The sequence below is a fragment of the Gordonia sp. LMA484 genome (genome assembly GCF_058129505.1).
In genome coordinates, this window is sequence record NZ_CM176700.1 from 287,145 (window position 1) to 344,469 (window position 57,325).

A 57,325-nucleotide genomic window follows, 5' to 3' on the forward strand; every position below is an offset into this window, starting at 1 on the left:
AACCCGGGTCAGGCTTCGGGGGCCTCGGACAGCGTGATGTCCGACACCTCCGTGATCAGCGAGCTCCCGACCGAGCTCGCCCGCCCCATCAAGGTCGGATTCGCCAACTCGATGGACACGGTGTTCCTGGCGGTGTCGATCATGTCGCTGATCGCCATCCTCGGGACGGTCACCTGGAAGGAACTGCCGTTGCGGACCGGTCGTCCGATCGGCGCGGCGAAGGAAGAGGTGCCGGCCACGGCATGAGCCTGGCTGTCGGCGGGGCGACCCTGGTCGCCCCGCCTGGCGGCGGCGACAGAACCCTGGATTTCGCCGACGGAACCTTGGATTTCGCCGACGGAACCTTGGATTTCGCCGACGGAACCTTGCTTCGCGTCGAGAGAACCCAGAAAAACGCCGACAGCACCCACCATTTTGATTTCGACCCCGCCGGTGGCGAGGTCGAGGTGGGTGCTGTCGACGTTTTTCTGGGTTCTCTCGACCGCCGTCAGGCGGGTCTCGAGGTTGGCTCGCCCGCTGTTGGGCGGGTTTCGAGGTGACGTCACCAGCGTCGGGCGGGTCTCGAGGTTGGCTCGCCGGCTGTTGGGCGGGTTTCGAGGTGACGTCACCAGCGTCGGGCGGGTCTCGAGGTTGGCTCGCCGGCTGTTGGGCGGGTTTCGAGGTGACGTCACCAGCGTCGGCCGGGTTTCGAGGTGACCTCACCAGCGTCGGGCGGGTTTCGAGGTGACGTCACCAGCGTCGGCCGGGTTTCGAGGTGACCTCACCAGCGTCGGCCGGGTTTCGAGGTGACGTCACCAGCGTCGGCGGGGTTTCGAGGTGACCTCACCAGCGTCGGGCGGGTTTCGAGGTTGGGCGCGCGCCACGCCAGTCAGGTCGCGGGCAGGGCTCGGATCCGGCTGTGCGCGGGCATGGTTTCGAGGGTCAGGCCGACTGGTTCGGGGGAGAACAGGCCCGCGGACATGGTCTTCAGTTCCGGGTCGACTGGGAGCTCGAACTCGGATCGGTCGAGGATGTCGCGCTGCAGATCCACCCCGGGCGCGATCTCGATCACGGTAAGACCCTCGGCGCGCAACTCGAGGACACAGCGCTCGGTCACGTAGAGCACCTTCTGTCCGGTCTGCAGGGCCCGCTTGCCCGAGAAGGTCGGCGAATCGACGTCGGCGACCAGCTTGGTGTGCGAGCCGTCGGTACGGATCTGCAAGGCGCCGTCCTCGATCGCGATGTCACGCTTCCCTGCGGTGAACGAGCCGACGAAGACGATCGCGGGTGCTCCCGACGTGATGTCCACGAATCCGCCGAGCCCGGCGGTCACATGACGACGTTTCGGCAGGCTGTGGACGTTGACGTTCCCGTGGCGGTCGATCTCGAGGAATGACAGCAGCGAATGTCCGAACCCGCCACCCTGGAGAAGGGTGAACTGGTCGGCGCTCTGCATGATCGCGTCCGGGTTCTGCGATACGCCGAACACGAAGTCCAACAAGGGAACACCGCCGACCGCGCCCTGTTCGATCACCCAGGAGACCGCCTTGGGCAACCCTTCCTCGACCAGGACATGGGGAACCAGGGCAGAGACACCGAAGCCGATGTTGGCGATCTCGCCGGACCGTAGTTCGCTCGCGGCGCGACGGGCCATGATCTTCTCCAGGGAGAACGGCACCGGTTCGAGGGTGCTCAACGGACGGCGTAGCTCGCCGGAGATGGCGGGGTCGTATGTGGTCTGGGTGGTCTGCAGCTGATCCGGCGCGACAACGATGGCGTCGACGAGAATGCCGGGCACACGGACCGTCTGAGGACTGAGGCTGCCGCCTTCGGCCAGATACTTGACCTGCGCGATGACGATCCCGCCGTTGTTGTGGGCGGCATACGCGAGATCGAGCGCGCCCAACGGTGAGGCCTCTTCCTCGAAGGTCAGGTTCCCGAACGTGTCGGCCGTCGTCGCGCGGATGATCGCCACGTCCGGCACGACGGCGTCGTAGAACAGCCATTCCTGCCCGTCGATCTCCTGGACCCGCACATAGGCGTCGGGCGTGACGGTGTTCATCCGGCCGGCGCCGACCCTGGGGTCGACGAAGGTGTCCAGACCCACCTTGGATAGCACGCCCGGCTGTTTCGCCGCGGCGGCACGGTGCAGCTGGAACAGGATTCCGGCGGGGAGGTTATACGCCTCGAGCTCGTTGTTCTCGATCATCTGCCAGATCGCGGGGGGCTCCGCCGACGACGGGCCCGACGGATACGACCCGGCGACAACCCGCGACAGCAGACCCGGTTGGGCCAGGTGATCGATGCCCTTGATGCCCCACATGTCTCCCGACGCGATCGAATGGATGCTGGTGAGATCCTGCGGAGACCGGGTCTCGCGGAATCGTTCTCCGATCCCCTCGAGAACGGCGTCGGGGCAGCCGAGTCCGGAAGACGAACTGACCGTGATGGTGTCGCCGTCGGCGATCAGATCCGCGGCCTGACGGGCGGTGAGTATGCGAGGGATGTGCATGGTGGTGACTCCTGAAGAGCGCGTTGATGATCGAGATTGATGCGAAAGGATGACGCGGCAGACGTGTGATCACGGCCCGTCGGGCAGGAACTTCATGACGTGCGTCGCGACCATGCACGTCTCACCGCGCTGATTGGTGGCGACGATGGACGAGTACGACTTGCTCGCCGCCTCGTCGATCGTGTCGACGGTGTAGGTGATCGTCACGGTGTCACCGAGGAACACCGGCGCCACGAAGCGCACCCGGTCGTAGCCGTAGGACACGGCGCGGCGGCCCGCCCGGGCGGCGATCTCGGTCGACGCGGTCGACGACAGGCCGAGGATCAGTACGCCGTGCGCGATGCGCTCTCCGTACGAACCCGCCTCCATGTACGACCGGTCGATGTGATTGGGCGCGAAGTCGCCGGTGATGCCGGCGAAGCCATAGACGTCGTACTCGCCGACGGTCTTGGTGAAGGTGGCGGTGTCGCCCTTCTGCAGACCGTGGCCGGAGCGTGCGACCTGATGCGATTCACTCATGTCCTGTACTTCCCTTCTCGGTGGTCCGGTCGGGTCGAACCGGGGATTGATCACGAAAGCGCTTGTGCCGACGACAACTGCCCGGCGGCCTCCCGCGCCGCGATGCGGGCGAAATGCAGAGGCGCATCGATGGCCCGTTCGGCCGAGCCGGCGACCTCCGACAGCGACACCGCGAGATCCGGGGCGGGAGCCGCGACGTCGCCCGCCATCACCAGGGTGCGCACGCCGGCGGATATGCAGTGGCCGAGCACCGTCCCCACCAGCTTGCCGGTCATCGACGTGGCGTCGAATCGTCCCTCGCCGGTGATGACCAGGTCCGACGTGGGGACGGCAGCGGCCAATCCGGTCAGTTCGGTGATCCGCTCGGCGCCAGGGACCAGAGTGGCTCCCCACGCGCGCAGACCGAAACCGACTCCGCCCGCGGCGCCGGTACCCGCTTGTGACCGATCGATCTCGAACAGCGGTTCGGCCAGATCCGCGAACCGCGCGAGTGCGTCGTCAAGAGCCTGCCGGGTGGCCAGATCGGCGCCCTTCTGCGCTCCGAATACGTGTGCCGCGCCCGTCGGGCCGCACAACGGCGCGAATGTGTCGGTCATGACCTCGACGCCTCCCGGCGGTGGCGGGATCAGACCGGCCGTGTCGATATGAGCGACCCGCGCCAGGTCCAGGGTATCGGCGATGTCGAGACGGCGCCCGGCGCCATCGAACAGGCGAAGGCCGAGTTCGAGAAGCGCACCGACGCCTGCGTCGGTGGACGCAGAGCCGCCGAGACCGACGACGACACGTTCTGCGCCGTGATCGATGGCCGTCCGGATCACCTGACCCAGGCCGCGCGACGTCGCGCGGGTGGGGGCGGGCGCAGACATCAGCGGCAGCCCACTGGACTCGGCGAGCTCGACGACGCCCACCGACCCGGGGAGTTCAAGCCATCGCGCCGCGACCGGTTGTCGGTCAGGCCCGCACACGGGCCGGCCGACGACGTGGCGGCGGGCCCGGGGCTCGGAGGTGGCGATCGCGTCCAGCGTGCCCTCGCCGCCGTCGGCTTGGGGCAGGACGGTGAGGCGATCCGCCGGCCGGGCCTCGTGCCACCCGAACGCGATCGCATGGGCGATCTGATCGGCGGGAGCGCTCCCCTTGAACGAGTCCGGTGCGATCACGACGCTCAGAACCCGGTCGTCGGGAACGGTCGGCCCTGCGATGCGATGGGTGGTCATGTGATCGAGTAGCCGCCGTCGACCGGGAGCACGACGCCGGTGACGTATCGGGCAGCGTCGGAGACCAGGAAGGTCACCACGTCGGCCACATCGTCGCCATCGGCGAAGCGCTGCAACGGGATTCGGGCCAACTTCTGCGCGCGGAACTCGGCCTCGCCGAGCACGTCCGCGGTCATCGGCGTCTCGATGTATCCGGGTGCGACGGCGTTGACCCGAATGCCGTACTGCCCCAGTTCGACCGCGAGACCCTTGCTCAGCTGGGTCAGGGCGGATTTGGTCGCGCCGTAGGGCACGATGCCGGGAACCGCACGATCGGCGGACAGTGACGCGATGTTCACCACACTGCCCTTCGACTCGATGAGGGCTTTCGTCGCCTGTCGGATCAGGCGGAAGGCGGCGGACACGTTCACCTCCCACAGTCGCTCGAAATCCTCGTCGGAGATGTCGATCGCGTCGGTGCGTTTCTGGATGCCGGCGGAATTGACGAGCACGTCGAGTCGCCCGGTGCGCGATATCGCCTCGTCGATCGCCGACTGGCTGACGGCCGCGTCGGTCAGGTCGCCGCACACTCCGAGGCCGGCCATGGTCTCCATGACGGACACGACCCTCGGGTCCGCGTCCAGTCCGATGACGAACATCCCTTCTCGCGCCAGGCCGCCGGCGATCGCCGACCCGATGCCACCGGCGGCGCCCGTGACGATTGCTGTTCTGCCCGTCAGTCCGTTGTTCGACTCGACCATCGGGTCCTCTTTCCGGATCGGACGGCGTGCCCGAAGGCAGCCGTCAAGAAACTGTTTTCACAATTCGAGTGCTCAACTGTGGAGCCTTTACCTCGGTGTTCTGAGGGTATAGGCTCTCCACCACAATCCGCAAGAAAGCGATTTCAGGAGTTTCATGATCACCATCGACCTCCCGGTGGCCGGCGGCGGCACCGCTGCCCACAGCTTCGGTGACCCCGCTGCCCTGACCACCGCGGCAACACCTCCGACGTCACGTGAGGTGTTCGCGGCCGCCCACGTGGTCGCGAACCCGTATCGGGCCTCCGCCGAGGGCGGCGCCGATCAGATCGACTGGGAGGCCACGCTCGGACTGCGCCACGACCTGTGGTCGCTGGGTCTGGGTGTCGCCGAGGCCATGGACACCTCCCAGCGGGGCATGGGGCTCGACTGGGCCGGTGCGCGTGAACTCGCCACCCGGACCCTGCGTGCGGCGCACGAGGTGGGCGGCCGGGTCGTGGTGGGCATCGGTACCGATCACCTCAAGACCGATGACCCGACGCTGCGCGACATCATCGGCGCGTATCTCGAGCAGGTCGCCGCCATCGAGTCTCTCGGCGGGTCGTGCGTGATGATGGCCAGCCGCCATCTGGCCGCGGTCGCGACCACTCCCGACGACTACGTCACGGTGTATGACGCGGTTCTGTCGCAGGCCTCCAACCCGGTCGTACTGCATTGGCTCGGAGAGGTTTTCGACCCTGCGCTCGCCGGCTACTGGGGGCACCGCGATCCGTCGACGGCGATGGACACCGTGGTCTCGATCATCGCCGACCATGCCGAACGAGTCCGCGGCATCAAGGTCTCGCTCCTCGATCCGGTGCAGGAGATCCGCCTCCGTAACCGGATCCCCGACGGGGTCCGGGTCTTCACCGGTGACGACTACAACTATGTGGACATGATCGCCGGCGACGGCGACGGGCACAGCGACGCACTGCTGGGGGCGTTCGCCGCCGTCGGCCCGTACGCGTCGTCGGCGTTCGCACAACTCGATCGAGGCGATGTGGCCGGCTTCCGTGACATCCTCGGTCCGACAGAACCCTTGTCACGCTTGATCTTCACCTCACCGACCCAGTACTACAAGGTGGGCGTGGCCTGGCTGGCATACCTCAACGGTCAGCAAGATCATTTCCGGATGATCGGCGGCTTCGAGACCGGGCGCACCCTGGTGCATCTCGCCGAACTGATCCGGGAGGCCGACGGGATCGGGTTGTTCACCGACCCGGATCGCACAGCGCAGCGCGCACGTGCGTACTTCGCGGTTCACGGGATCGGGTGAGGGATGCGCCTGTTCGATTGCAGCCTGAACTCCGCCACGATCCGCGGGGCCTCCCTCGACTCCGTCATCGGCCTCGCGGTCGAGCACGGATTCGGTGGTGTGGGCCTGTGGCGTGACCTGCTCGACGACGCCGACATGACCGATGTCGCGAGGCGAGTCGCGACGTCCGGGCTGCGCGTCAGCAGCGTGTGCCGTGGTGGCATGTTCCCCCAGCCCACGGCCGAACTTCGGCGGGACCGTCTCGAGGACAACCTCCGTGCCATCGACCAAGCGCACGCGTTGCGGGCGGACTGCTTGGTGTTGGTGTGCGGACCCGCGCTGCACGGCGATCCGGCCGGGGCGCGCGAGCAGATCCGTGACGGGATCGAGGCTCTCGTGCCTCATGCCGCGGCCGCCGGAGTCGAGTTGGCGGTGGAGCCGTTTCATCCGATGATGGCCGCCAGTCGCTCTGCGATCACGTCGTTGCGTGAGGCGATCGCGCTGGTCCAGACGATCGGAAGTCCGCATCTCGGACTCGCCGTCGATTCCTATCACCTCTGGTGGGAGGACGAGCTGCACGAGCGCATCGGCGCGTCGGGAGACCTGATCCGGTCGGTCCAGCTCGCCGACTGGATGACGCCGATCCACGACGAGCTCGCCAGCCGGGGCATGCCGGGGGAGGGGGTCATCGACATGGCCGGATTCCTCTCGGACTGTCGGGAGGCCGGATACCGAGGTCTCGTCGAGGTGGAGGTACTGAGCAGCCGATGGTGGGCGTGCTCCCCGGCCGAGGTCGTGGCGACCGCCGCTCGGGCGCTCGCCGGCCTGTCCGATACCGTCGACGGACACGGAGTCCAGGAATCGCTTTCTGCAGATCGCCCAGAATGTGACACCCGGGCAGTATCGTCCATGACCAGGCACGATGGATAAGGTCTGCCAGTGTGCGTGACCGGCCCGGCTGCCGGTGCCGAAAATTTTCTCAGCCCACCAGCGAGGACGAGGTTCATGTCGACACAACGCCCCACCGCTCCGCGATCACGACCGACCATCGCGACGGTCGCCGAGGCCGCCGGTGTCTCGATTGCCACCGTGTCCCGGGTCATGAGTGGTTCGTCCAAGGTCAAGCAGGAGCTCGCCGACCGGGTTCACGAGGCCGCCGACCAGCTTTCGTACCGGCCGAGCCGAGCAGCTCGTGGACTGGCGCTCGGCAGCCTGCGCAACATCGGGGTCATCCTGCCCGATCTGACCAACGCGTACTTTTTCGATGTCGTGAACGAGATGCATCGGGGCGCCGCGGAGCACGGCTACCGCATGCTCGTGGCGGACTCGAACGGTGACCCCGACGAAGAACTCAACACCGCGCTCGACCTGCTGGGCCAGGTCGACGGTCTGGTGCTGCTGTCGAGTCGGATACCGACGTCGGGCCTCAAGCAACTCGCGCGCGGGCAGGCGCCCACCGTGCTCATCAACCGGATCGAGCTCGGGGTGGATCTGCCCATGGTCGCTGCCGACAACTTCACGCCCACCATGCAACTCTGCAGTCATCTGGCCCGACTCGGGCACACCCGGGCGGTGTACATCGGTGGATCGGAACTGGCGTGGCAGAACCGCGAGCGCTGGCGTGCGGTGCAGAGTTCGTCGGCCTTCGGTCTGGAGACGACGAGCGTTGCGGCCGACGGCACCGTCGAGGGCGCATACGCGGCCGTCGGAGAAGCATTGCGTCACGAACCGACCGCATTGATCTGCTTCAACGACCTGAGCGCGATCGGGGCCATCTCGGCGCTGCGCGACGCGGGCCTGCGCGTACCCGAGGACATCTCGGTGACCGGATTCGACGACATCGTTCTGGCGCGCCACATCGCCCCCCGGCTGACGACGGTGAAGAGTCCGAAGATCGAACTCGGGCGACGCGGCTGGGACCTGATGCGGGCGATGCTCGACACCGAGGAGCGGCCGGAGTCGCCCGACCCGTTGCCGGCGGAGATGGTCATCAGGGAGTCGACCGGCCCCGCGCCGGTCCGGGACTGAGCGCGCGGCGCGGAACAGCCGTGCAGTCGTAGGTGACGGAATTTCCTCCAGAGCCACGCAAGGTATTGAGAAAGCGCTTTCTCTGCGATACAGTTCACACATCAGCACAGCATGTATCTGCTGACACAGGAGAGAAAGCGTTTATCTCATGACCGTCGTTCGATCACTTCGCCCGATGCGGATGACCGCGGCCGAGGCCATCGATCTCATCCCCGCCGGTGCCACGGTGGCGCTGACCGGAGCGGGCGGTGGGGTCCTGGAACCCGAGGCATTGCTCACCGCACTCGAGGCGCGCTTCCTCGAGTCCGCACAGCCGCGGGACCTGACGGTCATGTACGCCCTCGGGATGGGGGATCGTCGGGGTGGCGGCACCGGTCGACTCGCACATCGCGGACTCGTGCGTCGGGTGATCGGTGGTCTGTGGACGTGGTCGCCCGAACTGCGCCGGATGGCCCAGGACGAGGAGATCGAGGCGTACTCGCTTCCCGGTGGTGTGATCAGCCAGCTCTTCCGTGAGATCGGCGCGCGCCGGCCCGGTCTGGTCACCACGGTCGGTCTCGGCACATTCGCCGATCCGCGACATGGCGGCGGCAAGTTCAATGATGCCGCAGTCGACGACATCGTCGAACTGGTCGAGTTCGATGGTCGGGACTATCTCCGCTACAAGCCGTTGCGCATCGACGTTGCACTGGTTCGTGGCGACACCATGGACCGCAACGGCAACATCGGCTGGGCCGGGGAAGCCGCCCAGCTCGACGCGCTGTCGGTTGCCCAGGCGGCGCGCGCATCCGGAGGAATCGTGATCGCCCAGGTCAAGACCATCACCGACGACATCCTCGACCCCCACGTCGTGCACCTGCCGGCGCTTCTCGTCGACGCTGTCGTGTCCGTGCCGACCCAATGGCAGACGCACGGTGCTGAATTCGATGAAAGACTCTGCCGCCCTGGAGATCTCGATCAAGACGCGGAGATGCCGACCTCACGTGCACGCGAGATCATCGCGCGGCGGGCGGCGTCACACATCGGCCGCGGCTCGATCATCAACGTGGGCTTCGGAATCCCCACCCACGTCGTCGACGTGCTGGCGGCCGAGCAACGCCTGCAGGAGAACACGATCGTGATCGAACAGGGCATCTTCGGCGGACGCCCGCTGACCGGCGATCTGTTCGGCGCGGCACTGCATCCGGAGGTCGTCCACTCCTCGACCACCCAGTTCGATCTGATCAACGGCGGCCTCATCGACATCACCTGCCTGGGCATGGCCCAGGTGGACGCGAGCGGATCGGTCAACGTCAGCCACATCGCGGGTGCCATCAACGGGCCCGGAGGCTTCGTGGAGATCTCGGAGAGCGCCGACACCGTGGTGTTCTGCGGCACTTTCACCGCGGGGGGCCTCGACGTCGACATCGTGGACGGACGACTGGCGATCTACCGTGAGGGACGCGTCCCGAAGTTCGTCCCGTCGGTCGAGCAGGTGACCTTCTCCGGGGCCCGTGCACTGCGGGACGGCCAACGCGTCGTCTACGTCACCGAACGCGCCGTGTTCGTGCTCGGTGAGTCGGGTCTGGAACTGACCGAGGTCGCACCGGGAGTCGACATCGAACGAGACATCCTCGCGCACATGGGCTTCACGCCGATCATCGACGCGCCCAGACAGATGGACCCGACATTGTTCGGAATCTCTGCAGCGCTTTCTTCGCACTGAACAACCGACAATCACCGAGGAGTGATCAATGTCCTTTGCACCCGGCACCCGCCACAGCCGAATCCCCACCACGCTGTTCGGATCCGACGAACGCGCACTGGTGGCGGACTTCGTCGACGAGCGCATCCGGCCGATCGCGGCCGAACTCGACGAGACCGAACGGTTCCCGGAGGAGCTCTACAACGAGATGGGAAAGATCGGGCTCTTCGGGATCACCGTTCCCGACGAGTTCGGCGGTGTCGGCGGCACCGCACTCGACTATCTGTTCGTGATGGAGTCGCTGTCCTACGGATACGCCTCCATCGCCGACCAATGCGGTCTGGTCGAGATCCTCGGCACGCTGCTGAGCAGCTATGGCAGCGACGAGCAGAAGCGGCGCTACCTGCGTCCCATGCTGACCGCCGAGAAACGGTGCGCCTATGCGCTGACCGAGCCGGGGTCCGGATCGGACCTGGGCTCGATCACGACCCGAGCGGAACGGACCACGTCCGGCTGGCGGCTTCGTGGAGAGAAAATCTACATCCACAACGCGCCCGTCGCCGACTTCGCCGTGGTGCTGGCCGTCACCGACCCCGAACGCGGTAAACGAGGCGGCATCTCGGTGTTCGTCGTGGACATCGACACGCCTGGCGTGAGTCGCGCTTATCACGAGCACAAGATGGGTCAGCGTGCCTCGCAGGTGGGCGGACTCGTCTTCGATGATGTCGAGCTCGACGAATCGGCACTCCTGGGCGAGGAGGGGCAGGCGTTCGGTTACATGATGAAGGTCCTCGCCAAGGGCAGGCTCGGCATCTCCGGACTGGCCCTGGGCATCAGTCGTGCGGCTCTCGACGCCGCAGTGCGTCAGTCGCTGGATCGTCACCAGTTCGGACGGGCCATCGCGGAGAACCAGGCGATCTCGTTCTCGCTGGCGTCGGTGGCCACCGAACTGCAGGCGGCGACATCGCTGTCGGTGACAGCGGCCCGGGCGCTGGACGCAGGCGACGGTGACGCCGAGGTCCTGTGTTCGATGGCGAAGCTCAACGCGTCGGAGGCGTCCGTCCGCCACACGGATGCAGCCCTGCAGGTGTTCGGTGGGAACGGGTTCATCCGCGGCTATGAGGTCGAGCGTCTCTATCGGGACGCCCGGATCACCAAGATCTACGAGGGCACCAGTGAGATGCAGCGCCTGATCATCAGCCGGTCGTTGTTGCGATCCGCCGGCTGACGGTTCGAGCGGGCTCGTTCACGCAGTGCGAGAAAGCGCTATCAGGACGGCGCGGATGCTGGGGTCTGACCAGATGGTCCGCGGCGGACTCCCGCGCACCGACTGCGCTCTCGACTACTCCGTCTGATCTGCATCGATGTCGCCAACTCGGCGATCCCTTCCCCGCCTACGCAAGACTCTTGACATGTGGTCCCGATCACTGTAGAAAACGCTTACAGGAGGTTTCAGTTTTCATGAGACACACAATTCCCCGGGTGCGAAGGCTCGCGACTGCGGCTCTCGCCGCCGTCCTGGGCTCCGCCGCCCTCGCCGGATGCGGAACCGGTTCATCGTCATCGGACGCGAGCGACCTGCTGATGGTCTCCGAGGTCCGCTCGCTCACCAATCCCTACGAGGCGGCCTGGGTGGAGGGCAGTCAGGCCTACGCACGCTCGGTCGGCGCCGACCTCAAGGTCATCGTCTACGGCGGCGACTCGCAGAACGCGCTCTCACAGCTGCAGTCCGTCCTGGCGACCGGCAAGAAGGTCCTGCTCAACATCAACCCCAACACCAGTGCCGACACCCCGGCCATCGTGCGGGCCGTGCAGAACAGCGGCGGCTGCGCGGTCACCCAGTGGAGCAAGCCGGCCGACCTGCACCCGTGGGACGTCGGCGACGGCTGGGCCTCCTACGTCAGCTACGACGGCGTCAAGGAAGGCGCCGACACCGGTGACGTGTTGGGCCAGAGCATCGGTGGCAAGGGTGGCGTCATCGCGATCCAGGGTCTGCTCGCCAACGAGGTGAGCAAGACCCGGTACCAGGGCTTCACCGAGGGCATCGCCAAGCATCCGGGTGTGAAGGTTCTGGACAGCCAGCCCGCCGACTTCGACCGCAACAAGGCGTATGCGACGACACAGACATTGCTGAACAAGTACGGCGACAAGGTCAACGGCATCTGGGCGGCCACCGACTCCATGGCTCTCGGCGCACTGCAGGCGGTGCGTGAGAAGGGCAAGGTCGGGCAAATCAAGGTCGCCAGCGCCGCCGACGCGACCCCCGAAGGTCTCGAGGCCATCGAGAACGGACAGATGGTCTCCACCTACACCACCGACCCCTACTTCAACGGCGCCATGGGCCTGGCCATCTGCCATCAGGCGGTGACCGGTCAGCTCGATGTCTCGCAGCTGCCCCGGCTCAAGCGCGAGTTCTATGTCGATCAGACGCTGATCACCAAAGACAACGCAGCACAGTACGCCCAGCGTCCGACGGACCAGCAGATCGTGGACTCGGTCCGAGATCCGTTCTCGCGCATCGTCGGCCCCATCGATCAGTGAGGAACATCCGACCATGACCACATCAGCACCGGCGCAGCCGGACGAGATCGCGCCGACAACCGGTGACGGCACCACCGCCGGACACCGGGGCGGCTCGGTTCTGTTGTCCCGCTGGGGGCGTTCGCTCGGACCACTCGTCGCGCTCGTCGCCCTCTGCGTGATCTTCTCGTTCACCGCCGACTCGTTCTTCACGATCGGCAACTTCAACGCGATCGTCCAACAAGCGGCGATCCCACTGATCCTCGCGATGGGGGCCACGCTCGTCGTCCTGATCGGCAGCGTCGATCTCTCCATCGAAGGGGTCATGGCCGCGAGCGGCCTGACGTTCGTCCTGATGGCGGCCAACAGCGTCAACGGCAACAACCTCGGACTGTGGGCGGTCTTCATCGCGGTCGGCGTGGGCGCACTGTTCGGCCTGGCCAACGGTGTGCTCCACGCGGTCGCGCGGGTCCCGTCCTTCCTCGTCACACTCGGCACCTGGTTCATCGGACTGGGTGTGGCCACCGTCTTGTTCGGCACCACCACACCGCAACTCGCCGATGCGGGGCTCGGCCACTGGGCCCAGGGCGCGTGGCTCGGCATCCCGATCATCGTCGTGTTCGCCATCGTCGCCGTCGTGGTCACCTTGTTCATCTGCAAGTTCACCCCGCTCGGCACGCACACCTACGCGATCGGCGGCGATGAGGCGATCAGCAAGGTCACCGGCATCAACGTCACCCGCACGAAGGTCATCCTGTTCACCATCGCGGGCATCATGTCCGGGATCGGCGGTGTCCTCGCGACCATCCGACTGGGTGTCGGTGACGTCGGGGTCGGCTCGGGCAACCTCTTCCTCACCCTGTCGGCGGTGGTGGTCGGCGGAACCCTTCTGTCCGGCGGCCGCGGCGGACCCCTGCACTCGCTCGTCGGCATCCTCCTGCTCGTCGTCCTCGGCAACGGTCTGTTGCTCTCCGGCGCGAGTCCCTATGTCCAGCAAGGCGCACAGGGCGTGATCATCGTCGCCGCGGTGATCGCGACCGGATGGCCTGCCCGCAACCGATTGAGGGTCGTGAAATGACACCACTACTCGAACTCGACGGCATCACCAAGCGCTACGGCCCCAATGTGGTCCTCGACGATGTCTCCATCACCGTCAACAAGAACGAAGTGATCGGACTGATCGGCGAGAACGGGGCGGGCAAGTCGACGCTGCTGAAGATCTTGGCCGGCGTGCACAAGCCCGACGGTGGCGTGATGCGGATCGCCGGCATCGACACCGTGTTCGCCGACCCGGCCGACGCCACCCGTCACGGTGTCGGTGTCGTCCACCAGGAACAGTCGCTGCTGCCGAATCTGAGTGTGGCCGAGAACCTCACCTTGGGTTCGGAGTCGGACTACGTCCGCCTCGGCGTCACTCGACGAGGTGCCCGCCGACGCGCCGCCCAGGCGATGCTCGACCGCGTCGATTCCGCCGTCGACCCCGACGCGCCGACCGAGGACCTCGGGTTCGCCGAACGGCAGATGGTGGAGGTCGCCCGTGCCATCAGCGACCGCCAGTCCGACCACGCACCGCTCCTGGTCCTCGACGAGCCGACTTCGGTGTTACAGCCCGCCGACATCGAGATCCTGCACGAGCGGGTGAAGGCCCTTCGCGAGATCGGATCGGTCATCTTCGTGTCCCACCGGCTCGACGAGGTCCTGCGGTTCTCCGACCGCGTCTACGTGCTTCGGGACGGCCGCCTCGTCGGGGAACGCACGACCGCCGATGTCGACGAACGCGAGCTCTATTCGATGATGATCGGCAAGGAGGCCGCCGACGAGATCTACTGCACCGACCGACGGGTACCCGTCGACACGGCGCAACCGGTTCTCGAGGTCCGCGAAGCATCGGTCGGCCGCAGCGTCGACGGGGTGTCGCTCTCAGTCGCCCCCGGTGAGGTCGTCTGCATGGTCGGCGTCGCCGCGTCCGGCCGAGAAGAGTTCGCGCGAGCCGTCTTCGGAGCCGAGCCCCTGCGCGGCGGGAACGTGTCGGTCGCCGGTTCACGACTCTCGCCACGCTCACCCAAGCAGGCCGTCGGCGCGGGAGTGGCCTACCTACCCGCCGAACGCCGTTCGGAGGGGATGGTCGCCGGTGCCACGGTCGCCGACAACATCTGCCTGTCGCATCCGGTGAGCGGACGCCGGGGCCGGGCGGCCGCCGCACGACAGGTGGCCGAGACGTGGATCCGGGAACTGCACATCCGACCCGACGATCCCGACGCCGACATCGCCCGGCTGTCGGGTGGCAACCAGCAGAAGGCCGTGCTCGCCAAATGGCTGTGCGACGACAGCCTTTCGGTGCTCATCCTCGACCACCCGACGCGCGGTCTGGACATCGGTGCCAAGGAAGACGTCTACCGACTCATCCGCGACCTCTCCGACCGCGGTGTCGGCGTGCTCGTCCTCGCCGACACACTCGATGAGGCGATCGGTCTCGGGCATCGCATCGTGGTGCTCCGCGACGGCCGCCTGACCGCCGAATATGACTCTGTCGCAACACAACCCCCCACAAAGCTCGAGCTACTCGAAAAGATGATGTGACCATGGCTGACACCGCAATCACCTCGACACTGCGCCACAGCGCCGCTGCGCCGACGCGATCGCTGCCCACTGCGGCGATGCTGCGGACCGCGGGACCGCCGGCCCTGCTGATCGTGCTCCTCGCGCTGGTCACGATCGCCGAGCCCAACTTCTTCTCGACGACCGCGCTGTCGGTGGTCACCGCCCAGGCGCTGCCGATCCTGCTGCTCGGGCTCGGACAGATGTTCGTGATCCTGACCGGCGGCATCGACCTGTCGGTCGCGGCCGTGTGTTCGCTGGGAACCGTGATCCTCGCTCAGACCATCGGCGCCACCGGGCCATTAGCCATCCTGATCACCGTGGCGGCCACCGCCGCCATCGGCGCGCTCACCGGTTTCCTGATCACTCTCGGACAGGTTCCCTCGTTCGTGGTGTCCCTGGGCGCGCTGGGATTCTGGGGAGCCATCGCGCTCGCATTGTCCGGGTCGACGACCATCTACATCGATCAGCACTACAGCGCGATCTTCTGGCTCAGCTCGCAGACCTTCCTGAGCATGCCGCTGGCCGTGTGGATCGGACTGCTGATCGCCGCGGGCATCTGGGCCTTCATGCATTACCACCCACGTGGCAACATCTTCCACCTCGTCGGACTCGGCGAGAGGTCGGCGCTGATGGCCGGCATCCGGACAAAGGCGGTACGCATCACCGCGTTCGCGCTCTCCGGACTCTTCGCCGGCCTGGCCGCGGTGGTGCTGTCCTCCCAACAGCAGAGTGCGGCACCGCAACTGGCCGACGCGCTGCTGCTGCCCGCCATCGCCGCCGTCCTCGTCGGCGGATGCGCGATCACCGGAGGAATCGGCAGTGCCTGGAAGGTCATCGTCGGCGCCCTCATCGTCACGGTGTTGCGCGTCGGCGGCTCGGTCGCCGGTGTCGATCCCAACTATCAGCAGATCGTGTACGGCGGGGTGGTCATCGCCATCGTCGTTCTCACCCTCGATCGCAGCAAACTCGCGATCATCAAATAGACCATCACAGGAGGAAAACAAATCATGTCTCGAACAGTGCGCGGAGCAGTCATCGACGCGATCGGCGGAAAGTGGGAGGTCGAAACCCTCGAACTCGCCGAACCCGGGCCCGGTGAGGTTCGCATCAAGGTCATGGCATCAGGACTCTGCCACTCCGACGATCACCTCGTCACCGGTGACATCCCCAACGCGCTGCCCATGGTCGGCGGTCACGAGGGTGCGGGCATCATCGACGCCGTCGGGCCCGGCGTCCGCCGTCTTGCCGTGGGTGACCATGTCGCCACCGCCTACCTGCCCGCTTGCGGCCGGTGCCGGTGGTGCTCGCAGGGCATGCAGTACATCTGTGACTCGGGCGCGGGGATGGAGAACGGATTCGGTATCGACGGCAATCCGCGTTTCACGCGCTCGTCGGGGCAGCCGATCGGGGCGATGCAGCGGCTGGGCACCTTCGCCAATTACCTGGTGACGGACGAAACCCAAGCTGTCAAGATCGACGACGACCTCCCGTTCGACGTCGCCTGCCTGGTGTCGTGTGGTGTGGCGACGGGGTGGGGAGCCGCGGTCAACGCAGCCCATGTACGTCCGCGAGAGACCGCCATGATCGTCGGAGTCGGCGGCGTCGGCATCAACGCCGTCCAGGGTGCCCGCAACGCCGGCGCGGCACATGTGGTCGCGGTCGACCCGGTGCCGTTCAAGCGAGAGCAGGCGCTGACTCTCGGGGCCACGCACGCGTTCGCGTCCATCGCCGAGGCCATGCCGTTCGTGCACTCGGTCACCAACGGTCAGGGTGCAGACTCCGCCGTCGTCACCGTCGGCGTTGTCGACGGGGCATTGATCGCCGAGGCGTTCTCCGCGGTTCGCAAGGAGGGACGGGTGGCGGTGGTCTCGATCGGTCAGAACGAACCGGGCATCCCGATCAGCCCGCTGGAACTCGTGGTCTATGCGAAGACGTTGCGCGGTGTGCTGTTCGGCAACTGCAACCCGACCTACGACATCCCCGCCCTGCTGGACTATTACAAGGCGGGCAGCCTCAAGCTCGACGAACTCATCACCACCCGCTACACGATCGACCAGATCAACGACGCCTACGTCGACATGCACGCCGGCAAGAACCTGCGTGGCGTGCTGATCCACGAGCACTGAACCGACCACTCACCAGGAGTCACACATGTCTTCTCCCAGCGTCATCGAACCGACGACCTCGGTCCGCCGCTACGGGATGTTCATCGACGGTAATTTCGAGTCCGGCGCCGACCGATCCACGGTGATCCGGCACAGTCCGGTCGACGGCCGGGAACTCGCCGAATACGTCGCCGGCGACCGCACCGACACTCTGCATGCCATCGCCGCGGCACGGCGGGCGTTCGACGATGGACCGTGGCCGACCACCCCATCGATGGAACGCGCCCGCGCATTGCTGCGGGTGGCCGAACTGATGCGCGCCGACGCCCCGCGACTGGCCCGCATCGAGGCCGAGGAGACCGGAAAACCGCTGCGGTACGCGCGCAGTGACGTCGACGGAAGTGCCGAGCTCTTCGAATATGCTGCGGGGCTTGCCATGTCGGCGCACGGGGAGGCGCACACCGGAATCGCCTCGGACTGTACGGCCCTGGTGGTCCGCGAACCCGCCGGTGTGGCGGCGATGATCCTGCCGTGGAACTTCCCGCTGCTGCTCCTCGCACAGAAGCTGCCGTTCGCACTCGCGGCGGGTTGCACGGCGGTGATCAAGCCGTCGGAGTTCACCTCCGGCACCACGCTTGAACTGGCCGGCATCCTGTCCGCCGCCGGTCTGCCGGCCGGCGTGGTGAACGTGGTCACCGGCTACGGCGCCGATGTGGGATCGGTACTCGCCGAGAGCCCCGACGTGGACATCCTCTCGTTCACCGGCTCCACCGCAACCGGTCATGCGATCACCGCGACGTCGGCGGGCACGGCCAAGCGACTGTCGATGGAACTCGGTGGCAAGGCCGCCAACATCGTCTTCGACGACGCCGACCTCGACGACGCTCTCGACGGCGTCCTGTTCGGTGCGTTCTTCAACAACGGTGAATGCTGTGTCGCCGGGTCGCGCCTGCTCGTGCAGGAGTCCATCGCCGACGAGTTCGTCGAACGATTGGTCGGCGCGGCCGAACAGCTGCGGATGGGTGATCCGCTGGACGAGTCGGTCGATGTGGGACCGATGATCCACGCCGGCCACGTGAACAAGGTCCGCGGCCACATCGCATCGGCGCAGACCAACGGAGGTCGCGTCGCGGTCGGCGGACCGGCCGTCACTGACACGGAGGACTCTGCGGGACATTTCGTGGCGCCGACGATCATCCTCGACGTCACCGAGCAGTCTCCGGAGTTCCACGAGGAGATCTTCGGGCCGGTGCTGACCGTGACGCGATTCGACGACACCGACGAGGCCGTGCGGCTCGCCAACGCCACCGAGTACGGGTTGTCGGGGTCGCTGTGGACCAAGAACATCGATCGCGCGCTGTCGGTGGCCAAGAAGCTTCGCAGCGGACGGGTGTGGGTGAACACCGCCATCGACGGTGCCCCGCAGCTCCCCGCCGGCGGGATGAAACAGTCCGGCTACGGCCGTGAGATGGGCATCGTCGGCTTCGAGGAGTTCACCGAGATCAAGACGATCCAGATCCGGGAGGGGAAGCGGACGCGGGCGTTCCCGCACATCGGGTAGGCGGACTCGTCGAGAGGACCCTGGATTTCGTCGACGGAACCCAGGATTGCGTCGACGGAACCCTGTTTCGCGTCGAGAGAAACCTGGTTCGCCGACAGCACCTTGCTTCGCGTCGAGAGAACCCAGAAAAACGCCGACAGCACCCACCTTTTTGATTTCGCCCGCCGGTGGCGAGGTCGGGTGGGTGCTGTCGACGTTTTTCTGGGTTCTCTCGACCGCCGTCAGGCGGGTTTCGAGGTTGGCTCACCAGCTGTCAGGCGGGTCTCGAGGTGACCTCGCCAGCGTCGGCCGGGTTTCGAGGTGACCTCGCCAGCGTCAGGCGGGTCTTGAGTGACCTCGGCCGCCGTCGGGCACGTCTCGGGGTGAGGCGGGTCAGCCGCGGGACGGCTCGTTGGCCTCGTGGGGGTGCGCGGCGAGACGCTCGATGGCCTCCTGCGCGACCTTCTCGGCCTCGGCCTTGCCGACCCAGCCGCCGGGCTGGACTTCCTTACCCGGCTCGAGGTCCTTGTAGTGCTCGAAGAAGTGGGAGATCGGGCCGAGCTCGTATTCGCTGACGTCCTTGATGTCCTGGATGTGATCCCAGCGGACATCGCCGGCGGGCACACACAGCAGCTTGTCGTCGCCGCCGGCCTCGTCGGTCATGGTGTACATGCCGACCACTCGGGCCTTCACGATCACGCCCGGGTACACCGACTCCGGGAGCAGCACCAGCGCATCCAGGGGATCGCCGTCCTCGCCGAGGGTGCCGTCGATGTAGCCGTAGTCGGCCGGGTAGCCGAACGATGTGTACAGGTAGCGGTCGAGGTAGATCTTGCCGGTCTCGTGGTCGACCTCGTACTTGTTGCGGCTACCCTTCGGGATCTCGATGGTCACATCGAATTCCACAGTTCCTCCTGGCACGTCTTCGTGAGTTCGCTGGTCGGTGACGGCGGACGGCCCATCCACATCGTGGGTCGCCTGCGCAGATCGCCTCAACGATACTGTGGGAACCGGAACGCGGGGGCCACGACCCCGAACAGGACACACTCGGAGGTTCAGTGGGCGCACGGCGCAGATCGACTCGCCGCATGGTGCTGTGGACGATCATCTCGGTGGTCATTCTGGCCATCGTCGCCGTCGGGTCCGTCGCCGTCGCACTCCAGCTCGACAAACAAGACGAACTTCCGCCCGGCATCCCGCCGCAGCCGGCAGCCATCACGGTGAATCCGCAGATCAAGCCGGTTTCCGCAAACGCACCCGAACCCACCGCGGCGGGTGTGCGACGACAGATCGCCGCTGCTGTCCGAGACCCCGCGCTGGGCGAGTTCTCCGGGGAGATCAGTGACGCCCTGACCGGGCAGACGCTGTGGTCGGATTCGCCGACGCAGCCGCGCATCCCGGCGTCGAACACGAAGATCCTCACCGCCGCCGCAGCATTGTTGTCCTTGCCACACAACCAACGCCTCACGACGACGGTCGTACTGGGCACCGACGGTCAGCTCATCCTGAAGGGCGCCGGCGACCCGACACTGTCGGCTCAGCCGAACGGTGCCGCCACCTTCTACACGCGTCCGGGACGGATCTCCGATCTCGCCGCACAGATCCGGAAGGCCGGGATCAACGTCACCTCGGTCGCCGTCGACACCAGCGCATTCACCGGGCCGACGATGGAGCAGACCTGGGACGAACAGGACATCGCCGGCGGCGATATCGCACCGATCGAATCGTTGATGACCGACGGCGCACGCATCGAACCGCTCGACGAGTTCTCGCCGCGCGTACCCGACCCGGCAATCACCGCGGGCACACAGCTCGCCGACGCGCTCGGCGTCGACTCCGACGTCACCGACGTGACCGCCCCGACCGGGGCGCAGGTCGTCGCACAGGTGACCTCGGCGCCGTTGGTCACCCGGGTCAACGACATGATGCGCTACAGCGACAATGTGCTCGCCGAGACGTTGTCGATCGAACTCTCCATCGCCCAGGGCGGACCACCCACCATCGCCGGTGGGGTGACCGCGGTGCGCAACGCCCTGTCGCAACACGGTTTCGACATGTCCGACGTCACGCTGCGCGACGCCTCGGGCCTCTCCTACGCCAACCAGGTGCCCGCCGCCGTGCTCGACAACCTGATGGGTGCGGCGGCAGGTCCGTCGCAGCCGCTGATGCGGTCGCTGCTCGACGGGTTGCCCGTCGCCGGTGGCACCGGCACGTTGGCCGACCGGTTCAACCCGGACACGAATCCCGGTGCGGGCTGGGTGCGTGCGAAGACGGGAACCCTCACCGGGGTGAGTTCGTTGACCGGGATAGTCCAGACGATCGACGGTCGGGTCTTGGCGTTCGCACTGATGTCCGGGGGCACGTCACCGGCCGACGCACGGCCCGCGCTCGACGACGTGGCCGGTGAGCTGAGGGAATGCGGATGCCGATGACGAACACCGAGCCGAATATCAACGACCTGAACAACAGCGTGTCCGAGAGTGAGTCGATCGGCGCACGCATCGACTGGGGTCTCGCCGCGGCAACCGGCAAGCGGCTGTCCCGTCCGGGCCCGAAAACCACCGCCTACACCCTCGACGCCGCGTACGCCGAACTCGCCGACGCCGCCACCCGCGCCGAGGCGCCGGTCCGTGAGGTCACCCGACTCGCCGACGGGCTCCGGGTACCCGCCACCCGTGTCCTCGATCGCCGCGAGTGGGTCGAGGCGGCGGCGCAGTCGATGCAGTCGATGCTCGGCGTCGACGGGGCGACCGGCTCGTCCGGCGGACTCGCCGCACTGTCCTCGAAGGCCGGCGGCGTGCAGGCCGGTGGCCTGCTGGCGTTCCTGTCCGGCGCCATCCTCGGCCAGTACGATCCGTTCACCCCCGACCCCGACACCGGCGAACCGGGTGTGCTGATGGTGGTGGCGCCGAACATCATCTCGGTGGAACGCTCATTGCGCGTGGTACCCAGCGACTTCCGGCTGTGGGTCTGTCTGCACGAGGTCACCCACCGGGTGCAGTTCTCGGCCAATCCGTGGTTACGCCAGTACATGGTCGACAACCTGGAGATCCTGACCTCGGAGACCGATGAGTCGGCCGGCGAGATCGTCGCGCGGATCAGCTCGATGGTGCGCGGCGACAAGCCCCGGGAGAAGGGCGTGCTCGGCGCGATGCAACTGCTGCAGACACCCGAACAGTACGAGGCGTTCGGCCGCATGATGATGCTCGGCACGCTCCTCGAGGGGCACGCCGATCACGTGATGGATGCGGTCGGACCTGCACACGTGCCCACGGTCGCGTCGATCCGGCAGGCCTTCGACAAACGACGGACCGGTCCGCGCAACCCGATCCAACGGATCATCCGCGCCCTGATCGGTATGGACGCCAAACTGGCGCAATACATCCGGGGGAAGGCCTTCGTCGACGAAGTGGTCGACGCCGTCGGGATGGACTCGTTCAACACCATCTGGACGTCCCCGGAGACCATGCCGCGACCGAACGAGATCGACGAGCCGCGCGCGTGGATGCAACGGGTGCTGTAACCCGCGCGGTCGCCGGGTTCGCCGCCGCTCATCCGGCTCTCGGTACAGACATGTGCGTAGGGCTGTCCGGTGGGCCGGATTCCCTGGCACTCGTCGCCGGTGCGGTGCGCGCCGGGATGTCGGTGCAGGCGCTGGTCGTCGATCACCGGCTCCAGGTGGGGTCGGACAGCGTCGCGGAAACAGCTGCGGCCGCAGCGCGCGCACTGGGTGCCGAAGCCCGCGTGCTCGCCGTCGACGTCGGCACTGTCGGCGGCCTGGAGGCCGCAGCCCGTCAGGCCCGCTACGCCGCCCTCGACGAGGCCCGCGACGGTCGCCCGGTCCTGCTCGCCCACACCGCCGACGATCAGGCGGAGACAGTCCTGCTCGGATTGGCCCGCGGCTCCGGCGCCCGGTCCATCGCGGGCATGCGAGCGTGGAATCAGCCGTGGGGCCGGCCACTGTTGGCGATCCGCCGATCACAGACACTCGCCGCCTGCGTCGAACTCGGCCTGCATCCTCATCACGATCCGCACAACCGCGATCCCCGCTTCACCCGCGTCCGGCTACGGGCGGAGGTGCTGCCGCTGCTCGACGACGTGCTGCACGGCGGGGTCACCGAGGCGCTGGGCCGGACGGCGTCGTCGTTGCAGGCCGACAACGATGCCCTCGACGATCTCGCCGACCGGCTGTGGCGGCGCGCGAAGATCGGCGACGACCTCGACACCATCCCGCTCCTGGAGACCCCTCTGGCCCTGCGGACCCGGGTGGTGCGGCGCTGGCTGCTCGACGTCGGCGCCACCGAACCGACGCATCGCGTGATCTCCGCGGTCGACGCCGTCGTCACCGACATGCGGTCGACGGCAACCGTCGCGGTCGGGGGCGACCCGACGGCACGCCTGGTCGTCGTCCGTGCCGGAGACAGACTGACGGTCCGCCTCGTCGAACGCTGAGGCGGACCGTCAGGGGATGGATCTAGCGCTTCGGCGGGACGAAGGGGGAGTTGATGGTGTTGAAGTACTGGATGGCTGAGTAGATCAAAGAGCCACCGCCGCCGAGCGAAAGGCCGACGATCGAGCCGATGCTGGCGCCCAACGGGATGGCCGGAAGACATCCGACGATGGCGGCGATCAAACCGGTGAAGCAGCCGATGACTCCGCCGACGACCGCTCCGAGCACGACGCCCACCAGGGACGAGATCGACAGTCCCGCACTCAACTCCTGATTGAAGCGCGCCAGCGCCGCGTCATCACGCTCCTGCTTCGTTCGGGGCGCATCGGCTTTATTGGCGGCCGCGAGTCGGAGGGGCTCCACCTCCACCGGACTAACCGCCGTCGACCGCGCAAGATTACGGGAAGGTATCAGTGTCGCCTTATTGCCGACCGTGTGTGCATCGATCGGGAACTGGCGATATTCCTTTCGATATGCCAACGGCATCCGGAATTGCTCGGCGCCGGCGAGATTTCGAATTACGAGTGTGCCGTTATTCGTGCTGATCGAACCGTTGTGGACCGTCAGGCTGAATGACGACCCTGTCATCGACACGTCGTAGGTCATCGGGCCGCCCGGCCTCGGCGCGGCTTGCGCCGTCCCGGCGAAGGCCGTGATTGCCACGGTGGCAAGGGAAATGATGGTCAGAAGGCGAAGGTGGGTGCGGATGCGGAAATGGGATGCCCTGGGGAGTGCTGCAAAATGCATAGGGGTCGTCTCTCGAGGTTCTGGGCTGCATCGGCAAGCCGAGGTGGGTGGCGGTGTGGCAGAAAACTTGTTCGCAGAACAAAAGATCAGGCCCCCGGAATCTATTTGTCTGCGGACAGATTAACTGTCACAAATTCATGTTCTCTGTTGTCGGGAAATGTGTCGCGTGTGAATAGATGGTGCCATTCGTGATCCGAGTGTGATGCGCGACACACCGTTCCCGCGAGGAATGTCGTACGAATGACCTACATCGTTACGGGCACTCGTCGAGGGGGAGGCCCGACGGCTTCGGCGGCGGTCGGCACGGCGCAATCGCGGTGGTAGCGGACGCCGAGGGTCGTCGGCATGACAAGCTAGGGGCGTGCAGTCCGCAGATCCAGCCGGCGCAGACCCGACCGGTGCAGACCCATACGGCGACGACATCGAGGCGATCCTGATCTCGGAGGACCAGATCAGGACGCGCACCATCGAACTGGCCGAGTCGGTGGCCGCGCGCTACTCCGACATCGACCAGGATCTGGTGCTGATCGGTGTCCTCAAGGGTGCGGTCATGTTCATGACCGACTTCGCGCGTGCCCTGCGTATCCCGTCACAGATGGAGTTCATGGCGGTGTCGAGCTACGGCTCGTCGACGTCATCGTCGGGTGTGGTCCGCATCCTCAAGGACCTGGACCGCGACATCACCGGCCGGGACGTGCTGATCGTCGAGGACATCATCGACTCCGGGCTCACACTGTCGTGGTTGATGAAGAACCTCGCCACCCGGTCACCCCGGTCCCTGCAGGTCTGCACCCTGCTGCGCAAGCCGGAGGCCGTGCGCTCCCCGGTCGACGTCGCCGACGTGGGCTTCGACATCCCGAACGAGTTCGTCGTCGGTTACGGCCTCGACTACGCCGAGCGCTACCGGGATCTGCCCTTCATCGGGCGACTGCGTCCATCGGTCTACCAGAACTGACGTCCTACCAGCGTCGAGGCGCCCCCGCACGGGGGACGGAACGGTTTTCCCTGGATGTTCGTTGACCGGTAGCCTCTAGAAATACGGACAGCCGCGCAGCGCGACGCGCGGCCGGCCACGACGTCGACTGGGAAGGACAGTGGAACGGCGCGGGCGCGGTCTTCGGACCGCCTCAGACCACCACCAACAGGCATGAACCGTAAGTCAGTCTTCCGCAATCTCGCCATTGTGGCGCTCATCGTGCTCGCCCTGTGGGGCTGGAGCGTGATGCGCGACTCGGGTCGCGAGTACAAGTCTGTGGACACCTCGGTCGCGTTGACCCAGCTCAACGTCAAGAACACCGACCGGATCGACATCGACGACCGTGAGCAGCAGCTCCGCATCGAACTCAAGAACCCGATCAGTGTCGACGGCGCCGACACCACCAAGATCAGTGCGAAGTATCCCGCCTCGGCCGGCGAGCAGGTCTTCGACTCGGTCACCAAGACGGGCGCCCCGTATCAGACCAACGTCAGCGAGCAGTCCGCCCTCTGGCAGATCCTCATCTTCATCCTGCCGATGCTGCTGCTGTTCGGCCTGTTCTTCTTCGTGATGAACCGGATGCAGGGCGGTGGACGCGGCGGTGTCATGGGCTTCGGCAAGTCGAAGGCCAAGCAGCTCACCAAGGACATGCCCAAGACCACCTTCGCCGACGTCGCCGGCGCCGACGAAGCGGTCGAGGAGCTCTACGAGATCAAGGACTTCCTGCAGAACCCGGCGCGCTATCAGGCGCTGGGCGCCAAGATCCCCAAGGGTGTCCTGCTCTTCGGCCCGCCCGGCACCGGTAAGACGCTGCTGGCCCGGGCCGTCGCCGGTGAGGCGGGCGTGCCGTTCTTCACCATCTCCGGTTCGGACTTCGTCGAGATGTTCGTCGGTGTCGGCGCCTCACGTGTGCGCGACCTCTTCGAGCAGGCCAAGAACAACAGCCCGTGCATCATCTTCGTCGACGAGATCGATGCCGTCGGACGTCAGCGCGGCGCCGGTCTCGGCGGCGGCCATGATGAGCGGGAACAAACCCTCAACCAGCTGCTGGTCGAGATGGACGGCTTCGGTGATCGTTCCGGCGTCATCCTGATCGCCGCGACGAACCGTCCCGACATCCTCGATCCCGCCCTGCTGCGCCCGGGCCGCTTCGATCGGCAGATCCCGGTGGGTAACCCGGACATCGCCGGCCGTCGCGCGATCCTGCGGGTGCACGCCAACGGCAAGCCGATCGACGACGACGCCGACCTCGACGGCCTGGCCAAGCGCACCCCGGGAATGTCGGGCGCCGACCTGGCCAACGTGGTCAACGAGGCCGCACTGCTGGCCGCTCGCGAGAACAAGAACACCATCACCGCGGAGATGCTCGAAGAAGCGGTCGACCGTGTCATCGGCGGTCCGCGCCGCAAGAGCCGCATCATCAGCGAGCACGAGAAGAAGGTCGTCGCCTACCACGAGGGCGGTCACACGCTCGCCGCGTGGGCCATGCCCGATCTCGACCCCATCTACAAGGTCACCATCCTGGCCCGAGGCCGTACCGGCGGTCATGCGCTGGCCGTGCCCGAGCAGGACAAGGACCTGATGACGCGGTCGGAGATGATCGCTCGTCTGGTGATGGCGATGGGTGGTCGTGCCGCGGAGGAGCTGGTCTTCCACGAGCCGACCACCGGTGCGTCGTCGGACATCGATCAGGCCACCAAGATCGCCCGCGCGATGGTCACCGAATACGGCATGAGCGCCAAGCTCGGTGCCGTGCGGTACGGGCAGGACCAGGGCGACCCGTTCCTGGGCCGATCGATGGGCAGCCACACCGACTACTCCGCCGAGATCGCCAGCGAGATCGACGACGAGGTGCGGCGACTGATCGAGGCCGCCCACACCGAGGCGTGGGCGATCCTGTCCGAGTACCGCGACACCCTCGACGTCCTCGCGACGGAGCTCCTGGAGAAGGAGACGCTGACCCGCAAGGACCTCGAACTGATCTTCTCCGAGGTGCACAAGCGTCCGCGGATCACCGCGTTCAACGAGTTCGGTGACCGCACACCGAGCGACAAGCCGCCGGTGAAGACGCCGGGCGAGCTCGCGATGGAACGGGGCGAGCCGTGGCCGCCGGAGCCGGTCACCCCCGACCCGGTACCGGAACCCGTCGGTGCCGGCAGTCCGGCAGGCGGACCGCAGCAGCCTGGCGGCTACCCGAACCCCGCTCCGGGACAGGCCTATCCGCCCGCCTACCCGCCGCAGTCGGCGCCCGGCTACCCGCCCCACGGCGGTCACCAGGGCCCGCAGGGCGGCTACCCGGGCCAGCCCACCCACGGCACCCGGCCGGACTACGGTGCTCCCCGCGACTGGTCGGCGCCCGGCTGGCCGCCGCAGGACGCGCCGCCGTCGAACGGTCCCAACGGTTCGGGCGGCCACGGGGCCGGCCAGAACGGCGCCGGCAACCATGGCGGCCAAAACCACGGCAGCGGCAATTACGGCGGCAACTACGGGACCGGCAACAACGGTTATGGCACCGGCCGCCACGGCGGGGGACCGGCCGACAACGGTCCGGGCGGCGACCCGAACTCCGGAAACCGCTAGCCCCGACGTCCGCGGACAGACGGTCGTAGAACGGATCAGAGGCAACGATGACGATCAGTGAACAGCACGACACGGACCTCGAGGCGAGCGGTCCGAACGGTCACGACGCTGTGCCGACGACGCCCAAGGGTCGGCATTTCGACCAGGCGCGTGCCGAGGCCGCGGTCCGTGAACTGCTGATAGCCGTGGGCGAGGATCCCGAGCGTGAGGGCCTCAAACGCACACCGACCCGCGTGGCCAACGCGTATCGGGAGATGTTCGCCGGGCTCTACACCGATCCGAGTGAGGTGCTGGCCACCACCTTCGACGAAGACCACGACGAACTGGTCCTGGTCAAGGACATCCCGCTGTACTCGACGTGCGAGCACCACCTGGTGTCGTTCCACGGTGTCGCGCACGTCGGGTACATCCCGGGGGTCAGCGGTCAGGTCACCGGACTCTCGAAGCTCGCTCGTCTGGTCGATCTCTACGCGAAGCGCCCGCAGGTGCAGGAACGGCTCACGAGTCAGATCGCGGATGCGATGGTGAAACGTCTGGATCCGCGCGGGGTCATCGTGATCATCGAGGCCGAGCACCTGTGCATGGCCATGCGCGGTATCCGCAAGCCCGGAGCCTCCACCACGACGTCGGCGGTGCGCGGCCTGTTCAAGACCAGTGCGGTCTCTCGCGGTGAGGCCCTCGACCTCATCTCGCGGACCTGAGCGGCCGCCATCACCCGATGCAGCCAGCCACTTCACCCGGCCCGCTCGCACCCATCCCGGCGCAGGGCGGACGGACGCTCGTCATGGGCGTCATCAACGTCACCGCGGACTCCTTCTCCGACGGTGGCCGCTACCTCGACCACGATGCGGCGATCGCGCACGGGCACGAACTGATCGCGCAGGGCGCCGACCTGATCGACATCGGCGGCGAGTCCACGCGGCCGGGCGCCACCCGCGTCGACCCCGAGGTCGAGGCGAAGCGGGTGGCACCGGTCATCGCGGGCCTCGCCGGTAGCGGCGTACCGCTGTCGGTGGACACGATGCGTGCTCAGGTCGCCGAGGCGGCGATCGACGCGGGCGCCACGGTGATCAACGACGTCTCGGGTGGCCGTGCCGACGCCGACATGGCGCGGGTGGTCGCCGAGTCGGGACTGCCCTGGATTCTCATGCACTGGCGTCCGGTCGATCGGTCCGACCGCGCGGCCGGGGGAGCTTTCGACCACGGCGTCGACGACGCCGGCGGCTACCGTGACGTGGTGGCGGAGGTGAGTGGCGAGTTGCTCGCCCAGGTCGATGCCGCGGTCACCGCGGGAGTCGACCCCGACCGGATCATCCTCGACCCCGGTCTGGGTTTCGCGAAGACCGCCGACCACAACTGGGCGCTGCTCCATTCGCTGCCGACCCTGGTGGGACTGGGTTTCCCCGTGCTCGTCGGGGCCTCCCGCAAACGGTTCCTCGGCACCCTGCTCGCCCGCGATGGCGAGCCGCGCCCACCTGCCGGACGGGAGGTCGCGACCGCGGCCCTGTCCGCGCTGGCCGCACTCGAGGGGGCGTGGGCGGTCCGGGTGCACGATGTGCAGATGAGCCGGGACGCGATCGCGGTGGCGACCGCGTGGCACAGTGGTGGTCGCCGCGGGACCGCGAACCCGGGAGTCACCACCGACAGACACCAGGCGCGACGGGGGAACGACTGATGGCCGACCGGATCGAACTGCGCGGTCTCGTCGTGCGCGGCCATCACGGCGTCTTCGAGCACGAACGGCGCGACGGGCAGGACTTCATCCTCGACATCACGTTGTGGCTCGACCTCGCCGAGGCGGCGGCCTCCGACGACCTCGCCGACACTGTCGACTACGGGGCGCTCGCCCAGCGGGCCCACGACATCGTCGCAGGTGAACCCCACAATCTCATCGAGACCGTCGGGGCCGAGGTGGCCGAGGCGATCATGGACGACGAGCGGCTCGCCGCGTGCGAGGTGACCGTGCACAAGCCGTCGGCGCCGATCCCGCTGCAGTTCGCCGACGTTGCCGTGGTGACCCGGCGATCGCGGAAGTCGATGGGACGATGAGCAGCGGGTCGGGGCCGCAGCGAGCGGGCACGCAGACGACCGCGGTGTTGTCCGCCGGGTCCAACATCGGTGATCGCCTGGCGCATCTGCAGACCGTCGTCGACCGATTCGCCGACGAGCTGGTCGCCGTCTCCCCGGTCTATGCGACGCCGCCATGGGGCGGAGTGGAGCAGGACGACTTCTACAACATCACTCTCATCGTCGAAGGCGAGCGTGATCCGTACGAGTGGCTCGCCATCGGTGCCGAGCTCGAGCAAGCCGCCCAGCGGACGCGTGAGATCCATTGGGGGCCGAGAACTCTTGATGTCGACGTGATCACCGTCAGCCGTGACGGCGAGGTGATCCGCAGCGCGGACCCGACCTTGCTGCTGCCACATCCGCGCGCCGCCGAGCGCGCTTTCGTGCTGGTGCCGTGGCTGGCCATCGACCCCGACGCCACACTGTGGACACCGGACGGGACCCGCGCGGTGGCCGAGCTGGTCGAGCACACCGACGCCGACGATCGCGCCGGCGTGGTCGCTGTCGCCGAGCTGCCCGCGGTGAGGACCCGATGACCGCACCGAAACGGCCGTCGGACCCGAACAAGGAGGAAGAACCCGGGCTCGGTCCGACGCGCTTGCGTGACCTGATCATCATCGCCGCGATCGTCGCGGTGGTCGCCTGGATTCTCGTCCGATACAACTACGGCAGCCTGCCGCCGATGCCGTTGCTCGCAGGGATCGTCCTCTACGTCCTGGCCGCGCTCGAGGTGCTGATCGCCTTCATCGTCCGGGCCCGGGTCGCCGCGCGACATGTCGGCCAGGCCCGCGGACAGTTGCACCCGTTGACCGCGGCGCGCGTGCTGGCCCTGGCGAAGGCGTCGGCCATCCTGGGGGCGATCGCGGTGGGTGTGTGGGCCGGGCTTCTGGTCTTCCTGTGGAGTCGGCACGATCTCGCCGCGGCCGAGCACGACCGCCCGGGCGCCATCATCGGGCTCATCGGTGGAGTGGTTCTCGTCGCAGCCGCGCTGTGGCTCGAATACTGTTGTCGCGCACCCGACGACCCCACCGATGAGGCTGTCGGAGGCCATCCCGGCCCTGCCTGACCCCGGTGGTCACTTCCGGGTGAATCGTGACTCTCCGCAGTAGATGGCCGATATCGGCGCACTCAGACGGTAAGTTCACGGACATGACGACCTCGAACGGCCGTTCCACGGAGTCACGGCGCTCCGGGAGATCGGCGGGACAGTGGTTGCTCGGTCTGCTCATCGTGCTCGCCATCGTTGCGAGCATCCTCATGGTGTTCACCGATCAGCTGTCGATCAGCGGATCGCTGGCGGTGATCGCTGCGCTGTGGGCGGCGGTGATCGGCGCCATCCTCGTCACGAAGTTCCGTCGCCAGGCCGAGAGCGCCGAGGCCAAGAGTCGCGACCTTCGACTCGTCTACGAACTGCAGCTCGAGCGGGAGATCGCGGCCCGTCGCCAATACGAACTCGACGTCGAGACCACCATCCGCAAAGAGGTGAGCGCGGAGTCGAACGAGGAGCTCGCCGAGCTCAAGGCGCAGGTGCTGGCACTGCGATCCAGCCTGGAGATGCTGCTCGGCGAGTCGCTGCCCGATCCGCGCGCCGCCCTGCCGAACGAGAAACTCCGTGAACTCGCATCCGGGATCGGTCAGCCCGGCCCCGGGCGCGAGGACTACGGGCACGCGTTCACACAGGGCTTCCGTGCCGACGACAGCGTGCGCGCCGCGCAGGACTTCGCCGCGACCGCGCCGAGTGCCGACAGCGGCCGGTACATCCCCGCCGACGTCGATCCGAACGAGATGACCGAGGTCATCCCGATCATCTCCGACGAGGCGCCGATCTCGGGACGGATCGCCACCGAGGTGCCCGACGAAGCCCCGGTCGAGCAGGTCGAGGACGCGGTCCTCGCCGAGACCGAGGAGAGCGCCGACGAGGTCACCGAGGCCCCCGGTGCCTACGTGGACGAGTCCCCGACCGACGAATGGCCGCCGGCGTCCGAACCCGAGTCCGCAGAGTCGGAGGCCGCAGGGTCCGAAGCCGCAGGGTCGGAGGCCGCAGGGTCGGAGTCTGCAGAGTCTCCCGAGATGGAACAGCCCGAGCGAGAACCAGAGCCGGAGCAGGCACCCGAGGCGGCCGAGCCCGAACCGGAGACCGTCCCGGAACCGACCCCCGCCGACGTGGCGTCGTTCGAAGGTGCCGGTCGCCACGAGACGAGCGGGGACGAGGTGAGTCCGGCGCTGCAGGGCCGTCGTCGCCGTCGCGCCGATGACGGCGAGAGCGCCCACTCGGCCGGCCTGCCCGTCTCCGAGCTGCTCAGCCAGCTACGACAGTCCGGCGCACCCGGCGGGCGTCGGCGACGCGAGGACTGACGCGGGCCGCTTCTTCCGCGGCGTGAACCCTGTCACAGGCGTTGGCCTTGGGGCGTCCGGAGGGCCTACCCTTGCTCTGCAACGTCTGGTACCCGAGCTCAGCCGGGACTGGAACTTTCTCAGCGGAGGACAGCGGTGACCTCACCGAGCGATGATCTCGGCCCGATGCAGGGGCAATCTGGTGATGCTCCCTACCTGTCCGGCGTCTCCAACCTCCCCACCCCGGCCCGGCTGACCGTCGGAATCATCTCCGCCGGGCGAGTCGGCACGGCGCTCGGTGCCGCGCTCGAACAAGCCGGTCACGTTGTCGGGGCCGTCGTCGCACGGTCGGACATATCCCGCCGACGCGCCGCCGAGCGCCTGCCCGAATCACAGATCCTGGCGATCGAGGCCGTGGTCGCCCGGTCCGAACTGCTCATCATCGCCGTGCCCGATGCCGAACTCGCCGCGGTGGTGACCGACATCGTTCGAACGGGAACACTGCGGCCGAACACCCTCGTCGCGCACACCGCCGGCGCCCAGGGGGTGCAGGTGCTGGCCCCCCTCGCCGACCTCGGGGCGCTGCCGCTCGCGATCCATCCGGCGATGACCTTTGTGGGCACCGTCGAGGACACCACCCGTCTGCGCCAGGCATGCTTCGGGGTCACCGCGGCCGACGAGGTCGGCTTCGCCATCGCCCAGGCGTTGGTGCTGGAGATGGGCGGCGAACCCGTCCGGATCGCCGAGTCCGACCGCGTGCTCTATCACGCCGCCCTCGCGCACGGCGCCAATCACCTCATCACCCTGATCTCCGATGCGGTCGCCGCATTGAACGCGGCGATCGACGGCCCCGGCGGCCGCGGCGGACGGGACGCCGCCACCGTCGACGGCAGCGGGACGATGCTCGCCGAACGGATCCTCGGCCCGCTCGTGTCGGCGTCGCTGCAGAATGTCCTCGAACTCGGTCCGCGCGCCCTGACCGGCCCGGTCGCCCGCGGTGACGCTGCTGCCGTTGCCGGCCATCTCGCCGCGCTGCGACGGCTGCCTGCCGATCGCGCGGGCGCCGTCGACATCGCCGAGGCCTACCGGGTGCTGGCCCGCCGGACCGCCGGCTACACCGACGCACCGCAGGATCTACTCGACGTGTTGGAGGTGTCATGACCGGCGATCTGAGCGAGAAGGCCTACACGGCAGGCGAACTCACCGTCCACCGCGACCCCGCGACATTGCACCGGGTCAGTCAGGCGCTGCGTCGCGCCGGCAAGCGCGTCGTGTTGGTCCCGACGATGGGCGCGCTGCACGCGGGTCACCTCGAGCTCGTCCGGACCGCGAAGTCCGCGGGCAACACCGTGGTCATCGTCTCGATCTTCGTCAACCCGTTGCAGTTCGGCGTCAACGAGGACCTCGACGCCTACCCGCGCACCTTCGACGCCGACTGCGACCTGCTCCGCCCCCTCGGCGTGGAACTCGTGTTCGCGCCCACCGTCGCGCACATGTATCCGAACGGCCAACGCACCCTGGTGCAACCCGGTCCGGCCGGAGCGGTGCTCGACGGTATCTCCCGGCCGACACATTTCGCCGGCATGCTCACCGTCGTCGCGAAACTGCTCAACATCGCCGCGCCGCACGCAGCGTTCTTCGGTGAAAAGGACTACCAGCAACTCGTCCTGATCAAGCAGATGGTCGACGACCTCAACCTCGGCGTCGAGATCGTCGGCGTGCCCACCGTCCGCGAGTCCGACGGCCTGGCGATGTCGTCGCGCAACCGCTACCTCGACGCCGACCAGCGCGAACTGGCCACCACACTGTCGGCGGCCCTGGTGGCCGGTGCGCACGCCGCCGGCGACGGCCGCGACGCGATTCTCGCTGCGGCGCAGTCGGTTCTCGAGACCAACCCCGAGATCCAGGTCGACTACCTCGCGCTGACCGGCCGCCAACTCGAGGACCCCCCGGAGCAGGGCGACGGCCGCCTGCTCGTCGCCGCCCGGATCGGCGCGGCCCGACTGATCGACAACGTCGGCGTGGCCATCGGTAGCGGATTCGCCGGCCGCGACCCCCAACAGACCACCCACTGACCTCCCCGGAGAAAGCGAGCACCACATGTTCCGCACCATGATGAAATCGAAGATCCATCGGGCCCGCGTGACCCAGGCCGATCTGCACTATGTGGGGTCGGTGACGATCGACCAGGATCTGCTCGACGCCGCCGACCTACTCGAGGGTGAGCAGGTGACCATTGTCGACATCGACAACGGTGCGCGCCTGGAAACCTACGTCATCGCCGGCGAGCGGGGCTCGGGTGTTATCGGGATCAATGGTGCCGCAGCGCATCTCGTTCATCCCGACGATCTGGTGATCATCATCGCCTACGGCATCCTCGACGAGCAGGAACTGCGCGAGTACTCGCCGTCGGTAGTGTTCGTGGACGATCACAACCGCGTGCTGGTCGAAGGCACCGATCCCGCGCACGCGCCCGAGGGATCCGGTTTGCGCGATCCGCGGGAACTCGTCGACGTCTCGGCATAGCGGGACGTCGCGCGACATGCTGCTGACCGTCGACGTCGGCAACACCAACATCCATCTCGGGGTGTTCGCCGGTTCCGGTGACCACGCGACGATGGTGCAGGACTGGCGAATCCACACCGATCCGAACCTGACGTCGGACGAACTCGCGCTGCTCATCCGCGGCCTGCTGGGTACCGACGTCGAGCAGGTGACCGGTGTCGCGGCGCTGTCCACCGTGCCCTCACTGCTGCGTGAACTGCGGGTGATGGTGCCGCGTTATTTCGGTGAGGGACACCACCACATCCTGCTAGAACCCGGTGTGCGGACCGGGGTTCCGCTCCTGGTCGACAACCCGAAGGAAGTCGGCACCGACCGGGTCGCGAACTGCGTGGGGGCGCATCACAACTACCCCAAGGGGCCATGCATCACCGTCGCGTTCGGCACGGCGACAGTGGTCGATGCCGTCTCGGCCAAGGGTGAATTCCTCGGCGGCGCGATCGCACCGGGCGTCAACCTGGCGGTGGAGGCGCTGTCCGAGCACACCGTCACGGTTCGCAAGGTCGAGCTGATGCCGCCGCGCAGCGTGCTGGGCAAGAACACCGTCGAGGCACTCCAGGCCGGCATCCTCTACGGCTTCGCCGGGCAGGTCGACGGCCTCGTCGATCGGGTGCGCGACACCGTCGAAGGATTCGACTCCGACGACGTCACCGTCGTCGCCACCGGCTTCCTCGCGCCCCTGATGTTCGATGAGTGCGAAACCCTCACGGTGCATCACCCCTACCTGACCCTCGACGGCCTCCGCCTCGTCTACGAGCGCTCCAAGCAGCAACGCCGTCGCTGAGGCGGATCTCGATACGCTCCTCACTTCGTTCGTCGCTACTCGATCGACGGGAGGATGTGATCTTTCCCCTCGCTGGTCGTATCGCGACTGGATCTTTTCCTCTCGCTGGTCGAGTAGTCCGAGGCGCTAGCCGAGGGCGTATCGAGACCGGGTGGGTGTGATCTCGATACGCTTCTCACTTCGTTCGTCGCTACTCGATCCGCGGGGGGATGCGGTCTTTCCTCGCTGGTCGTATCGCGACTGGGTGGGTGTGATCTCGATACGCTTCTCACTTCGTTCGTCGCTTACTCGATCAGCGGAGGGGATGCGGGCTTTCCCCTCGCTGGTCGTATCGCGACTGGATCTTTCCCTTTCGCTGGTCGAGTAGTCCGAGGCGCTAGCCGAGGGCGTATCGAGACCGGGTGGGTGTGATCTCGATACGCTTCTCACTTCGCTCGTCGCTACTCGATCCGCGGGTCGCGTACAGCGCATCAGGGCTAGTGCAGACCGCCGATCTATGGCACACTGTCTGCCGTGATCAAGAGCTGTCTGGAGTGTTGTCAGGGCTGAGTTCCGCATCTGCGGCCGCCCTTCTTCGACGACCCCCGCTCAATTCGATCACCCTCAGGACTTCTCATGACCGCCGTCCTCGGCACATCTGCTGTCACCACAGAACCCATCGTCGCGCCGTCCAGTGATGCACCCCTCTCGGCTCAGGCGACCGACTACGCAAGGTTGATCGCCGATGGCGTGATCGCCGTCGACGTACGCAGCCAGCGCAAACGCCAGCTCGACGGTGTGCTGTCCGGCGCGCTGGCCATCGACGCCACCGATGTCCTGCCGCGCCTCACACCTGGCCACCCGGATTCGCTGCGCGCCGCCGCACCCGATGCCCGGTGGCTGCTGATCAGCGACGACGGCCACGAGGCGGAATGGCTCGCCTGGCATCTGCAGGCCCGCGGTGTCTCCGGCGCGGTCTTCGTCGTCGGCGGCTTCCGCGCGTTGCGCCGTTCGCGCATCGCCGGCCGGATCAGTGATCAGGAACTGGCTGCCATCTCGGCGCACTGACCAGGCTGCGCCGTCGCTGCGACCACGAATCGGTTCGTCGGCACGATTCCGATAGGGTTTCGGGGGTGAGTAACACCCCGACCACCCAGAATGCCCCCAGCGGCGGACCGACCGCGGCCGCCGTCGACGCCACCGACGACCACACCCCGGAACAGATCCGGATTCGTCGGGACAAGCGCGAGGCCATCCTGGGTGACGGACGCGAGGCCTATCCGGTGTCCATCGCGCGGACACACAGCCTGTCCGAGATCCGCACCACCTTTCCAGACCTCGAGGCCGGCACCGAGACCGGTGAGATCGTCGGCGTCGCGGGGCGGGTCATCTTCCTCCGCAACAAGGGCAAGCTGTGCTTCGCCACACTCCAGGAGGGTGACGGTACCCAACTGCAGGCCATGATCAGCTTCAACGGCGTCGGCGAGGATGCTCTCGCGCGCTGGAAGGTCGAGGTGGACCTCGGTGACATCGTTTTCGTGCACGGACAGGTGATCAGCTCTCGAACCGGTGAGCTGTCGGTGATGGCCGACGGCTGGGAGATGGCGTCAAAGGCGCTGCGTCCCTTGCCTGTCGCGCACAAGGAGATGAATGAGGAGTCCCGGGTGCGGCAGCGCTACGTGGACCTCATCGTCCGTCCGGAGGCGCGCGAGACCGCGCGGACCCGCGTCGCTGTCATGTCGGAACTGCGTGCGGCACTGGCGAAGCGGGACTTCCTCGAGGTCGAGACGCCGATGCTGCAAACCTTGCACGGCGGTGCCGCGGCACGACCGTTCGTGACCCATTCCAATGCCTTCGACATCGATCTGTATCTGCGCATCGCGCCGGAGCTGTTCCTCAAGCGCTGCGTCGTGGGTGGCATCGAGCGGGTCTTCGAGATCAACCGCAACTTCCGCAACGAGGGCGCCGACTCCACGCACTCACCCGAGTTCGCGATGCTCGAGACCTATCAGGCGTACGGCACCTACGACGATGCCGCGGTGATGACGCGTGAACTCGTGCAAGAGGTCTCGATGGGTGCGCTCGGCACACTGACCCCCGTGATGCCCGACGGCACCGAATACGACCTGTCCGGTGAGTGGACATCGTTGGAGATGTATCCGTCGCTCTCGCAGGCACTGGGCCAGGAGATCGTCCCGGCCCAGACGTCGGTGGACGAACTGCTCGCGATCGCCGCTCGCGTCGGCCTGGAGATCCCCAAGGACAAGGGCTACGGACACGGCAAGATCGTCGAAGAGCTCTGGGAGCACATGGTGGGGCAGCATCTGAGCCAGCCGGTGTTCGTGCGCGACTTCCCGGTCGAGACGTCGCCGCTGGTGCGTGCGCATCGATCGGTGCCCGGTGTGGTGGAGAAGTGGGACCTGTACGTGCGCGGCTTCGAATTGGCCACCGGCTACTCCGAACTCGTCGACCCGGTGATCCAGCGGGAACGCTTCGTCGACCAGGCGCGCCTGGCCGCCGCCGGCGACGACGAGGCGATGAAGCTCGACGAGGAATTCCTGACCGCCATGGAATACGGCATGCCGCCCACCGCAGGTACCGGTATGGGCATCGACCGTCTGCTGATGGCGCTGACCGGCCTCGGCATCCGCGAAACGATTCTGTTCCCGCTGGTCAAGCCGCGCGCCTGAGCGCGGCCCGATGGGTCAGGCGAGATTGCGTTTGAGGATCTTGCCGGCCGCGTTGCGGGGGAACGCATCGAGGACCACCACCGACCGCGGCACCTTGAAGTTCGCCAGGTGCTCCTTGCAGTAGGCGATCACCCTGGCCTCGTCGAGCGGCACCCCGTCGCGCACCGTGAGATAGGCCCGTCCCACCTCGCCGAGACGCTCGTCGGGTACCCCGATCACGGCCGACTCGATGACGCCGTCGAGGCGCGCGAGGGTCTGCTCGATCTCCGCCGGATAGACGTTGAACCCGCCGCAGATGTACATGTCTTTGAGTCGGTCGGTGATCTTCAGGTTGCCGCGCTCATCGATGGTGCCGATGTCGCCGGTGTGCAGCCATCCGTCGGCGTCGATGGTCTCCTTGGTCGCGGTCTCGTCGTCGAGGTAGCCGCGCATCACCATCTTGCCGCGCGCCAACACCTCGCCTTGCTCCGACAGCGTGATCTCCATGCCCTCGAACGCACGACCGCAGGTGTTCGCGACGGTCTCGTCATCGTCGTCAGGAGTGCAGGTCGAGACGAATCCGCTGGCCTCGGTGAGCCCGTACGCGGTGACCACGGTCTCGACGCCGAGGTCGCTCTGCAGTCGTTCGATGAGCACCACCGGAACGATGGCCGCGCCGGTGACCACCAGCCGCAGCGACGACAGATCGTGATCAGCGCGGGCGGGGTCGTCGAGGATGGTCTGGAAGATCGTCGGCGCGCCCGGGAAGACCGTCGCACGCTGCGCTTCGGCGAGCTTCATCGCCTCAGCCGGGGAATAGACGGCCAACGGCAGCATGGTCACCCCGAACAGCGTGCAGGGCAGGATGCCGGCCTTGTAGCCGAAGGTGTGGAAGTACGGGTTGACCATCAGGTAGCGGTCGTCGGGGGACAGGCGACCGTTCGAACCCCACGCGTAGGAACCGGCCATCGTCTGCTGGTGTTCGGCCAGCACACCTTTCGACTTCCCGGTGGTTCCCGACGTGAACAGGATATCCGAGATGTCCTCGGGGGATACCGCATCCGCACGACACTCGGACTCGTCACGGGTGGCGTCGGTGGCGCGGTCGAGGAAGACCGACCATTCGTCGGCGCCCTCCGGAACCGCGGCCGAGCCGTTCAACGTCACGCCGACCACGACGTCGGGCATCGCGTCGGCGTGATCGCGCATGAGGTCCGCCAGGTGGTCGACGCCGAGGAACTCGCCGGACGCCACCACCGCGCGCGCATCCGACCGCGTGATGATCTCGACGGCTTCGCCTGCGGTGTAGCGACTGTTCAACGGCACCACGGCGGCGCCCGCATACTGGGCGCCCAGTGCGGCGATCGGCCAGTGGTAGCTGTTGGGTGACCAGATCGCGACCCGGTCGCCGGCGTTGATCCCGGACGCGATCAGGGCAGCCGCGAAGGTGCGCACCGCATCGGCGAACTCCGACCAGGTGAGAGTGACCTGCGGGTGTGACGACGATGTCCATTGCTCGTCGACGATGGCAGTTCGGTCGGGCCAGGTCTGTGCGGCCCGGCGCAGGGCAGCCGGGGTCGTCAGGATCGCCTCCATGCCCCCAACCTAGCACTTGCTTGGTGCGCTAAGCTAGCGACCATGACCTCGATCAACCTGGCCGATCGGTCTGTCGACCTCGGCGAATGGGCGAAGACGGTGCCCGATGCCGCCGAACAGTTCGCCATAGCTGTCCGGGCGTGGCTCGACGAGAACCTCGCCGGCGAGTTCGCGCACCTGAAGGGCCGTGGCGGTCCCGGCAGCGAGCACGAGTTCTTCGACGACCGACTCGCCTGGGATCGACACCTGGCGAATGCGGGCTGGACCTGCCTCGGCTGGCCGACCCGCTACGGCGGACGCGGCGCCACCCTGGAACAGCGGATCATCTTCCACCAGGAGTACGCCCGGGCGAACGCACCTGCCCGTGTGAACCATCTGGGCGAAGAACTGCTCGGGCCGACGCTCATCGAGTACGGCACCGAGGAGCAGAAGCAGAGGTTCCTGCCCGGCATCGTCGACGTCACCGAACTCTGGGCTCAGGGCTATTCGGAGCCCGGCGCCGGGTCGGACCTCGCCGGGGTCTCCACTGCCGCCCGGCTCGACGGTGACAAGTGGATCATCAACGGGCAGAAGGTGTGGACCTCCCTGGCGCATGTCGCGCAATGGTGCTTCGTGATCGCCCGAACCGAAAAGGGCTCCACGCGGCACAAGGGCCTCAGCTTCCTGCTCGTCCCGATCGACCAACCCGGTGTCACCGTCCGGCCCATCCAACAGCTCACCGGCACATCGGAATTCAACGAGGTCTTCTTCGACGATGCCGTGACCGACGCCGACCTCATCGTCGGCGAACCGGGGGAGGGCTGGGCGGTCGCGATGGGCCTGCTGCAGTTCGAGCGCGGGGTCTCCACACTCGGTCAGCAGGTGGGCTTCGAACGCGAGCTCGACAATCTCATCGAGATCGCGAAAGCCAATGGTGCGGGGCGTAACCCGGAGATCGCGTCGCGGATCACCCGCGCATGGGTCGGGCTCAAGGTGATGCGGGCGAACGCGCAGCGCACACTTGCCGGCGACATCGTGTCTGCCGGGAACGGAGCGAGTGGGCCCTTCGACGCCGCGGCCGGTGCGGCGTCGGTGTCGAAGCTGTTGTGGGCCAATTGGCATCGCGACCTCGGTGAGCTTGCGATGGCCGTGGTAGGCGCCGTCTCGCTGTACGGGCCGACCCACACCGCAGAAGGTGCCGAGAACGACATCACCGATCCGGACCACGTCGAGCTCGACGAATGGCAGCGACTCTTCCTGTTCACCCGCGCGGACACCATCTATGGCGGCTCGAACGAGGTGCAACGCAACATCATCGCCGAGCGGGTGCTCGGCCTACCGCGAGAGGCCCGACAGTGACGGATGCGACGATGACGGATGCGACGATGACGGGGACGACGGTGGACCAGAAGCGCTCGCCACTGGCCACCCCACCGCAGGAGACTCCCGGCCACGGGCTTCTCCTCGGCCGCAAGGTGGTGGTGACCGCCGCCGCGGGCACCGGCATCGGCTTCGCGACGGCCCGCCGTGCCCTCATGGAGGGCGCGGACGTGGTGATCAGCGACTGGCATGAGCGTCGGCTCGGCGAGGCGCAGGAGAGACTCGCGTCGGAGTTTGCCGACCAGACCGTCGGTCAGATCGTCTGCAACGTGCAGGAGTCCGAACAGGTCGACGCCCTGATTGCCGCTGCAGCAGGCGAACTCGGCCGCATCGACGTATTGGTCAACAACGCCGGCCTCGGTGGCGAGACTCCCGTGGCCGACATGACCGACGAAGAATGGGACCGGGTGCTCGACATCACCCTCAACGGGACCTTCCGTGCCACCCGCGCTGCGCTGCGTTACTTCCGCGCCGTCGAACACGGCGGCGTCATCGTGAACAACGCCTCCGTACTCGGCTGGCGGGCGCAGCGCGGCCAGGCCCATTACGCGGCCGCGAAAGCGGGTGTGATGGCCCTGACCCGGTGCTCCGCCGTGGAGGCCGCCGAGTTCGGCGTACGGATCAACGCGATCGCACCGTCGATCGCCAAGCATCCGTTCCTCGCCAAGGTCACCAGCGATGAACTCCTCGACGAACTCGCCTCGCGCGAGGCCTACGGCCGGGCGGCCGAGGTCTGGGAGGTCGCCGCCACCATCGCAATGCTGGCCAGCGACTACACCACCTATCTCACCGGCGAGGTCGTCTCGATCTCCAGCCAGCGTGCCTGACAACAGAATCGGAGAATTGACCATGACCACACCGCAGGCTTACATCGTCGACGCCATCCGCACCCCGGTCGGCAAACGCAACGGATCGTTGGCGAAGACGCACCCCGCCGACCTCGGTGCCCACGTCCTCTCGGCGCTCGTCGAACGCACCGGCATCGATCCCAACGTCGTCGACGACGTGGTGTTCGGGTGTGTCGACGCGATCGGCCCGCAGGCCGGCAACATCGCCCGCACCGCGTGGCTGGCCGCCGGACTCCCACTCGACATCCCCGGCACCACCGTGGACCGCCAGTGCGGATCGTCGCAGCAGGCCATCCACTTCGCCGCGCAGGGCGTGATGAGCGGAACCCAGGACGTCGTGGTCGCCGGCGGCGTGCAGAACATGAGCGCGATCCCGATCTCCCAGGCGATGATCGCCGGGCAGGAACTCGGATTCACCACGCCCACAGCAGAATCCGCAGGCTGGCGCGAGCGCTTCGGCGATGCACCGATCTCCCAGTTCAATGGTGCCGACATGATGGCGCAGCGGTGGGACATCAGCCGCGAGGACATGGAGCGCTGGGCATTGCAGTCGCACGAGCGCGCCCGCGCCGCGATCGCCGAAGGACGGTTCGAGAAGGAGAACGTGCCGCTCGGCGACTGTGTCGTCGACGAGTGCCCACGCGAGACGTCGATGGAGAAGATGGCCGGCCTCGCGCCACTGGCCGAGGGTTCGCGCCTGACGGCGGCCGTGTCATCGCAGATCTCCGACGGTGCCTCGGCCACCCTCGTCGTCTCCGAGAGCGCGCTCAAGGAGTACGGCCTGACCCCACGAGCCCGCATCCATCACATGTCGGTCCGCGGCGATGATCCGGTGATGATGCTGTCGGCGCCGATCCCGGCGACGAAGTACGCGCTCGGCAAGGCCGGCCTGTCGATCGATGACATCGACGTCGTCGAGATCAACGAAGCATTCGCCTCGGTGGTGCTCGCGTGGCTGAAGGAGACCGGCGCCGACCCGGCAAAGGTCAACCGCAACGGCGGCGCCATCGCGCTCGGCCACCCGCTCGGCGCCACCGGTGCGAAACTGTTCGCGACCCTGCTCAACGAGCTCGAACGCACCGGCGGCCGCTACGGCCTGCAGACCATGTGCGAAGGCGGCGGTACCGCGAACGTCACCATCATCGAACGGATCTAGACCTAACGCGCGAACGCTCCGCACGGAGCGAAAGGCCCGGTCGCGAAACGCCGAGTCGCGAAACGCCGGGTCGCGAAGGTCGCCGAAAGGTCCGGTCGCGAAACGCCGCGGAGGCGAAACTAGCGAAGGCACGAAAGGTCCCGAGCGGCGCGAAGCACTCGAACCACCATCTGAAAACCCATGTAGCCAGAACGGTGTGATCTGACGCATACTATGGTGGAACAAACGTGGGTGTTCGTCTCATGGGCGACCACGTGACCACAGGTACGAGTCGGAGGATCTCACATGACCAAACCAGCAGAGGTGACGAAGGCGACGGCCGAACGGGTGTCGTCGGAAGCCCACACGATGACCGAGCTGCTGGAGATCCAGCGCGCCGCGTTCCTGCGTGACGGCATCCCCGATGCCAAAACGCGGATCGATCGGATCACCCGACTGTCGTCGTTGCTCCTCGACAATGCCGACGAGATCGCCGAGGCGCTCGAAGCCGATTTCGGCAGCCGCCCGCGTGAGCTGTCCGTCGCCGCCGACGTCGTCGGATGCATGATCGACCTCACCCACCAGCGGCGTCATGCCGAGAAGTGGATGAAGGAGGTCAACGTCGCCAAGGGGCAGGGCCTGGCCGGATTCAAGCAGCGCCTGCGCCACGACCCGCTCGGAGTCGTCGGCATCATGGGTCCCTGGAACTTTCCGCTGCAGCTGACCTTCGTTCCGGCCGGCTCGGCTTTCGCCGCCGGCAACCGGGTGCTGATGCGCCCGTCGTCGATCACCGCGCGCACCACCGACGTGATCGCCAAGCACGCGCCGGACTACTTCTCCGTCGAGGAACTCGCCGTCATCACCAGCAAACACGGCTCGGGTTCGGACTTCGCCAAGCTCAAGGTCGACCACATGTTCTTCACCGGATCGCCGGAGGTCGGCGCATCGGTGGCGGTCGAGGCCGCCAAGAACCTGGTGCCCGTCACCCTCGAACTCGGGGGCAAGAACCCGGCCGTGGTCGACATCGACGCCGACATCGACAAGGCCGCGAAGTTCCTCGCCGACGCCCGGATGGTCAACGGCGGTCAGGTCTGCCTGTGCCCGGACTATGTCTTCGTGCCGGAGGCCAAGGTGGGCGAGTTCACCGACAAGGTCATCGCGCGCTGGAAGGACAAGTTCCCCACCATCCGCTCCAACACCGAGTACACGGCGACGATCAACGAGAAGAACTACAACCGCATCGTCGGGCTCATCGAGGACGCCGAACAGCTCGGTGCCACCAAGCATCAGGTCGTCCCGGCGGGCGAGTCGCTGCCCGACGCCGACGCCCGCAAGATCGCGCCGACGCTGCTGACCGGGGTCAAGGCCGGCATGAAGATCGAGGAGGACGAGGTCTTCGGACCGGTGCTGACGGTCTACCCGTACCGAGAGCTGTCGGAGGCGATCAGCCACATCAGCAGTCACCCGCATCCGCTGACGATGTACTGGTCCGGCGACGACAACGAGAACTTCGCGACGCTGATCGACAGCACCCGCAGCGGGTCGGTGAACGCCAACGACTTCGCCACCCACCTGTTCAGTGGTGGTCTGCCGTTCGGTGGTGTCGGCAAGAGCGGCATGGGCAACTATCACGGCCGCTTCGGCTTCGAGACCTTCAGTCACGCCCGCGCGGTCACCGTGTCGACGCTGCCGATGTCGATCGCAGAGATGATGTCGCCGCCGTTCACCGCCCGCGACAAGAAGATGACCGACGGTCAGCTCAAGCTGTGGACGCGGCTGAACAAGCGCGCGATCAAGAAGCTCAAGAAGAGCTGACGCAGGTTCTCCTCGATTCTCTCACTGGGTTCGCCCAGCTTGGCCGGGTTCGCACGCCGCGGACCCGGCCAAGCGCTTGCTAGGGTGGACCAATGGCTCCCCGCGGCACCGTCTCCAGCTCCACCAGGCGCGATGAACTGCTGACCACGGCCGGCAAGATGTTCGCCGAGCAGGGCTTGCGGTCGACCACAGTACGCGACATCGCCGACGCCGCCGGTATCTTGTCCGGCAGTCTCTATCACCATTTCGACTCCAAAGAATCGATGGTCGACGAGATCCTGCGCGGCTTTCTCGACGACCTGTTCGCCCGCTACCGGGACATCGCCGCGGCCGGTCTGAGCGCCGCGGAAACCCTTCGTGGACTGGTCGTGGCGTCGTTCGAATCGATCGACGCGCAGCGCAACGCCGTCGCGATCTACCAGGACGAAGCCAAGCGGCTGGCCACGCAGGATCGCTTCGCCTACATCGGTGAACTCAACACCGAGTTCCGACAGCTCTGGCACGCGGTGCTGCGGCGCGGGGTCGACGACGGCGAGTTCCGCGCCGATCTCGACGTCGAGCTGGCCTACCGGTTCCTGCGTGACACCGTGTGGGTGGCGGTTCGGTGGTACCGGCCCGGTGGCGCCTTGTCTGCCGACGACATCGCGGCCCAATATCTGTCGATCGTGCTCGACGGCATCCTGCCGCGCTGACCCATCTCCCTCGCCTGGTTGTGTCATAGGCCACAGGCGGCCCCCGGGATTTGTCACTCTACCCTCCCGTAAGGGTAGAGTTCAGGGCTGCGCCCGACCGTTCGCATCGATGCTCCGCGCCATCCTGGAGACGATGTGAAATCGGCTTCGAGGCAATGTCTTTCGCGCTCGACGCAACGAAGCGTCGGCGCCCCGATGTCTTTGTCGGCGACGTCGCCGACTGATTCCGCGCGGACGTGCGGTGTCCGAAGGAGCTTGATGACCACGACTGCCGTATCCCCGCAGCAGGAGCAGTCAGTACTCGCGGCGTTCCGATCGCCCCGCAGGCTGCGCACCGAAGTGCTCGCCGGTCTCGTGGTCGCACTCGCGTTGATCCCGGAGGCGATCTCGTTCTCGATCATCGCCGGCGTGGACCCGCGGGTCGGGCTGTTCGCGTCGTTCACGATGGCCGTCACGATCGCGATCGTCGGTGGTCGGCCGGCGATGATCTCGGCGGCGACCGGCGCGGTGGCGCTGGTGGTGGCGCCGCTGGTGAAAAGCCATGGCCTGGACTATCTGATCGCCGCTGTCATCCTCGCCGGTGTCATCCAGATGATTCTCGGCGGTATCGGGGTGGCGAAGCTGATGCGCTTCGTGCCGCGCAGCGTGATGGTCGGCTTCGTCAACGCCCTGGCGATCTTGATCTTCTCCGCTCAGCTTCCGCACCTGATCGGGGTGCCGTGGCTGGTGTACCCGATGGTCGCGGTGGGCCTCGCGATCATCGTCGCGCTGCCCAAGATCACCACCGTCATCCCGGCACCGCTGGTGGCGATCGTGCTGCTGACGGCGGTCACGGTGGCGTGTGGGTTCTCGCTGCCGAATGTCGGCGACGAGGGCAAACTGCCCGACAGCCTGCCGTCGCTGCTGATCCCCGACGTCCCGTTCACCTGGCACACCTTCACGATCATCGCGCCGTATGCCTTCACGATGGCGCTCGTCGGCCTGCTCGAATCGCTAATGACCGCCAAGTTCGTCGACGACATCACCGACACCCACTCGAACAAGTCCCGCGAGGCCGTCGGCCAGGGCGTCGCCAACATCGTGACCGGCTTCTTCGGCGGCATGGGCGGCTGCGCGATGATCGGGCAGACGATGATCAACGTGAAGGTCTCCGGCGCGCGGACCCGCATCTCCACGTTCCTGGCCGGTGTCTTCCTGCTGATCCTGGTGGTGGGGTTGGGCGACATCGTCGCGCTGATCCCCATGGCGGCACTGGTGGCGGTGATGATCATGGTCTCCGTCGGCACCATGGACTGGCATAGCATCAACCCGAAAACGTTGCGGCGCATGCCCAAGAGCGAGACCACCGTCATGCTCGCGACCGTCGTCGTCACCGTCGCCACCAACAACCTCGCCTACGGTGTCATCGTCGGCGTGATCACCGCGATGGTGCTCTTCGCGCGCCGTGTCGCGCACATGACCGAGGTCGTGCAGATCGCTCATCCCGATGAGGACACCACCGTTTACGCGGTTCGTGGCGAGCTCTTCTTCGCGTCCAGCAACGACCTGATCTACCAGTTCGACTATGTCGGCGACCCGGTCAACGTCATCATCGACATGAGCGAGTCCCACGTGTGGGACGCCTCCAGCGTGGCCACCTTGGACGCCATCACCACGAAATACGAGGCCAAGGGCAAGAACGTCACCATCACCGGACTCAACGACAACAGTGCCGAACGTCATGAGCGGCTCAGCGGGCATCTGGCCGGGCACTGAGGGGCGATTGTGACCCAGCTTCGGTCCCTGAGGAGCCTCCGAGCGTGCCGCCCTCGGTCCCTGAGGAGCCTCCGAGCGTGCCGCCCTCGGTCCCTGAGGAGCCTCCGAGCGTGCCGCCCTCGGTCCCTGAGGAGCCTCCGAGCGTGCCGCCCTCGGTCCCTGAGGAGCCTCCGAGCGTGCCGCCCTCGGTCCCTGAGGAGCCTCCGAGCGTGCCGCCCTCGGTCCCTGAGGAGCCTCCGAGCTTGCGAGGATGCGTCACGAAGGGCCCTTCGTGACGCTCGCAAGCTCGCTCCTCAGGGATCGATGGGGAGCGCTCGCAAGCTCGCTCCTCAGGGATCGGGTGGTGACGCTCGCAAGCTCGCTCCTCAGGGATCGGTGCCGTTGTGCCCCAACAACACCCGACAACGACAAAGAAGCAACTCGTGACGACCGACAACAACGCTGACGCCGAACACCTCCAGATCGGCGAGGTCGCCGCCGAAACCGAGCTGTCGATCAAGACGATCCGCCACTACGACGAAGTCGGCCTCGTCGTGCCGTCGGCGCGATCCGCCGGCGGATTCCGGCTCTACACCCGCAGCGACATCGACCGCCTGCTGACCATCCGCCGGATGAAGCCGCTCGGCTTCACCCTCGACGACATGCGCCAACTCCTCGCCGCGCAGGACATCCTCGCCGATCAGGAAAGCACTGCGGACGAGGTGCAGGCCGCGCGCGCGACGTTGGGGGAGTTCCACACGCGCGCCGAGCAGGCCTGCGTCAAACTGGCCCGCCAACTCGATTACGCCCGCGAGCTCACCGGCCAACTCGCCGAGCATGCGGAGGCCGGCCACCTGGGCTGACCCGAGTCCGCCGGGTTCCGTCGTTCGCTGTGAGGTGGAACACGTATCGTTCATCGGTACATACCGGACGGTGTACGTGGCGAAGGGCAGGACATGGCAGGGCAGTTCTCGGATCACACGACTGCGGCGATCGACACCGCACGGCAGCACACCCTGGGTGACCTGCTGCGACGAACCGCGCTGCGGGTGCCGAACAAGGTGGCGATCATCAACGGCGATCGGACACTGACTTTCGCCGAGTTCGACGATGCGGTGAACCGCTGTGCCAATGCGCTGACGGACCGTGGCCTGGTGAAGGGGGACCGGCTGGCGCTGGTGAGCCACAACAGCTGGCAGTTCGCGGTCCTGCACTATGCGACCGCCCGGCTCGGTGTGGTCCTCGTGCCGGTGAACTTCGGCTTGGGGTCCGAGGAGATCGCGTTCATCCTCGAGCATTCGGGTGCCGGTGCGGTGGTGGCCGAGGATGCGCTGGTGCCGACGGTCGCCAAGGCGATGGAGCTGTCGGGCCTCACCGACGTCGCCCGTGGGTTCATCGCGATGGGTGGGTCAGCCGTCGAAAGTGGCTGGGAGACCGTCGACGACTGGATGCTCACCGGAGACGTCACGTCGCCGAATGCGATCGTCGCCGACGACGACCCGCTGCGCCTGATGTACACCTCGGGCACCGAATCTCGTCCGAAGGGTGTGCTGCTGTCGTCGAAATCGCTGATCACCCAGTATGTCTCGTGCATCATCGACGGTGGGATGAGCGGCGACGACGTGGAGGTCCACTCGCTGCCGCTGTTCCACTGCGCGCAACTGGACTGCTTTCTGTCGGTCGACGTCTATCTCGGTGCGACCAGCATCATCCTGCCCGGCCCCGACCCGGCGGCGATCCTCGCGACCATTGAATCGCAGCGGGTGACCAAGCTGTTCTGCCCACCGACGGTGTGGATCTCCTTGCTGCGGCACCCGGATTTCGACCGCCGCGATCTGTCGTCGTTGCGCAAGGGCTACTACGGCGCCTCACCGATGCCGGTCGAGGTGCTGCGGGAGATGTCGCGGCGTCTGCCCGACGTCTCGTTGTGGAACTTCTACGGGCAGACCGAGATGTCGCCGCTCGCAACGATCCTGCTGCCCCACGAACAGATCGAGCGTGCGGGGTCGGCCGGCCGGGCCGCACTCAACGTCGAGACGCGAGTCGTCGACGACGAGGACAACCCGGTCCCGACCGGCGAGGTGGGCGAGATCGTGCACCGCAGCCCACACAGTTGTCTCGGCTACTACAACGACGAGGACAAGACCGCGGCCGCATTCCGCAACGGCTGGTTCCACTCCGGCGACCTCGGCATCATCGACGCCGACGGCTACCTGTCGGTGGTCGACCGCAAGAAGGACATGATCAAGACCGGCGGGGAGAACGTCGCCTCACGCGAGGTCGAGGAGGCCATCTACCTGCTCGACGGTGTCGCCGAGGTCGCGGTGTTCGGTGTGCCGCACCCGAAGTGGATCGAAGCGGTGACCGCCGTCGTGGTACCGAAGCCTGATACGGCGCTCACCGAGGAACAGGTCTCCGAGCATGTTGCCGGGGTGCTGGCCGCCTACAAGCGCCCGAAGTATGTCGTCATCGCCGATGCGCTGCCGAAGAACCCGAGCGGCAAGATCCTGAAGAAGGATCTGCGGGTCCGGCACGCGGAGATCGCTCAAGCCTGAGGGACCTGACAGGCGGTCGGCGCTTGGTCGTCAGCGCTCAGTCGTCGGCGGCATCCGTGATCTGCAGTGCGAGGTAGCAGTCCACGCGATCGGGAAGCGCGGCGAGATTTCGGCCGAGCAGCGATTCGATTCTGCCGATTCGGTAATGCAGTGTGCTGACGTGGATGTGCAACTCGTCGGCGGCCCGCTGCCAGGAGCCGTTGTGTCGGAGAAAGGCCTCGAGCGTGCGGAGATGTTCGGCGCTCGACGGGTCGTCGAGTACCCCGCCGAGCACTCGAGTACGGAACGCGGCCCTGCGCTGTGCCGGCACTTGCGCCAACAGCCCTGCGTAGGTGTCGATGTCGCGAGCGGTGGCGACCGCGAAGTCGCCGCCCTGGGCGGCGGCGAGGCGTCGCGCCTCCCGCGTTGCCTCCAGGGCAGACCGTACGGAGCCTTCGATCGCGGCGACACCCGCTCTGATGGTCGACCCCGCCAGCGCCGCAGTGAGTCTGCGGGCACGATCCTCCAGTTTCTCGGCGAATTGGACGACCTCGCCCTCCCAGGGGAGGAACACCGTCATCGACCGTTCCGGTTCCTGTTGGCTCAGTACCAGCGCGGCTTCGGGGGTGCCGATCGTGGTGACGACGAGATCGGCTGCGATGGTCCCGTCCCGATGTGCGTCGGCGGCCGTCAGCGAGACCACCACCGTTGGTTGTCGGACATCGATTCCCGCCTGCCGCAGACGCTCCCGGACCCGACCGTCCGATGTCGAGTCGTCGGCGAGCATCCGCGCCCACACCTGCTGGGCGGCCTGGCCCTGCCAGAACCGTTCGGCGTCGGCGAGCATGGACAGCGACAGCAGTTCGGTTGTCTCGTCGATGATGCGCCGCTGGCGCGCCTTCCAGTCGTCGATGTCACCGTCCACCACGAGATAACCGGCGCGCGCGGTTCGGCGACCCACCGCGGAGATCGTGGCGGTACGGTCCGTCAACGTGACGACCAGCGGAAGGCGAACGGCGGCAAGGGTCTTTCGAATGATCGTATCCCGGTCACCGGGCGACAGTGGGCGATGGTCGGAAGAGCTGGCGATGACACGGCCCACCGCACTCATGGCGCAGGCCTGGAGCCCGCTCTGTCGAGCCGTCACGGTCAACAGTTCCGCAGAACTGTGGCCGGTCACGAGGGCCGTGATCAGCTGTCGGTATTCACCGGCCGTCGCGGTGGCCTCGTTGTGTCGATCGGCGGAGATTCGTTGGGTCACCTCTTGCGACAGTGCGTTGTACGAGACCTCGGCGGGTGCGAACAGTAGTGGGAGGCCCCCGCTTCGCGCGATCTCGATGATCGGCTCGGGCACCTTCCCGTGCAGGATGTCGCCGACGACGAGTGCCGCTGCGGCACGATCGACGAGGGCCCCGACGAACCGTCGGCAGCTGTCGACGGTCCCGTCGTACCAGCCCTCAGAGGTCAACACGAGCTCGCCGCCGTAGATGAACGGGCGTGGATCCGGGAGATCCGTCGTGTACACCCAACGCAGAACGCGATCGAACCCCGGGTCGTCCACTGCGAGGGGACGGAGCCCGAGGTCGATCAGGTCCGCTACGCGCATGCTGCGCGGAAGGGGGTCATCGAATCACGTCCTTCGGTCACCGCCAGAACCCGATGTGTGCCTCGGCGGCCTCGTCCTCCAATATCGGACCACACACCTCGATCTGTCGCTGCCCCCGGGCGAACACCTCACGGCACGGCAGCGCGAATGTCGGGTTCTCGGGGTTGTCCCCGGTGAGCTCGAGCAGACGGGTCTCGCTGAGCGCGTACACGACTCGCCCGACCCCGGTCCAGTACACCGCGCCGGCGCACATCGCACACGGCTCGGCGCTGGTGTAAAGGGTTGCGGCGGCGAGCTGCTCGGGCGCGATCTTGCGGGCCGCCTCGGCGACGGCGCACAGTTCCGCATGCTGGGTCGGGTCGCCGGTCGGCGGCCGGGAGTTGTTCATCGCCGTCGCGATGCGCTGCCCCGTGCCGTCGACGACCAGTGCGGCAAACGGGTGGCGGCCGTCGGCGCGCGCCTCGGCTGCCAGGGCGATGGCCGCGCGCAGGTGATCGAGGTCGGCAGGGGTCATGATCGTAGTTTCTGCGACAGGTGCGGACATGGTGTCTCCTCGAGAGTTGATGGTGATGGGGGAGTGGCCGCTCAGCGGGCCACTTCGAGATCGTCGGTTGCGTTGTGCGGTGTCGTGTTCGGCGTGCCGCTGACGGGGTGCGACGGTGCGTCCCCGCGCAGGTTGCAGACGAGGTTCAGCACGACCGCGGCCGCTGTGCCCAATAGGATTCCCGACGACAGGATCATGCCGAGCGGACCGTCGAAGCGCTCGAACAGCGTGGGCGCCGCCATCGGCAGCACACCGACACTGATCGCCACCGCGACGACGAGAGCGTTGTTGGTTCCCTCGAAGCGCACTCGGGCGAGCTCCTGGACACCGGCGGCCGTGGTCATGCCGAACATGACGATCGCGGCGCCGCCGAGAACCGATGGCGGGATGGCGGCCACGATCGCACCGAGCTTCGGCAGGAGACCCATGAGCACCATCAGGATGCCGCCGGTTGCGACGACGAACCGGCTGCGGACCCCGGTCATCGCGATCAGACCCGAGTTCTGGCTGAACGCGTTGAGTGGGAAACCGTGGAAGATGCCGCCGATCGCGGTCGAGAGTCCGTCGCCGCGGAATGCGCCGGCGAGTCGGGGTGGGGTCACCTCGGTCTCGGCCATCCGGCCGATCGCCAGCATGTTGCCGGTGGTTTCCGCAACGATGACCAACATCGAGAGCGTCATCACCAGGACGGGGACCACAGCGAACTTCGGTGCGCCGAGTTCGAAGGGGTTCGACAGACCCACCCACGACGCGGAACCGACCTCACCGAAGTCGGTCATGCCGAAGGCGAGCGCGACGACCGTGCCCACCAACAGGGTGACCAGGATCGACAGGTTTCGCCAGACACCCCGGGTGAGGGCGTAGAGACCGACAATCAGTACGACGGTCGCAGCGCCGAGGGCCAGGTTGGCGGCCGAACCGAAGTCGGGACTGTCCTGACCTCCACCGAACCAGCCGGCTGCGGCGGGCATGAGTGAGATGCCGACGATGGTGATCACACTGCCGATGACCACCGGTGGGAACAGCCGGAGCACCTGCCCGAGGAGCGGTGCCGCCACGAGGGTGATCAGACCCGCGGCGATAACCGAGCCGAACACATACTGCAGGCCGTAGTCCTGCCCGATCAGCAGCGACGGAGCCAATCCGATGAAGGACGCGCCCTGTACGAGCGGGAAGCGGGCCCCGAATCGCCAGATGCCGAGGGTCTGGATGAGAGTGCCGACGCCGCCGATGATCAGGTTGATGTTCAGCAGGGTGATCGTCTGCGATGCGGACAAGCCCATGGTTTGGGCGAAGATGAGTGGCACCGCGACCACACCGGCGTACATCACCAGGACGTGTTGGAAGCCGAGCGAGACCGACCGGCCGAAGCCGACCCGCTCGTCGACGGGGGCGGGCATATGAGGCGCGACTTCGGCGTCCCCGGCTGGGGAGCGTTTGTCGCGCGTGAGGCCAATGGACATCGGCGAGACCTTCCTGGAGCGATGAGTCGGGGCACGCGGTGTGCCGTGATCTCGACGCTATTGCTATGAACCAGCAAAGGTCATCGCAGTAATTGGTGATACTCCGGCATGTTCTTCCTATGATCATAGGAGTCATTCATCTGGCCGACGTTGACGGCGTCCGATTCGGGGCTTTTGCTAGGTTGGATTCGCACACAGTGCTGCACATCGGGGGGTGACATGGCAGCAGAGGTGACGCCGGACGACCTTCGTAGCGCGTCGGGATCGCTGTACGGGCTTTCGCGGGCAGTGACCGAAGCGCAAGCCACGCCATCTCCGGACGGCGCAGCTGAGGCGATGCCCGGCTCGCCGGTCGCAAGCGCAGCGTCAGGGCTGGGACTGTGTATCGAGAAAGCCGTCATGACCGTGTCTGGTCACATACAACAGACCGGCAACTTACTCGGTGACGCAGCGAACACCTACACGGGCACGGACGAGGCGGCGGCGCGATCCATCGCGAACTCCGGAGCGCTGAACCAGCCACCGTCAGAGGCGAAATAGTGGCCGACACACCAACTCGTGGGTTGGTCGCGAGCTGGCATCCTGAGCGATTGGCGGGAATCGGCGCCGGCCTCCAGGCGCCCGCCGACGCCATCTCGAATAGCGGGCGCTCGATGGCGAACACGATCCGGGATCTCGATTGGTCGGGTGATGGAAGCCGAGGCGCGATGGCACATGCGGACTCCGAGACGGCCGCATTCGGTCGATTGTCCACAGCGATCGGGAAACTGCGGACCGCGCTCACCACTGGCGCCGCCGCGATGGCGCCGAACCGCGACAATCTGGTTCAGGGAGCACAAGCGCTCGAAGGTGACAGCTATGTCGTCGCCGACGACTGGAAGGTCACCGACGACGTCAACTATGGTTTTGCCCGACTGCTCGCCGGGGAGGACCCAGAGGCCCTTGCCGAGATCGAGGCGATACGACGGCAACGTGAGCAGCATGCCATCAACGAAACGATCAGATTGACCGACCTGGCGCGGCAACTCGGTGTCGACGCGGAGAACTGTGCCAACACCATTCGCGAGGCCAAGGGTGACATCGATGCCTTCGCCCCGATGACCGCGGGTTTGACCACTCAGAACGGCCAGGCTGACGCGGAAGCCCTGAGGCACGGTAAGCCCACCCCGGCTCAGCTGGCCCGGATCGCGGCTGCCAGTAACCTTACGCCCGAGCAACTTTCGGCGATGAAGGCGGGGCTCCCAGCGTCGATACCCGACGGAGAATTCGACTACCTCAAGTCGCTGATGCAAGGACTCGACGGCTACCCCGCTGAAGACCTGGACCAGATCGGTGACAACCTCTCTCCGCAGCAGCAGGACTTGCTCCGGGGGTCGTTGGCCGATTCAGTGCGCCTCATGGGTTCACCCAACTACATGCGGGCCGAAGGCGGACAGCACGGTGGAATCGAGATGCTCCCGACCGACGTTCGGAGTCTGTTGACGTCGAATCCGATCAGTCAGGTCGCGGGTTCTCGCAACGCAATTCCGCGAGCAGCAGACCTCGAGGACTTCGCCGGATTCATGAGCCACGGTGAGCCCGGAGCCAAAGACGTGGGCAGCGACGTCAACCGAGACTTCATTCGTCTGGCCGCCGAGATTGCTCAGCACGACAACGCTGACGGCGCCGACTGGGCGGCCGGGCAAGAACCGGATCGGGTTGCGTCGGCGTTGCTCGGCGCCGCCGCCCAGGATCATCCGGCGGTGGCGGATGCGTTGGGGGACGGCAGGTATGCGCAAGCTGCGATGAACAATGCGGACGGTCTTGGTGGCGCGAATTGGAAGCGCGACGAGATGGTTGCCGCCCTGATGGGAAATGACTGGGGAGGGCACGATGATGGCATGAAGGCGGTGATCGACGGAATCAATGACAACGCTGTGGCACCTGACGAGCACATGGCGACGATGTCCGGCGAGTCAGCCGAAGGGATCGCGAAGTACCTTGGCGCGCAACCTTTCGGGCTGAACGAGAATCTAACCCAGTCAACAGCAGCGGTCCTTGGCAACTACGTACCCCACATGGGTGGCGTCGACTATAGCCACCTCGATACGCGAGGATTCAACTCGCTGAGCGTCGAGGAGTTTCGCAATGTTTTCGCCGCGATGGACCAGTACGAGAGTTCTGCAGTCCCGTTCAACGAAGCCGCCTATGCGTCGGTCTCGCAGCTCTACGGGATGGCTGCGACACACCCGGACGACATATTCGCCTACGCATCCGCGGCGGGCCGCATCGACGCCGCTGCGCAAAACGGCATGAATCACTACCTGGAGTACGGCATGGGCGATGAGGCGCAACGCGCGGCGCAGAGGACTGCTGTGTTCACCTCGGTCAGCGAGGGCGCGGGTTTCGCAGTGAAACAGATCCCTGTGGTCGGAGATTTCGCCGGGCTGGCAATGGATTCCAGTATGCCTCTACTGGCCCGCGAGCTGTTCGGGAGCGTGCCGGAGCTAGGCGATCCCACTGCACCGATTCGGGACAAGGGTGGTTTCGCCTGGCAGTACTACCAGCTGCTTCAGGGGTCCGACACTACTCCAGGGTTCGACTCGACCGATCCGCATCTGCAGACCTACATCACAACGGAACCGCTCGATGGGCACGAACTTGGTCCGCGCCTGATGACGTATGACGAGATCGGCAGAGTGAAGTCGGATCCGGTAACCGCGTACGACCAGTTCGGGCAGGCAATGGAGCACTACTTCGAGAAGAAGGGTTACGACCTCGGAGAACTCAATCGAGGCTGGCAAGCTGGGCGGGATGGCAGATGACGAACGTAGCGACGGCTTGGGTTCTGGCATGCGCGGCGGTCATGATGTGTTGCTCGTGTGGATCCGAGCCGGATGAACCGGCGTCCTCTTCCACAGCATGGGCTGACGAATCGTTGCCGCCCATGGTCTCACCGAATGCGATGTGTGACATTTTGGATGCAGACGATGTGAGTTCGGTGCTTGGCAACCGGACCCCGTTTGAAGCGCGCCCTCGCCAATGGCGCGATCTACCAGCATGTCATTGGTCTGCGGGCGGAAGCATTGAGATGCGGCCGCTGCATGATTCGCCGCCGGATGAAGCAAAATCGGTGCTCCGAACATACACAATACCTAGTGGCGGGGGCTGGGTGTACGCGCTGACCGATGGCGGGGACGTCGACCTGGACTGCTCTGCGATCGTGACGTCCTCTTACTTGCCGGACGGCTACGAGCTCCAGCTTGTTGTCGAGGGCGGCGCGAAACCCAGCCTATGCGAATCTGCAACACCCTTGGTGGAGAAGGTCTTACAAAACATCATGTTGAAGTGAAAATTCGGTGAACCTGGAGGATCTGCCGTCACCTGTCGGGGGCATAACCCCCGATCAAGCGCGGCCGCAGCAGTGGGGCAATCTTCCCGGTTCATGCCAGTCATGGCCAGGAGATGCAGCGTCGTTCGGTTGTGACTCCGCAGCTCCTCCCGCCGGTAAATCAGATTGAGGTCAAGGTACGGTCGCGGCGGACGTCGGAAATGTGCGAAGCCGCTACCCCCGTCGAAAAGGCCCTGCAGAACATCGTGTTGAAATGAGTTGTCGATGAGGATTGACGATCTGCCTGCTGAACTCCGAACTGTCCTGCAGGCAAGGGTTCCAGCCGCGCTGCTGGAGAAACGAGCTGCGGCCTACAACGCACGGCAGACAGCTGTCAACGACCCTCCCGGCGCCCCGAAGTCGGTACCTGGTGGCGACGGCTACACCTGGGAAGAGGCACGACGACTACTCGACGACGACGAGGATCGCCAACGCGAGTTTCGCCGCCGCCTTGATCACGCGGTGAGCATGTGGCTCGACGATCACCCGGGTGTCTTGATGTCGGCCGCGGTGTATACCTCGCTGATCGAGAACACCCGGTATTGGATGAAGCTCCAATTGGACTCCTGGAGCACGGCACTGGATCGTCCGGAAGCGTGACAGGCAACCTTCAGCCGAGCGACCTCAATGCCTTCAACCGGCTATGAGCCTGGGTCATGATCGACTGGATCAGTTCGTCGCAGCTGGGCAGATCGTCGATCATGCCGACGACCTGACCGGACGCGAGCACACCTGCGCGGGTGTCGCC

The 57,325-nt window shown here is 66.6% G+C and carries 52 protein-coding genes (2 of these 52 only partly in view); 41 read left to right on the forward strand and 11 right to left on the reverse strand.

The annotated features are described in order from the left end of the window. A protein-coding gene (locus AC4AMJ_RS01270; protein WP_489916784.1) for an MDR family MFS transporter crosses the window boundary here: on the forward strand, window positions 1–246 show its end. The gene continues 1,467 nt to the left of window position 1, outside the view; only the last 246 of its 1,713 coding nucleotides appear in the window; the start codon falls outside the window, past its left edge; the stop codon is at window positions 244–246. Further along, a complete protein-coding gene (locus tag AC4AMJ_RS01275; RefSeq protein WP_489916786.1) occupies window positions 243–539 on the forward strand; it encodes a hypothetical protein in 297 nt (98 codons plus the stop codon). The genes AC4AMJ_RS01270 and AC4AMJ_RS01275 overlap by 4 nt, the downstream gene beginning before the upstream one ends. Before the next feature lie 329 nt (window positions 540–868). Here the strand turns inward: AC4AMJ_RS01275 and AC4AMJ_RS01280 are convergent, their stop codons facing one another. The 4 genes from AC4AMJ_RS01280 to AC4AMJ_RS01295 form a co-directional block, all read right to left on the reverse strand. Continuing rightward, window positions 869–2,491, reverse strand: a complete 1,623-nt coding sequence (locus tag AC4AMJ_RS01280; RefSeq protein ID WP_489916787.1) for an acyl CoA:acetate/3-ketoacid CoA transferase — start codon at window positions 2,489–2,491, stop codon at window positions 869–871. A gap of 69 nt (window positions 2,492–2,560) precedes the next feature. Beyond that, on the reverse strand, window positions 2,561–3,010 hold the full coding sequence (locus tag AC4AMJ_RS01285) for a MaoC family dehydratase (protein WP_489897388.1): 450 nt from the start codon (window positions 3,008–3,010) through the stop codon (window positions 2,561–2,563). A 50-nt stretch (window positions 3,011–3,060) separates the two neighbouring features. Continuing rightward, the gene (locus tag AC4AMJ_RS01290; protein ID WP_489916789.1) at window positions 3,061–4,224 is read right to left on the reverse strand and encodes a glycerate kinase family protein; all 1,164 of its coding nucleotides are present in this window, start codon (window positions 4,222–4,224) and stop codon (window positions 3,061–3,063) included. Beyond that, entirely contained in the window at window positions 4,221–4,964 is a 744-nt protein-coding gene (locus AC4AMJ_RS01295; protein ID WP_489897386.1) for an SDR family NAD(P)-dependent oxidoreductase, read from the reverse strand. Before AC4AMJ_RS01295 ends, AC4AMJ_RS01290 begins: the two co-directional genes overlap by 4 nt. Window positions 4,965–5,118: 154 nt before the next feature. Between AC4AMJ_RS01295 and AC4AMJ_RS01300 the strand changes: the two genes are divergently transcribed. From AC4AMJ_RS01300 to AC4AMJ_RS01350, 11 genes are all read left to right on the forward strand, one after another. Beyond that, window positions 5,119–6,276 (forward strand): dihydrodipicolinate synthase family protein, encoded by a 1,158-nt coding sequence (locus tag AC4AMJ_RS01300; protein WP_489897385.1) that lies wholly within the window; start codon window positions 5,119–5,121, stop codon window positions 6,274–6,276. Between the two features lie 3 nt (window positions 6,277–6,279). After that, a complete protein-coding gene (locus tag AC4AMJ_RS01305) occupies window positions 6,280–7,185 on the forward strand; it encodes a sugar phosphate isomerase/epimerase family protein (RefSeq protein WP_489897384.1) in 906 nt (301 codons plus the stop codon). Between the two features lie 75 nt (window positions 7,186–7,260). Beyond that, window positions 7,261–8,283 carry a LacI family DNA-binding transcriptional regulator gene (locus AC4AMJ_RS01310; RefSeq protein ID WP_489897383.1) on the forward strand — a complete coding sequence of 341 codons (1,023 nt, stop codon included), beginning with the start codon at window positions 7,261–7,263 and terminating at the stop codon, window positions 8,281–8,283. A gap of 148 nt (window positions 8,284–8,431) precedes the next feature. Further along, window positions 8,432–9,988, forward strand: coding sequence for a malonate decarboxylase subunit alpha (locus AC4AMJ_RS01315; RefSeq protein WP_489916792.1), 1,557 nt, complete (start codon window positions 8,432–8,434; stop codon window positions 9,986–9,988). Between the two features lie 28 nt (window positions 9,989–10,016). After that, complete coding sequence (locus tag AC4AMJ_RS01320) at window positions 10,017–11,195, forward strand: acyl-CoA dehydrogenase family protein (protein WP_489916794.1); 1,179 nt, start codon at window positions 10,017–10,019, stop codon at window positions 11,193–11,195. 254 nt (window positions 11,196–11,449) lie between these two features. Next, a complete protein-coding gene (locus AC4AMJ_RS01325) occupies window positions 11,450–12,508 on the forward strand; it encodes a sugar ABC transporter substrate-binding protein (RefSeq protein ID WP_489897380.1) in 1,059 nt (352 codons plus the stop codon). Window positions 12,509–12,521: 13 nt separating this feature from the next. Next, complete coding sequence (locus tag AC4AMJ_RS01330) at window positions 12,522–13,565, forward strand: ABC transporter permease (protein WP_489916796.1); 1,044 nt, start codon at window positions 12,522–12,524, stop codon at window positions 13,563–13,565. Then, window positions 13,562–15,067 carry a sugar ABC transporter ATP-binding protein gene (locus AC4AMJ_RS01335; RefSeq protein ID WP_489916798.1) on the forward strand — a complete coding sequence of 502 codons (1,506 nt, stop codon included), beginning with the start codon at window positions 13,562–13,564 and terminating at the stop codon, window positions 15,065–15,067. The genes AC4AMJ_RS01330 and AC4AMJ_RS01335 overlap by 4 nt, the downstream gene beginning before the upstream one ends. 2 nt (window positions 15,068–15,069) lie before the next feature. Beyond that, the gene (locus AC4AMJ_RS01340) at window positions 15,070–16,071 is read left to right on the forward strand and encodes an ABC transporter permease (protein ID WP_489916800.1); all 1,002 of its coding nucleotides are present in this window, start codon (window positions 15,070–15,072) and stop codon (window positions 16,069–16,071) included. 24 nt (window positions 16,072–16,095) lie between these two features. Then, window positions 16,096–17,214 carry an NDMA-dependent alcohol dehydrogenase gene (locus tag AC4AMJ_RS01345; RefSeq protein WP_489916802.1) on the forward strand — a complete coding sequence of 373 codons (1,119 nt, stop codon included), beginning with the start codon at window positions 16,096–16,098 and terminating at the stop codon, window positions 17,212–17,214. Between the two features lie 25 nt (window positions 17,215–17,239). Then, the gene (locus AC4AMJ_RS01350) at window positions 17,240–18,754 is read left to right on the forward strand and encodes an aldehyde dehydrogenase family protein (RefSeq protein ID WP_489916804.1); all 1,515 of its coding nucleotides are present in this window, start codon (window positions 17,240–17,242) and stop codon (window positions 18,752–18,754) included. 372 nt (window positions 18,755–19,126) lie between these two features. Here the strand turns inward: AC4AMJ_RS01350 and AC4AMJ_RS01355 are convergent, their stop codons facing one another. Beyond that, window positions 19,127–19,639, reverse strand: coding sequence for an inorganic diphosphatase (locus AC4AMJ_RS01355; RefSeq protein WP_489897374.1), 513 nt, complete (start codon window positions 19,637–19,639; stop codon window positions 19,127–19,129). A gap of 182 nt (window positions 19,640–19,821) precedes the next feature. Between AC4AMJ_RS01355 and dacB the strand changes: the two genes are divergently transcribed. From dacB to tilS, 3 genes are read left to right on the forward strand one after another with little or no spacing between them, the layout of a single operon-like run. Further along, entirely contained in the window at window positions 19,822–21,165 is a 1,344-nt protein-coding gene (dacB, locus tag AC4AMJ_RS01360) for a D-alanyl-D-alanine carboxypeptidase/D-alanyl-D-alanine endopeptidase (RefSeq protein ID WP_489897373.1), read from the forward strand. Beyond that, window positions 21,162–22,256: a zinc-dependent metalloprotease gene (locus AC4AMJ_RS01365; RefSeq protein ID WP_489916806.1), complete on the forward strand. Its 1,095-nt coding sequence runs from the start codon at window positions 21,162–21,164 to the stop codon at window positions 22,254–22,256. The genes dacB and AC4AMJ_RS01365 overlap by 4 nt, the downstream gene beginning before the upstream one ends. After that, complete coding sequence (gene tilS, locus AC4AMJ_RS01370) at window positions 22,235–23,185, forward strand: tRNA lysidine(34) synthetase TilS (protein WP_489916808.1); 951 nt, start codon at window positions 22,235–22,237, stop codon at window positions 23,183–23,185. The genes AC4AMJ_RS01365 and tilS overlap by 22 nt, the downstream gene beginning before the upstream one ends. Before the next feature lie 22 nt (window positions 23,186–23,207). Here the strand turns inward: tilS and AC4AMJ_RS01375 are convergent, their stop codons facing one another. Beyond that, window positions 23,208–23,930 (reverse strand): DUF8020 domain-containing protein, encoded by a 723-nt coding sequence (locus tag AC4AMJ_RS01375; RefSeq protein WP_489916810.1) that lies wholly within the window; start codon window positions 23,928–23,930, stop codon window positions 23,208–23,210. Window positions 23,931–24,291: 361 nt separating this feature from the next. On the opposite strand from AC4AMJ_RS01375, the gene hpt reads away from it, so the two are divergent. The 14 genes from hpt (at window position 24,292) to lysS (ending at window position 37,902) form a co-directional block, all read left to right on the forward strand. Continuing rightward, the gene (gene hpt, locus AC4AMJ_RS01380; protein ID WP_489916812.1) at window positions 24,292–24,885 is read left to right on the forward strand and encodes a hypoxanthine phosphoribosyltransferase; all 594 of its coding nucleotides are present in this window, start codon (window positions 24,292–24,294) and stop codon (window positions 24,883–24,885) included. A gap of 192 nt (window positions 24,886–25,077) precedes the next feature. Continuing rightward, a complete protein-coding gene (gene ftsH / locus AC4AMJ_RS01385; RefSeq protein ID WP_489916813.1) occupies window positions 25,078–27,486 on the forward strand; it encodes an ATP-dependent zinc metalloprotease FtsH in 2,409 nt (802 codons plus the stop codon). Between the two features lie 47 nt (window positions 27,487–27,533). Next, complete coding sequence (gene folE / locus AC4AMJ_RS01390; RefSeq protein WP_489897367.1) at window positions 27,534–28,187, forward strand: GTP cyclohydrolase I FolE; 654 nt, start codon at window positions 27,534–27,536, stop codon at window positions 28,185–28,187. Window positions 28,188–28,204: 17 nt separating this feature from the next. Then, window positions 28,205–29,161: a dihydropteroate synthase gene (gene folP, locus AC4AMJ_RS01395; RefSeq protein ID WP_489916814.1), complete on the forward strand. Its 957-nt coding sequence runs from the start codon at window positions 28,205–28,207 to the stop codon at window positions 29,159–29,161. Beyond that, window positions 29,161–29,535 (forward strand): dihydroneopterin aldolase, encoded by a 375-nt coding sequence (gene folB, locus AC4AMJ_RS01400; RefSeq protein ID WP_489897365.1) that lies wholly within the window; start codon window positions 29,161–29,163, stop codon window positions 29,533–29,535. Before folP ends, folB begins: the two co-directional genes overlap by 1 nt. Continuing rightward, complete coding sequence (gene folK, locus AC4AMJ_RS01405) at window positions 29,532–30,089, forward strand: 2-amino-4-hydroxy-6-hydroxymethyldihydropteridine diphosphokinase (protein ID WP_489916815.1); 558 nt, start codon at window positions 29,532–29,534, stop codon at window positions 30,087–30,089. The genes folB and folK overlap by 4 nt, the downstream gene beginning before the upstream one ends. Then, the gene (locus AC4AMJ_RS01410) at window positions 30,086–30,619 is read left to right on the forward strand and encodes a DUF3180 domain-containing protein (RefSeq protein WP_489916816.1); all 534 of its coding nucleotides are present in this window, start codon (window positions 30,086–30,088) and stop codon (window positions 30,617–30,619) included. Before folK ends, AC4AMJ_RS01410 begins: the two co-directional genes overlap by 4 nt. An 83-nt stretch (window positions 30,620–30,702) precedes the next feature. Then, a complete protein-coding gene (locus AC4AMJ_RS01415) occupies window positions 30,703–31,908 on the forward strand; it encodes a DUF6779 domain-containing protein (protein ID WP_489916817.1) in 1,206 nt (401 codons plus the stop codon). 165 nt (window positions 31,909–32,073) lie between these two features. Beyond that, window positions 32,074–33,048 carry a Rossmann-like and DUF2520 domain-containing protein gene (locus AC4AMJ_RS01420; protein WP_489918350.1) on the forward strand — a complete coding sequence of 325 codons (975 nt, stop codon included), beginning with the start codon at window positions 32,074–32,076 and terminating at the stop codon, window positions 33,046–33,048. Beyond that, window positions 33,045–33,962 carry a pantoate--beta-alanine ligase gene (panC, locus tag AC4AMJ_RS01425; protein WP_489916818.1) on the forward strand — a complete coding sequence of 306 codons (918 nt, stop codon included), beginning with the start codon at window positions 33,045–33,047 and terminating at the stop codon, window positions 33,960–33,962. The genes AC4AMJ_RS01420 and panC overlap by 4 nt, the downstream gene beginning before the upstream one ends. 25 nt (window positions 33,963–33,987) lie before the next feature. Beyond that, window positions 33,988–34,413: an aspartate 1-decarboxylase gene (gene panD / locus AC4AMJ_RS01430; protein ID WP_489916819.1), complete on the forward strand. Its 426-nt coding sequence runs from the start codon at window positions 33,988–33,990 to the stop codon at window positions 34,411–34,413. Between the two features lie 16 nt (window positions 34,414–34,429). After that, window positions 34,430–35,233: a type III pantothenate kinase gene (locus AC4AMJ_RS01435; RefSeq protein ID WP_489897359.1), complete on the forward strand. Its 804-nt coding sequence runs from the start codon at window positions 34,430–34,432 to the stop codon at window positions 35,231–35,233. Between the two features lie 615 nt (window positions 35,234–35,848). Continuing rightward, entirely contained in the window at window positions 35,849–36,280 is a 432-nt protein-coding gene (locus AC4AMJ_RS01440; protein ID WP_489916821.1) for a rhodanese-like domain-containing protein, read from the forward strand. Between the two features lie 65 nt (window positions 36,281–36,345). Continuing rightward, window positions 36,346–37,902: a lysine--tRNA ligase gene (gene lysS / locus AC4AMJ_RS01445; RefSeq protein WP_489916823.1), complete on the forward strand. Its 1,557-nt coding sequence runs from the start codon at window positions 36,346–36,348 to the stop codon at window positions 37,900–37,902. A 15-nt stretch (window positions 37,903–37,917) separates the two neighbouring features. Here the strand turns inward: lysS and AC4AMJ_RS01450 are convergent, their stop codons facing one another. Continuing rightward, window positions 37,918–39,477: a FadD3 family acyl-CoA ligase gene (locus AC4AMJ_RS01450; protein ID WP_489916825.1), complete on the reverse strand. Its 1,560-nt coding sequence runs from the start codon at window positions 39,475–39,477 to the stop codon at window positions 37,918–37,920. A 42-nt stretch (window positions 39,478–39,519) separates the two neighbouring features. On the opposite strand from AC4AMJ_RS01450, the gene AC4AMJ_RS01455 reads away from it, so the two are divergent. From AC4AMJ_RS01455 to AC4AMJ_RS01490, 8 genes are all read left to right on the forward strand, one after another. Continuing rightward, a complete protein-coding gene (locus tag AC4AMJ_RS01455) occupies window positions 39,520–40,815 on the forward strand; it encodes an acyl-CoA dehydrogenase family protein (RefSeq protein ID WP_489916827.1) in 1,296 nt (431 codons plus the stop codon). 11 nt (window positions 40,816–40,826) lie between these two features. Beyond that, entirely contained in the window at window positions 40,827–41,663 is an 837-nt protein-coding gene (locus tag AC4AMJ_RS01460; protein ID WP_489916829.1) for an SDR family oxidoreductase, read from the forward strand. Window positions 41,664–41,685: 22 nt separating this feature from the next. Then, window positions 41,686–42,840 (forward strand): acetyl-CoA C-acetyltransferase, encoded by a 1,155-nt coding sequence (locus AC4AMJ_RS01465; RefSeq protein ID WP_489916831.1) that lies wholly within the window; start codon window positions 41,686–41,688, stop codon window positions 42,838–42,840. A gap of 285 nt (window positions 42,841–43,125) precedes the next feature. Beyond that, window positions 43,126–44,634 (forward strand): aldehyde dehydrogenase family protein, encoded by a 1,509-nt coding sequence (locus AC4AMJ_RS01470; RefSeq protein WP_489897353.1) that lies wholly within the window; start codon window positions 43,126–43,128, stop codon window positions 44,632–44,634. A gap of 92 nt (window positions 44,635–44,726) precedes the next feature. Further along, window positions 44,727–45,326: a TetR/AcrR family transcriptional regulator gene (locus AC4AMJ_RS01475; RefSeq protein WP_489916833.1), complete on the forward strand. Its 600-nt coding sequence runs from the start codon at window positions 44,727–44,729 to the stop codon at window positions 45,324–45,326. 258 nt (window positions 45,327–45,584) lie between these two features. Continuing rightward, entirely contained in the window at window positions 45,585–47,081 is a 1,497-nt protein-coding gene (locus AC4AMJ_RS01480) for a SulP family inorganic anion transporter (protein WP_489916835.1), read from the forward strand. 422 nt (window positions 47,082–47,503) lie between these two features. Then, complete coding sequence (locus AC4AMJ_RS01485) at window positions 47,504–47,923, forward strand: MerR family transcriptional regulator (protein WP_489916837.1); 420 nt, start codon at window positions 47,504–47,506, stop codon at window positions 47,921–47,923. Window positions 47,924–48,016: 93 nt separating this feature from the next. Then, on the forward strand, window positions 48,017–49,615 hold the full coding sequence (locus AC4AMJ_RS01490; RefSeq protein WP_489916839.1) for an acyl-CoA synthetase: 1,599 nt from the start codon (window positions 48,017–48,019) through the stop codon (window positions 49,613–49,615). A gap of 37 nt (window positions 49,616–49,652) precedes the next feature. Here the strand turns inward: AC4AMJ_RS01490 and AC4AMJ_RS01495 are convergent, their stop codons facing one another. From AC4AMJ_RS01495 to AC4AMJ_RS01505, 3 genes are all read right to left on the reverse strand, one after another. Beyond that, window positions 49,653–51,200, reverse strand: coding sequence for a PucR family transcriptional regulator (locus tag AC4AMJ_RS01495; RefSeq protein ID WP_489916841.1), 1,548 nt, complete (start codon window positions 51,198–51,200; stop codon window positions 49,653–49,655). A gap of 37 nt (window positions 51,201–51,237) precedes the next feature. Further along, a complete protein-coding gene (locus AC4AMJ_RS01500; RefSeq protein ID WP_489916843.1) occupies window positions 51,238–51,714 on the reverse strand; it encodes a nucleoside deaminase in 477 nt (158 codons plus the stop codon). Window positions 51,715–51,785: 71 nt separating this feature from the next. Next, window positions 51,786–53,207, reverse strand: a complete 1,422-nt coding sequence (locus AC4AMJ_RS01505) for a nucleobase:cation symporter-2 family protein (protein WP_489916845.1) — start codon at window positions 53,205–53,207, stop codon at window positions 51,786–51,788. 746 nt (window positions 53,208–53,953) lie between these two features. Here AC4AMJ_RS01505 and AC4AMJ_RS01510 point away from each other — a divergent pair. The 3 genes from AC4AMJ_RS01510 (at window position 53,954) to AC4AMJ_RS01520 (ending at window position 57,177) form a co-directional block, all read left to right on the forward strand. Beyond that, on the forward strand, window positions 53,954–56,011 hold the full coding sequence (locus tag AC4AMJ_RS01510) for a TPR repeat domain-containing protein (RefSeq protein ID WP_489916847.1): 2,058 nt from the start codon (window positions 53,954–53,956) through the stop codon (window positions 56,009–56,011). A gap of 122 nt (window positions 56,012–56,133) precedes the next feature. Continuing rightward, on the forward strand, window positions 56,134–56,538 hold the full coding sequence (locus AC4AMJ_RS01515) for a hypothetical protein (protein ID WP_489916849.1): 405 nt from the start codon (window positions 56,134–56,136) through the stop codon (window positions 56,536–56,538). Window positions 56,539–56,802: 264 nt separating this feature from the next. Next, window positions 56,803–57,177 (forward strand): hypothetical protein, encoded by a 375-nt coding sequence (locus tag AC4AMJ_RS01520; protein WP_489897338.1) that lies wholly within the window; start codon window positions 56,803–56,805, stop codon window positions 57,175–57,177. A 10-nt stretch (window positions 57,178–57,187) separates the two neighbouring features. On the opposite strand, the gene AC4AMJ_RS01525 is transcribed toward AC4AMJ_RS01520, so the two are convergent. Continuing rightward, window positions 57,188–57,325, reverse strand: partial view of an NAD(P)H-dependent flavin oxidoreductase gene (locus tag AC4AMJ_RS01525; RefSeq protein WP_489916851.1) — the final stretch only. It continues 1,077 nt past the right edge of the window; the window shows 138 of its 1,215 coding nt (coding positions 1,078–1,215); its start codon lies beyond the right edge, outside the window; the stop codon is at window positions 57,188–57,190.

What these genes read in the sequence shown, in the direction of transcription:
- AC4AMJ_RS01520 (WP_489897338.1), top strand. Translation starts at nt 56,803, where the DNA reads ATGAGGATTGACGATCTGCCTGCTGAACTCCGAACTGTCCTGCAGGCA.
- AC4AMJ_RS01290 (WP_489916789.1), bottom strand. Translation starts at nt 4,224, where the DNA reads ATGACCACCCATCGCATCGCAGGGCCGACCGTTCCCGACGACCGGGTT.
- AC4AMJ_RS01495 (WP_489916841.1), bottom strand. Translation starts at nt 51,200, where the DNA reads ATGCGCGTAGCGGACCTGATCGACCTCGGGCTCCGTCCCCTCGCAGTG.
- AC4AMJ_RS01470 (WP_489897353.1), top strand. Translation starts at nt 43,126, where the DNA reads ATGACCAAACCAGCAGAGGTGACGAAGGCGACGGCCGAACGGGTGTCG.
- AC4AMJ_RS01280 (WP_489916787.1), bottom strand. Translation starts at nt 2,491, where the DNA reads ATGCACATCCCTCGCATACTCACCGCCCGTCAGGCCGCGGATCTGATC.
- panC (WP_489916818.1), top strand. Translation starts at nt 33,045, where the DNA reads ATGACCGGCGATCTGAGCGAGAAGGCCTACACGGCAGGCGAACTCACC.
- ftsH (WP_489916813.1), top strand. Translation starts at nt 25,078, where the DNA reads ATGAACCGTAAGTCAGTCTTCCGCAATCTCGCCATTGTGGCGCTCATC.
- AC4AMJ_RS01340 (WP_489916800.1), top strand. Translation starts at nt 15,070, where the DNA reads ATGGCTGACACCGCAATCACCTCGACACTGCGCCACAGCGCCGCTGCG.
- AC4AMJ_RS01310 (WP_489897383.1), top strand. Translation starts at nt 7,261, where the DNA reads ATGTCGACACAACGCCCCACCGCTCCGCGATCACGACCGACCATCGCG.
- AC4AMJ_RS01440 (WP_489916821.1), top strand. Translation starts at nt 35,849, where the DNA reads ATGACCGCCGTCCTCGGCACATCTGCTGTCACCACAGAACCCATCGTC.
- AC4AMJ_RS01505 (WP_489916845.1), bottom strand. Translation starts at nt 53,207, where the DNA reads ATGTCCATTGGCCTCACGCGCGACAAACGCTCCCCAGCCGGGGACGCC.
- AC4AMJ_RS01515 (WP_489916849.1), top strand. Translation starts at nt 56,134, where the DNA reads ATGGTCTCACCGAATGCGATGTGTGACATTTTGGATGCAGACGATGTG.
- AC4AMJ_RS01480 (WP_489916835.1), top strand. Translation starts at nt 45,585, where the DNA reads ATGACCACGACTGCCGTATCCCCGCAGCAGGAGCAGTCAGTACTCGCG.
- AC4AMJ_RS01330 (WP_489916796.1), top strand. Translation starts at nt 12,522, where the DNA reads ATGACCACATCAGCACCGGCGCAGCCGGACGAGATCGCGCCGACAACC.
- AC4AMJ_RS01410 (WP_489916816.1), top strand. Translation starts at nt 30,086, where the DNA reads ATGACCGCACCGAAACGGCCGTCGGACCCGAACAAGGAGGAAGAACCC.
- AC4AMJ_RS01345 (WP_489916802.1), top strand. Translation starts at nt 16,096, where the DNA reads ATGTCTCGAACAGTGCGCGGAGCAGTCATCGACGCGATCGGCGGAAAG.
- AC4AMJ_RS01365 (WP_489916806.1), top strand. Translation starts at nt 21,162, where the DNA reads ATGACGAACACCGAGCCGAATATCAACGACCTGAACAACAGCGTGTCC.
- AC4AMJ_RS01460 (WP_489916829.1), top strand. Translation starts at nt 40,827, where the DNA reads ATGACGGATGCGACGATGACGGGGACGACGGTGGACCAGAAGCGCTCG.
- folP (WP_489916814.1), top strand. Translation starts at nt 28,205, where the DNA reads ATGCAGCCAGCCACTTCACCCGGCCCGCTCGCACCCATCCCGGCGCAG.
- AC4AMJ_RS01300 (WP_489897385.1), top strand. Translation starts at nt 5,119, where the DNA reads ATGATCACCATCGACCTCCCGGTGGCCGGCGGCGGCACCGCTGCCCAC.
- AC4AMJ_RS01320 (WP_489916794.1), top strand. Translation starts at nt 10,017, where the DNA reads ATGTCCTTTGCACCCGGCACCCGCCACAGCCGAATCCCCACCACGCTG.
- AC4AMJ_RS01335 (WP_489916798.1), top strand. Translation starts at nt 13,562, where the DNA reads ATGACACCACTACTCGAACTCGACGGCATCACCAAGCGCTACGGCCCC.
- AC4AMJ_RS01415 (WP_489916817.1), top strand. Translation starts at nt 30,703, where the DNA reads ATGACGACCTCGAACGGCCGTTCCACGGAGTCACGGCGCTCCGGGAGA.
- AC4AMJ_RS01490 (WP_489916839.1), top strand. Translation starts at nt 48,017, where the DNA reads ATGGCAGGGCAGTTCTCGGATCACACGACTGCGGCGATCGACACCGCA.
- AC4AMJ_RS01275 (WP_489916786.1), top strand. Translation starts at nt 243, where the DNA reads ATGAGCCTGGCTGTCGGCGGGGCGACCCTGGTCGCCCCGCCTGGCGGC.
- AC4AMJ_RS01350 (WP_489916804.1), top strand. Translation starts at nt 17,240, where the DNA reads ATGTCTTCTCCCAGCGTCATCGAACCGACGACCTCGGTCCGCCGCTAC.
- AC4AMJ_RS01455 (WP_489916827.1), top strand. Translation starts at nt 39,520, where the DNA reads ATGACCTCGATCAACCTGGCCGATCGGTCTGTCGACCTCGGCGAATGG.
- dacB (WP_489897373.1), top strand. Translation starts at nt 19,822, where the DNA reads ATGGTGCTGTGGACGATCATCTCGGTGGTCATTCTGGCCATCGTCGCC.
- AC4AMJ_RS01420 (WP_489918350.1), top strand. Translation starts at nt 32,074, where the DNA reads ATGCAGGGGCAATCTGGTGATGCTCCCTACCTGTCCGGCGTCTCCAAC.
- AC4AMJ_RS01435 (WP_489897359.1), top strand. Translation starts at nt 34,430, where the DNA reads ATGCTGCTGACCGTCGACGTCGGCAACACCAACATCCATCTCGGGGTG.
- AC4AMJ_RS01465 (WP_489916831.1), top strand. Translation starts at nt 41,686, where the DNA reads ATGACCACACCGCAGGCTTACATCGTCGACGCCATCCGCACCCCGGTC.
- AC4AMJ_RS01450 (WP_489916825.1), bottom strand. Translation starts at nt 39,477, where the DNA reads ATGGAGGCGATCCTGACGACCCCGGCTGCCCTGCGCCGGGCCGCACAG.
- AC4AMJ_RS01315 (WP_489916792.1), top strand. Translation starts at nt 8,432, where the DNA reads ATGACCGTCGTTCGATCACTTCGCCCGATGCGGATGACCGCGGCCGAG.
- AC4AMJ_RS01475 (WP_489916833.1), top strand. Translation starts at nt 44,727, where the DNA reads ATGGCTCCCCGCGGCACCGTCTCCAGCTCCACCAGGCGCGATGAACTG.
- folK (WP_489916815.1), top strand. Translation starts at nt 29,532, where the DNA reads ATGAGCAGCGGGTCGGGGCCGCAGCGAGCGGGCACGCAGACGACCGCG.
- AC4AMJ_RS01305 (WP_489897384.1), top strand. Translation starts at nt 6,280, where the DNA reads ATGCGCCTGTTCGATTGCAGCCTGAACTCCGCCACGATCCGCGGGGCC.
- AC4AMJ_RS01295 (WP_489897386.1), bottom strand. Translation starts at nt 4,964, where the DNA reads ATGGTCGAGTCGAACAACGGACTGACGGGCAGAACAGCAATCGTCACG.
- AC4AMJ_RS01375 (WP_489916810.1), bottom strand. Translation starts at nt 23,930, where the DNA reads ATGCATTTTGCAGCACTCCCCAGGGCATCCCATTTCCGCATCCGCACC.
- AC4AMJ_RS01500 (WP_489916843.1), bottom strand. Translation starts at nt 51,714, where the DNA reads ATGACCCCTGCCGACCTCGATCACCTGCGCGCGGCCATCGCCCTGGCA.
- folB (WP_489897365.1), top strand. Translation starts at nt 29,161, where the DNA reads ATGGCCGACCGGATCGAACTGCGCGGTCTCGTCGTGCGCGGCCATCAC.
- folE (WP_489897367.1), top strand. Translation starts at nt 27,534, where the DNA reads ATGACGATCAGTGAACAGCACGACACGGACCTCGAGGCGAGCGGTCCG.
- panD (WP_489916819.1), top strand. Translation starts at nt 33,988, where the DNA reads ATGTTCCGCACCATGATGAAATCGAAGATCCATCGGGCCCGCGTGACC.
- AC4AMJ_RS01285 (WP_489897388.1), bottom strand. Translation starts at nt 3,010, where the DNA reads ATGAGTGAATCGCATCAGGTCGCACGCTCCGGCCACGGTCTGCAGAAG.